This window comes from Galbibacter sp. L-19 (assembly GCF_056857615.1).
Window position 1 is genome coordinate 115,343 of the sequence record NZ_JBSXNL010000072.1, and the last position, 57,671, is coordinate 173,013.

Annotated in this window: 47 protein-coding genes and 1 tRNA gene (2 of these 48 running past the window's edge); 20 read left to right on the top strand and 28 right to left on the bottom strand. The window is 33.5% G+C overall.

Annotated elements, in window-relative coordinates; translation table 11 throughout:
• On the top strand, window positions 1-258 hold the final stretch of the coding sequence (locus tag AC13CQ_RS16530; RefSeq protein WP_474506761.1) for a 3-hydroxyanthranilate 3,4-dioxygenase. The gene continues 285 nt to the left of window position 1, outside the view; only the last 258 of its 543 coding nucleotides appear in the window; the start codon falls outside the window, past its left edge; the stop codon is at window positions 256-258.
• On the opposite strand, the gene AC13CQ_RS16535 is transcribed toward AC13CQ_RS16530, so the two are convergent.
• The 3 genes from AC13CQ_RS16535 to AC13CQ_RS16545 all read right to left on the bottom strand — a co-directional run bounded on the left by AC13CQ_RS16535 (window position 255) and on the right by AC13CQ_RS16545 (window position 4,281).
• Entirely contained in the window at window positions 255-455 is a 201-nt protein-coding gene (locus AC13CQ_RS16535) for a hypothetical protein (protein WP_474507634.1), read from the bottom strand. The two genes, AC13CQ_RS16530 and AC13CQ_RS16535, sit on opposite strands and share 4 nt — an antisense overlap.
• A 427-nt stretch (window positions 456-882) precedes the next feature.
• Window positions 883-1,920, bottom strand: coding sequence for a PepSY-associated TM helix domain-containing protein (locus AC13CQ_RS16540; protein WP_474506760.1), 1,038 nt, complete (start codon window positions 1,918-1,920; stop codon window positions 883-885).
• A 12-nt stretch (window positions 1,921-1,932) separates the two neighbouring features.
• Complete coding sequence (locus AC13CQ_RS16545) at window positions 1,933-4,281, bottom strand: TonB-dependent receptor (protein WP_474506759.1); 2,349 nt, start codon at window positions 4,279-4,281, stop codon at window positions 1,933-1,935.
• A gap of 381 nt (window positions 4,282-4,662) precedes the next feature.
• Between AC13CQ_RS16545 and amaB the strand changes: the two genes are divergently transcribed.
• Window positions 4,663-6,216, top strand: a complete 1,554-nt coding sequence (gene amaB / locus AC13CQ_RS16550) for an L-piperidine-6-carboxylate dehydrogenase (protein ID WP_456868165.1) — start codon at window positions 4,663-4,665, stop codon at window positions 6,214-6,216.
• Between the two features lie 411 nt (window positions 6,217-6,627).
• Here amaB and AC13CQ_RS16555 read toward each other — a convergent pair whose 3' ends face one another.
• Complete coding sequence (locus AC13CQ_RS16555; RefSeq protein WP_008611758.1) at window positions 6,628-7,617, bottom strand: acyl-ACP desaturase; 990 nt, start codon at window positions 7,615-7,617, stop codon at window positions 6,628-6,630.
• A gap of 389 nt (window positions 7,618-8,006) precedes the next feature.
• Between AC13CQ_RS16555 and AC13CQ_RS16560 the strand changes: the two genes are divergently transcribed.
• On the top strand, window positions 8,007-8,903 hold the full coding sequence (locus AC13CQ_RS16560; protein WP_474506758.1) for an OmpA family protein: 897 nt from the start codon (window positions 8,007-8,009) through the stop codon (window positions 8,901-8,903).
• Between the two features lie 19 nt (window positions 8,904-8,922).
• Window positions 8,923-9,444, top strand: coding sequence for a hypothetical protein (locus tag AC13CQ_RS16565; protein WP_474506757.1), 522 nt, complete (start codon window positions 8,923-8,925; stop codon window positions 9,442-9,444).
• A 54-nt stretch (window positions 9,445-9,498) separates the two neighbouring features.
• On the opposite strand, the gene AC13CQ_RS16570 is transcribed toward AC13CQ_RS16565, so the two are convergent.
• A complete protein-coding gene (locus AC13CQ_RS16570) occupies window positions 9,499-10,071 on the bottom strand; it encodes an RNA polymerase sigma factor (RefSeq protein ID WP_335587474.1) in 573 nt (190 codons plus the stop codon).
• 123 nt (window positions 10,072-10,194) lie between these two features.
• Between AC13CQ_RS16570 and AC13CQ_RS16575 the strand changes: the two genes are divergently transcribed.
• From AC13CQ_RS16575 to AC13CQ_RS16585, 3 genes are all read left to right on the top strand, one after another.
• A complete protein-coding gene (locus tag AC13CQ_RS16575) occupies window positions 10,195-11,355 on the top strand; it encodes a FecR family protein (protein WP_474507635.1) in 1,161 nt (386 codons plus the stop codon).
• 207 nt (window positions 11,356-11,562) lie between these two features.
• The gene (locus AC13CQ_RS16580; protein WP_474506756.1) at window positions 11,563-14,889 is read left to right on the top strand and encodes a TonB-dependent receptor; all 3,327 of its coding nucleotides are present in this window, start codon (window positions 11,563-11,565) and stop codon (window positions 14,887-14,889) included.
• Window positions 14,890-14,913: 24 nt separating this feature from the next.
• Window positions 14,914-16,428: a RagB/SusD family nutrient uptake outer membrane protein gene (locus AC13CQ_RS16585; RefSeq protein WP_474506755.1), complete on the top strand. Its 1,515-nt coding sequence runs from the start codon at window positions 14,914-14,916 to the stop codon at window positions 16,426-16,428.
• Window positions 16,429-16,533: 105 nt separating this feature from the next.
• Here AC13CQ_RS16585 and AC13CQ_RS16590 read toward each other — a convergent pair whose 3' ends face one another.
• From AC13CQ_RS16590 to AC13CQ_RS16620, 7 genes are all read right to left on the bottom strand, one after another.
• Window positions 16,534-17,361 carry a 3-keto-disaccharide hydrolase gene (locus AC13CQ_RS16590; protein ID WP_008611768.1) on the bottom strand — a complete coding sequence of 276 codons (828 nt, stop codon included), beginning with the start codon at window positions 17,359-17,361 and terminating at the stop codon, window positions 16,534-16,536.
• Between the two features lie 2 nt (window positions 17,362-17,363).
• Window positions 17,364-18,116: a 3-keto-disaccharide hydrolase gene (locus tag AC13CQ_RS16595; RefSeq protein ID WP_456868169.1), complete on the bottom strand. Its 753-nt coding sequence runs from the start codon at window positions 18,114-18,116 to the stop codon at window positions 17,364-17,366.
• An 18-nt stretch (window positions 18,117-18,134) separates the two neighbouring features.
• Window positions 18,135-19,187: a sugar phosphate isomerase/epimerase family protein gene (locus tag AC13CQ_RS16600; RefSeq protein WP_008611772.1), complete on the bottom strand. Its 1,053-nt coding sequence runs from the start codon at window positions 19,185-19,187 to the stop codon at window positions 18,135-18,137.
• A gap of 98 nt (window positions 19,188-19,285) precedes the next feature.
• Window positions 19,286-20,431, bottom strand: coding sequence for a Gfo/Idh/MocA family protein (locus AC13CQ_RS16605; protein WP_335587479.1), 1,146 nt, complete (start codon window positions 20,429-20,431; stop codon window positions 19,286-19,288).
• A 95-nt stretch (window positions 20,432-20,526) separates the two neighbouring features.
• On the bottom strand, window positions 20,527-21,663 hold the full coding sequence (locus AC13CQ_RS16610) for a Gfo/Idh/MocA family protein (RefSeq protein WP_337901778.1): 1,137 nt from the start codon (window positions 21,661-21,663) through the stop codon (window positions 20,527-20,529).
• A 101-nt stretch (window positions 21,664-21,764) separates the two neighbouring features.
• Window positions 21,765-22,994 (bottom strand): nucleoside permease, encoded by a 1,230-nt coding sequence (locus AC13CQ_RS16615; protein ID WP_008611776.1) that lies wholly within the window; start codon window positions 22,992-22,994, stop codon window positions 21,765-21,767.
• Between the two features lie 82 nt (window positions 22,995-23,076).
• Window positions 23,077-24,102 carry a sugar phosphate isomerase/epimerase family protein gene (locus AC13CQ_RS16620; protein ID WP_456868170.1) on the bottom strand — a complete coding sequence of 342 codons (1,026 nt, stop codon included), beginning with the start codon at window positions 24,100-24,102 and terminating at the stop codon, window positions 23,077-23,079.
• A gap of 143 nt (window positions 24,103-24,245) precedes the next feature.
• Between AC13CQ_RS16620 and AC13CQ_RS16625 the strand changes: the two genes are divergently transcribed.
• Both AC13CQ_RS16625 and AC13CQ_RS16630 read left to right on the top strand, forming a co-directional pair.
• Window positions 24,246-25,961, top strand: a complete 1,716-nt coding sequence (locus tag AC13CQ_RS16625; RefSeq protein ID WP_008611779.1) for a GMC oxidoreductase — start codon at window positions 24,246-24,248, stop codon at window positions 25,959-25,961.
• A gap of 10 nt (window positions 25,962-25,971) precedes the next feature.
• Complete coding sequence (locus tag AC13CQ_RS16630; protein WP_008611780.1) at window positions 25,972-26,619, top strand: gluconate 2-dehydrogenase subunit 3 family protein; 648 nt, start codon at window positions 25,972-25,974, stop codon at window positions 26,617-26,619.
• 101 nt (window positions 26,620-26,720) lie between these two features.
• On the opposite strand, the gene AC13CQ_RS16635 is transcribed toward AC13CQ_RS16630, so the two are convergent.
• Window positions 26,721-27,263, bottom strand: coding sequence for an alpha-ketoglutarate decarboxylase (locus AC13CQ_RS16635; RefSeq protein ID WP_456868171.1), 543 nt, complete (start codon window positions 27,261-27,263; stop codon window positions 26,721-26,723).
• Between the two features lie 103 nt (window positions 27,264-27,366).
• On the opposite strand from AC13CQ_RS16635, the gene AC13CQ_RS16640 reads away from it, so the two are divergent.
• Together AC13CQ_RS16640 and odhB are read left to right on the top strand one after the other, a co-directional pair.
• A complete protein-coding gene (locus AC13CQ_RS16640) occupies window positions 27,367-30,159 on the top strand; it encodes a 2-oxoglutarate dehydrogenase E1 component (RefSeq protein ID WP_008611782.1) in 2,793 nt (930 codons plus the stop codon).
• 54 nt (window positions 30,160-30,213) lie between these two features.
• Window positions 30,214-31,440, top strand: coding sequence for a 2-oxoglutarate dehydrogenase complex dihydrolipoyllysine-residue succinyltransferase (gene odhB / locus AC13CQ_RS16645; RefSeq protein WP_008611783.1), 1,227 nt, complete (start codon window positions 30,214-30,216; stop codon window positions 31,438-31,440).
• Between the two features lie 493 nt (window positions 31,441-31,933).
• On the opposite strand, the gene AC13CQ_RS16650 is transcribed toward odhB, so the two are convergent.
• The 3 genes from AC13CQ_RS16650 to AC13CQ_RS16660 are packed head-to-tail and all read right to left on the bottom strand — an operon-like array spanning window position 31,934 to window position 35,040.
• Window positions 31,934-32,572 carry a response regulator gene (locus tag AC13CQ_RS16650; protein ID WP_335587484.1) on the bottom strand — a complete coding sequence of 213 codons (639 nt, stop codon included), beginning with the start codon at window positions 32,570-32,572 and terminating at the stop codon, window positions 31,934-31,936.
• The gene (locus AC13CQ_RS16655) at window positions 32,569-34,587 is read right to left on the bottom strand and encodes a tetratricopeptide repeat-containing sensor histidine kinase (protein ID WP_474506754.1); all 2,019 of its coding nucleotides are present in this window, start codon (window positions 34,585-34,587) and stop codon (window positions 32,569-32,571) included. Before AC13CQ_RS16655 ends, AC13CQ_RS16650 begins: the two co-directional genes overlap by 4 nt.
• A 12-nt stretch (window positions 34,588-34,599) precedes the next feature.
• Window positions 34,600-35,040 carry a retropepsin-like aspartic protease family protein gene (locus AC13CQ_RS16660; RefSeq protein ID WP_008611788.1) on the bottom strand — a complete coding sequence of 147 codons (441 nt, stop codon included), beginning with the start codon at window positions 35,038-35,040 and terminating at the stop codon, window positions 34,600-34,602.
• 52 nt (window positions 35,041-35,092) lie between these two features.
• Here AC13CQ_RS16660 and AC13CQ_RS16665 point away from each other — a divergent pair, with 52 nt between their 5' ends.
• The 9 genes from AC13CQ_RS16665 to AC13CQ_RS16705 all read left to right on the top strand — a co-directional run bounded on the left by AC13CQ_RS16665 (window position 35,093) and on the right by AC13CQ_RS16705 (window position 41,513).
• Complete coding sequence (locus AC13CQ_RS16665) at window positions 35,093-35,860, top strand: TatD family hydrolase (protein WP_474506753.1); 768 nt, start codon at window positions 35,093-35,095, stop codon at window positions 35,858-35,860.
• 61 nt (window positions 35,861-35,921) lie between these two features.
• On the top strand, window positions 35,922-37,061 hold the full coding sequence (locus AC13CQ_RS16670; protein WP_474507636.1) for a 1-acyl-sn-glycerol-3-phosphate acyltransferase: 1,140 nt from the start codon (window positions 35,922-35,924) through the stop codon (window positions 37,059-37,061).
• Window positions 37,051-38,070 (top strand): asparaginase, encoded by a 1,020-nt coding sequence (locus AC13CQ_RS16675; RefSeq protein ID WP_008611791.1) that lies wholly within the window; start codon window positions 37,051-37,053, stop codon window positions 38,068-38,070. The genes AC13CQ_RS16670 and AC13CQ_RS16675 overlap by 11 nt, the downstream gene beginning before the upstream one ends.
• A gap of 70 nt (window positions 38,071-38,140) precedes the next feature.
• Window positions 38,141-38,228 (top strand) — tRNA-Ser (locus AC13CQ_RS16680).
• Window positions 38,229-38,304: 76 nt separating this feature from the next.
• Complete coding sequence (locus AC13CQ_RS16685) at window positions 38,305-39,108, top strand: MotA/TolQ/ExbB proton channel family protein (RefSeq protein ID WP_008611792.1); 804 nt, start codon at window positions 38,305-38,307, stop codon at window positions 39,106-39,108.
• Window positions 39,109-39,132: 24 nt separating this feature from the next.
• Window positions 39,133-39,552 carry a hypothetical protein gene (locus AC13CQ_RS16690; RefSeq protein ID WP_008611793.1) on the top strand — a complete coding sequence of 140 codons (420 nt, stop codon included), beginning with the start codon at window positions 39,133-39,135 and terminating at the stop codon, window positions 39,550-39,552.
• An 18-nt stretch (window positions 39,553-39,570) separates the two neighbouring features.
• Window positions 39,571-40,191: an ExbD/TolR family protein gene (locus AC13CQ_RS16695; protein ID WP_008611794.1), complete on the top strand. Its 621-nt coding sequence runs from the start codon at window positions 39,571-39,573 to the stop codon at window positions 40,189-40,191.
• A 20-nt stretch (window positions 40,192-40,211) separates the two neighbouring features.
• A complete protein-coding gene (locus AC13CQ_RS16700) occupies window positions 40,212-40,694 on the top strand; it encodes an ExbD/TolR family protein (protein ID WP_008611795.1) in 483 nt (160 codons plus the stop codon).
• Between the two features lie 123 nt (window positions 40,695-40,817).
• Complete coding sequence (locus tag AC13CQ_RS16705; RefSeq protein ID WP_335587488.1) at window positions 40,818-41,513, top strand: porin family protein; 696 nt, start codon at window positions 40,818-40,820, stop codon at window positions 41,511-41,513.
• Here AC13CQ_RS16705 and AC13CQ_RS16710 read toward each other — a convergent pair.
• From AC13CQ_RS16710 to polA, 12 genes are all read right to left on the bottom strand, one after another.
• Complete coding sequence (locus tag AC13CQ_RS16710) at window positions 41,508-41,837, bottom strand: hypothetical protein (RefSeq protein WP_157136655.1); 330 nt, start codon at window positions 41,835-41,837, stop codon at window positions 41,508-41,510. The genes AC13CQ_RS16705 and AC13CQ_RS16710 overlap by 6 nt on opposite strands.
• 275 nt (window positions 41,838-42,112) lie before the next feature.
• On the bottom strand, window positions 42,113-43,570 hold the full coding sequence (rpoN, locus tag AC13CQ_RS16715) for an RNA polymerase factor sigma-54 (RefSeq protein WP_008611798.1): 1,458 nt from the start codon (window positions 43,568-43,570) through the stop codon (window positions 42,113-42,115).
• A 91-nt stretch (window positions 43,571-43,661) separates the two neighbouring features.
• Window positions 43,662-45,095 (bottom strand): asparagine--tRNA ligase, encoded by a 1,434-nt coding sequence (gene asnS, locus AC13CQ_RS16720; RefSeq protein WP_474506752.1) that lies wholly within the window; start codon window positions 45,093-45,095, stop codon window positions 43,662-43,664.
• Window positions 45,096-45,565: 470 nt separating this feature from the next.
• On the bottom strand, window positions 45,566-47,950 hold the full coding sequence (locus tag AC13CQ_RS16725) for an efflux RND transporter permease subunit (protein ID WP_474506751.1): 2,385 nt from the start codon (window positions 47,948-47,950) through the stop codon (window positions 45,566-45,568).
• A gap of 45 nt (window positions 47,951-47,995) precedes the next feature.
• Window positions 47,996-50,515: a DUF5686 and carboxypeptidase-like regulatory domain-containing protein gene (locus AC13CQ_RS16730; protein WP_474506750.1), complete on the bottom strand. Its 2,520-nt coding sequence runs from the start codon at window positions 50,513-50,515 to the stop codon at window positions 47,996-47,998.
• A 102-nt stretch (window positions 50,516-50,617) separates the two neighbouring features.
• A complete protein-coding gene (gene frr / locus AC13CQ_RS16735; RefSeq protein ID WP_008611802.1) occupies window positions 50,618-51,172 on the bottom strand; it encodes a ribosome recycling factor in 555 nt (184 codons plus the stop codon).
• A gap of 45 nt (window positions 51,173-51,217) precedes the next feature.
• A complete protein-coding gene (pyrH, locus tag AC13CQ_RS16740) occupies window positions 51,218-51,925 on the bottom strand; it encodes a UMP kinase (protein ID WP_008611804.1) in 708 nt (235 codons plus the stop codon).
• Between the two features lie 285 nt (window positions 51,926-52,210).
• The gene (gene tsf / locus AC13CQ_RS16745; RefSeq protein ID WP_337901757.1) at window positions 52,211-53,035 is read right to left on the bottom strand and encodes a translation elongation factor Ts; all 825 of its coding nucleotides are present in this window, start codon (window positions 53,033-53,035) and stop codon (window positions 52,211-52,213) included.
• A gap of 192 nt (window positions 53,036-53,227) precedes the next feature.
• On the bottom strand, window positions 53,228-54,025 hold the full coding sequence (gene rpsB, locus AC13CQ_RS16750) for a 30S ribosomal protein S2 (protein WP_008611806.1): 798 nt from the start codon (window positions 54,023-54,025) through the stop codon (window positions 53,228-53,230).
• Between the two features lie 208 nt (window positions 54,026-54,233).
• Window positions 54,234-54,620 (bottom strand): 30S ribosomal protein S9, encoded by a 387-nt coding sequence (gene rpsI / locus AC13CQ_RS16755; RefSeq protein ID WP_008611807.1) that lies wholly within the window; start codon window positions 54,618-54,620, stop codon window positions 54,234-54,236.
• Complete coding sequence (rplM, locus tag AC13CQ_RS16760) at window positions 54,620-55,075, bottom strand: 50S ribosomal protein L13 (RefSeq protein ID WP_008611808.1); 456 nt, start codon at window positions 55,073-55,075, stop codon at window positions 54,620-54,622. The genes rpsI and rplM overlap by 1 nt, the downstream gene beginning before the upstream one ends.
• 266 nt (window positions 55,076-55,341) lie before the next feature.
• On the bottom strand, window positions 55,342-57,671 hold the 3' portion of the coding sequence (gene polA, locus AC13CQ_RS16765; RefSeq protein ID WP_337901754.1) for a DNA polymerase I. Its footprint extends 502 nt past the window's final position; the window shows 2,330 of its 2,832 coding nt (coding positions 503-2,832); its start codon lies off the right edge, out of view; its stop codon occupies window positions 55,342-55,344.

Consider the following 57,671-nt stretch of genomic DNA (forward strand, 5'->3'; position numbering starts at 1 on the left):
AGCCCTATTCGTTCAGAAGGTTCTATTGGTTTAGTTATTGAAAGAAAACGTGATAAGCTTAATATTGAAGACGGATTATTGTGGTTTTGCGATAATTGTAATCATAAATTATATGAAGTTCGTTTTCCATTAAATGATATAGAAAAAGATTTTTTGAAGCACTTTAAACATTTTTATAATAGTAAAGAATTACGAACATGTGATAATTGTGGAACGGTGATGCCTATTGATGAACGTTATGTAGCTGATGAAGATTAATATGGGTTTTTGTAACGAAATGTCTCCTGCCTGTCGATATGACTTCGGAATATAAAATAAATGAATTTATTATCTGTAAAGCTATTTCTATAACATTTATAACCTTGCATGAAAGCATCTATAGAATGAGGTTCTAGTTTGTAATTACGTTGATTATTTGTTAGCTCTAATACCAATCCAAATGCCAGTGACTTCATGCTTTTCATTTCTTTTGCTCGCCCAAACGAAACAAAGAAAAAGGCGCTTTATCCAATGCATTCTGCGGATAAGGATTTTAGCTTTACTAGTCATCAACACTGTTTTTAACTAGAGTTTTTCTATAATTTAAGTCACAGATACAGGGATTTATATAACAGAATTTTCTTAATACTTTGTACTAAATACTAAGTGCCAAAATAACATTAGTGAATTTGTGGCAGTAATTTTCAATTTCTATACTAGAGTTTTTCTATAATTAGATACACGGATTTATATAGCAGAATTTTCTTAATACTTTGTACTAAATACCAAGTACCAAAATAATATTAGTGAATTTGTGACAGTAATTTTACTTTAATATGCTATCTTACAGTGTGTTAAGTCTATGAGAGTAGACCGTAGTTAGTTTCAGGAGTATCTGTCTTTTTATGCAATCTTTTTTCTTTTAAGCCAAATATAGTAACCTGTAATGGATAAAAATGGCCCTGAAAGTCCGATTATACAGTACAGAATTTTACTAAATAAGCCTCCATATTGTCCAAAGTGAAGTGGGAGAATACTACTGTTAAATTTAGTACTGAAATTGGCTTCGCTAATTTTGGTAACGGCTTTAATATCCCCCGATTTATAATCTATTAAAACCTTGTTATAATATTCGCTTAAGTAAAAAGCATCCCCTTTAAAAACACCATTCACCGTAATACTACTTTTTGGAGAAGTAGGGAGTCTAAGGTAGGTGGGAGTAAAATCTGGGTACTGTTTTTTTATAGTTTTTAATGCTGCTTCTACGGAAGTTTCTACTGTTGGAGGAGCTGGTTCTACTGCCTTTTTAAGTCCAGAGGTAACCACTTTGTAGGCTAAAAATATACCGGTAAAAACAATAATTAAATTTAGAAATAACGCCCAAACTCCAACATAACGGTGTAAGGAAGAGTAGTAATTTCGTTTGTTTTTACTACTTATTTTTGTTTGGAATAGCAGTGTTTTAAAAATAACTTTTCGGTAAAGAATGATTCCCGTAATTAATGAAAGGAAAAAACATATTCCTGCTAAAAGCACCAAGAAACGCCCTACAATACCAGCATGTAACGAGTAATGAAGTTTAAGAATCCACTTTGTAAAATGGGTGTTGGCATTTATAACTTTGCTTATTTTTCCTGTGGAAGGGTTTACATAAGCGTATTTTCTAGCTTCGGGAGTTCTTAAATTAAAAATTATTGTTTTTCCTTCTTCAAACTTAATAATCCGCTTATCCCAATTAGGAAATTTTTTCTGAACTTCAGCAATTGCTTTATCTAGTTGTAAGTCGTTAGTTGTTGTTTCAACTTCATAACTATCAAAAATCAGTAAATCAATATCGTCTGTAAAAACCAACACAGAGCCCGTAATACCCAAAGCGAATAAAAAGATACCCGCAATGATACCGAAGTACGAATGGTATTTTAAAAGGACTCTGTTGTTCATGGTTGTATCTTTCTATAAGTTTACTGTAAGTGATACATTAAATTGTGTTCCGTTTGCCTTAATATAATTGGAGTCTCTAGCATTCCATTGAGAAATCGGATTATAATAATCTTCATTCAACAAGTTTTTAATACCTAAACCTACCTTTGTAGAAGGAGTTAGTTGATAATTTGTTGTAAGATTTAATATGTTAAAACTATCAACAGGACCTTTACCATAGGTGTAGCTTCCATTATCATTTGGTTCAAAACGGTTTCTATCTCCACTGTAGATATAAGAAAGGCGAGCATCAAATTTGTTATTCCATTTGTAAGACACATAAGAAACTATTTTAACAGGAGGAATTCTGTCTCCTCCCATATAAGTATCGTAATCTCCACTATCTTGACTGTCTATTTTTCCTTCAGTATAAGAAACCGAAGTTCCAAAATTTACATTTCTTGCGAGTTCTGTATCCATAGAAACTTCAAAACCATATACTTTTTCTGGCTGACGTAAAATCTCAAACGCACCACTAGCAGTTTCACTGTAAGTAGAACCTAAATCTGAGGTGCTTATAAAGTAAGCTCCGCTTAAATTAGTTCTTCCTAGGTGACTGTTAAAGCCTATTTCGTAGTTGTTTGCAATTACAGCTTCGGAATTAATCTCGTTAACTGTATTTTCTGTTGCAGAGCGAAGTGTTCTTCCTAAATCTGCAATAGAAAAACTTTGAGAGAAACTTATAAAGGGTTTAAAAACACTCCATTTGTTATATCGTAATCCAGCGTTAAAAGTAGTTGCATTATAGTCTAACTCGCCTCCTGTTATGGCATCACCCCCACTATTAGGAGTAGTTTCTCCTACGTTATATCTTGTAAGAGTTGTGTAATCTGGAATCTCGATATTGATGTTTTCAAAACGAATTCCAGCTTTTAAAACAAAGTTTTTATAAAGTGTTTTTAGTTGAGCATAAGGCGCAAAGTTTGTCATATCCATTTGCGGAACCCAATCACGACCATCAACTAATTCTTGCTCTGTTTTATCATTTAAAACATCAACACCATAAAGAATATTTCCTGTTACTTCTCCAAATGTATAAGGTGTTTTTAAATTAAAACGAGCTCCTTTTTTTGCTGATAAAATGGATGATTGTCCGCCATCATAGCCTAAGTTTGGATCGTAAAAGCTATCTGTATACCCATATACGGTTTTAAAATCTTGCATATAAAGGTTCAATCTAAAATCTGTTTTCCCGAAGATATCATCATAATCATACGTTAATTGTGCATTATGGTTATATCTATTTCCTTGATCTTGACCTAAATCTTCACCAAGTACTCCAATAGTTGGTGTTTCACCATAAACCCCAACCTGCGGAACGTAATCTGTATCTTGATTGCTGCTGAAATAATTATACATTAATTCCACTCGTTGCTTTTCGGTAATTTGATAGTTAAGTTTCCCGAATAAACTATACTGGCTAGTTTCTCCTAACCCATAAAACGGAGAAATTACCTCGCCATTAGCATCTTTATAAATGCCTGTTTGTCTAAAGCTTCCACTAGCAACATATCCTAATTTATTAAGTTGCCCAGAGAAAGTTTGAGTTACTTTAGCTCCAACAGTATTGTTAATGTCTACCAATGCCCCTTCAGCGCCAACATACGTGGTGCTTTCTAATTTTTTGTTAGCATGTGGTTTTTTGGTAATATAATTTACAATACCACCATCAGCACCATTCCCATAAATAGCAGTTGCACCTTTAATAACCTCTACTCTCTCTAAAGTACTTGGATCTATAGTATTTACATCTCTTCCTCCTGATCTTAGTGGGGTAGACTGCGGAATTCCATCAATTAAAACCAGCATTCTTCTACCTCTTAATGTTTGCCCGGTACTACTTGTTTGGTTAGAACTTAGAGACATTCCAGGAACTTCTGTTAACACATCGGCAACAGAATTACTTGTTTGCGCTAAATTTTCCACTTGTTTTGAAGTTATAACAGAAACAGAAGAAGGAACTTCATCTAGTGTTTCTCTAGTTCTATTGGAAGTAATTACAACTTCGTTTAACTGCTCCATTGATTCTTCTAATAGAACATTGATTTCTGTTGTAGTATTGTTTTTAACTTCTACTTTTTTTGTTATAGTAGTAAAACCAATAGCAGAAAATTTAAGAGTATACAATCCGTTTTGAAGATTCTCTAAACGGTAAGTACCATCGTTGGCTGTAGTAACGCCTTTATTATTTTCTTTTATTACGACCGAAATATATGGGATGCCCTCATTTGTATTATCTACTACCTTCCCTTGGATACCTCCTTCTTGTCCATAAATGGCTATGGAGCTGATGAAAAACAGTATAAAAGTTAAATATTTCATTATTATTCTTATTTAGATTTGTTTAAAATAGCAGCAAAAGTACGCTCATTTTACTCTTATCCAAATATTATGAATGTTAATTTTCTATTTTCTTCTAATAAGTAAGAGTATTCTTATTTTTCTGATGTATGAAGGATTTGTTGGTTTCAGGGAGGGTTTAAAATCTTATAATTTTGCTACAAATACTAAGAGATAATTTCTCCTGTTTGATGGGGTGGAAATAATGATGTATGTTTGGATTCATCACAAAAAATAGCCTGCTATATCCCTTTGTTTTAACAGTATATAGGGGTTTATTTTTAGCTTACTGAATGTGGCTTTCCATAAAGAATTTGTATTTTCGTGATTATTGAAACATAAATGAGTTAAAAAGTTATAAATATGACAATTAATATAAGTGATTCTAAAATTTCTGAAGCGTTAAATCAATTAGGAGTTAAAACTGAAAATTTAGGAAGTTCAACAGGGAGCAATTGGTTTGCATCTGGAGAAGAATTAATTTCTAAATCTCCTGTAGATGGTGCTATTATTGGTAAAGTAAACCAAACTACAGCTGAAGATTATGAAAAAGTGCTTCAAACTGCAGAAGGAGCATTTAAAGAATGGCGTAAAGTAACTGCACCCCAACGTGGAGAGATAGTAAGGCAATTTGGAGATGAACTTAGAAAACACAAAGCTTCTTTAGGGAAATTAGTGTCTTATGAGATGGGGAAGTCGTACCAAGAAGGTTTAGGGGAAGTTCAGGAAATGATAGATATCTGCGATTTTGCAGTAGGGTTATCTCGCCAATTGCATGGTCTTACTATGCATTCAGAACGTCCAGGACATAGAATGTATGAACAATACCATCCATTAGGAATTGTAGGAATTATTTCTGCATTTAATTTTCCGGTGGCGGTTTGGGCTTGGAATACAGCTTTAGCTTGGGTTTGTGGAGATGTTTGTGTTTGGAAACCATCAGAAAAAACACCTTTAACGGCTGTTGCTTGTCAGAAATTAATAGGGAATGTTATAGAAGCAAACAATTTGCCAGAAGGGATTTCTTGTTTAATAATAGGCGATTATAAAGTTGGAGAATTACTTACAAATGATAAAAGAGTTCCGTTGGTTTCTGCAACTGGGTCTATAAGAATGGGAAAAATAGTAGCACAGGCTGTTGCGGCTCGCTTAGGGAAATCTCTACTAGAATTAGGAGGAAATAATGCCATTATTGTTACGCCAGACGCAGATATTAAAATGACGGTTATTGGTGCTGTATTTGGTGCTGTTGGAACTTGTGGGCAGCGTTGTACATCTACACGCCGACTTATAGTGCATGAAACTATGTATGACCAAGTTAAAAATGCGCTTGTAGAAGCATATAAACAGCTTAGAATAGGAGATCCTTTAGATGAGAATAATCATGTTGGGCCACTTATAGATAAAGATGCTGTTGCTAATTATTTAAATGCTTTAGCTGAAGTTAAAAAAGAAGGAGGTACAGTTTTAGTTGAAGGTGGTGTGCTTGAAGGGAAAGGTTATGAAAGCGGATGTTACGTAAAACCTGCAATTGCCGAAGCTGAAAATCATTTTGAAATTGTGCAGCATGAAACATTTGCTCCTATTCTTTATTTAATGAAGTATAAAGGTGGTGTTGAAAATGCTTTGGAGCTTCAAAATGGGGTAGTGCAAGGCTTATCTTCAGCAATTATGACTAATAATTTAAGAGAAGCAGAACACTTTTTATCTCACCAAGGATCCGATTGTGGCATTGCAAATGTAAATATAGGAACTAGTGGTGCCGAAATTGGGGGTGCTTTTGGTGGCGAAAAGGAAACAGGAGGAGGAAGAGAAAGTGGTTCCGATGCTTGGAAAGTGTATATGAGACGTCAAACCAATACCATTAATTATACAACTGAACTTCCGTTAGCACAAGGAATAAAATTTGATTTATAATAGCATAATCATACTTTCTACATAAAAAGGAGGCTATCAGGCTTAGCTAATCGAAGTTTTTAAACATCTAACTCTTAAATATTATCTTAAACTTGATAGGATACTCTTATTGTTAGTTGTTTAAAAACTTCAACAAGCTCATTTTTAAAGTTATAAATTACTTTTTAGACGGCTGTTTTTAATATTGTAAAACACTATTATTCGATAAAAAGTAAGCTTAAACCCTAAACTATAGTAACTTAATTACCAAGGTTAATAAATATTTTCAGAAAGTATCCCTTTTGCTGTTAAAAATAGAAAGCAAAATTTTAAAAAGCTTCCTTTCTAAAATAAATATTTTATCCCAGTAACAACTTGTCTTTACTTTTTTTGCAGCGAAACGGTCTTGCGTCTTTATCTGAAAAGTACAGATTATAAAACTCCATTAGCTTCCACCCATTTAAAAATATGTGGATCTTGGGGAGTAGACATTCTTTCTGAAATACGTTTTAATCTTTCAGGTAATCTTACTAGGTAATCTCTAGCTTTTTCACCTTTATCATTTAACTCTCTAATTTTATCGATTTCCCAATATTGGTTTAATCGATCTAAAATATTGATATAATCAAAAGTTGTGTAAACACCTAGGCGTTGTGCCGCATTAGAGAAGTTTTCAAAAGCACTTCCAATATGGTCTCCAGATTCCCTAACAAATTGTGCTGGCATTACAATTTTCCGCTTCATCATATCAGCAAAGGCAATCATCATTTCACTAGGGTCGTAATCAAAAATAATTTTTACAAACTCACGGTATGCCAAATGGTGTCTCATCTCATCTCCAGCAATTATGTTACACATTTTTGCCAACATAGGGTTTCCTTTCTTCTTAGCTAATTGTCCCACTCTTTTATGAGAAATATTGGTAGCCAATTCTTGGAAAGAAGTATAAACAAAGTTTTTATATGGGTCTCTTCCGGTACCTATATCAAAACCATCAGCAATCATATGTTGTGTAGTAACTTCAATTTCTTTCATGTTCACACGGCCAGAGAGGTATAAATATTTATTTAAAACATCTCCATGTCTGTTCTCTTCTGCAGTCCAATGACGAACCCATTTTGACCAACCATTTCTTGCATGTTGGTCTACGCCTTCTACATCCATCAACCAAGATTCGTAGGTAGGTAAAGCTTCTTCTGTAATTGTATCTCCAACCAATACTACCCAAAAATCGTATCCTAATTCTTGTGCCTCTCCTCTTATTTTTTTCACTTCTTCAAAAAAGTTTTCACCTTGAGAATCTGGTAAGAAATCTGTAGGTTGCCATATTTGGTCAGCAGGAATAAGATATTGCTCTAGAAAAGAATCAACTCTCTTTTCTATAGTTTGCATTACTTCAAGTCTAATATTATGTAGTGACATGCTGTTCTGATTTTATGTTGGTAAATATCGTATTTCTAAAAAATATATACGAATACTTTAAGCTTTTTCTGCAATTCTCTTTTTAAAAGGAGGTTATGCAGTATTTTTTTGGTTTTAAAACCTCTTATTTTACTTACTAATTGAGATTTTAACGCTCCAAAACGTGCTCTTTATTTGCTGATGAGTTTATGTCTAAATGTTTTTTCAGTTTAATACAAAAAGATTTTAATCCCAACGCTTTCTATTAAAGATACAAAATTTAAAAGTTAGAATGAAGAATTTTACATTTTCATAACTATTTGACTCAAAGTTTTTTACATATTTAGCCCTACAATTTAAGAAATTGACTAAATTTGAGTGTAAGAATTTATAAACCAAAGTGATATCCTATGAAATCTCTCTACTTAGTTGGTATAATTATAACCATTATAGTTGGCTCTTTTTTTAATTGGATTTTATGTTGTGAGGTAGAAGCAATCCCAATAGAAAATATAGAGACTATAGCTCCAAAAGAAACTTCAATGGTTGTTAACCCACTTGTAATAATAGACAGCACAGGAAATTTTAATTATAAAACGAATGATAATTTCAATTTTAATAAATCTGATTTTATTATTCTTAGGCCTCTTGGTGCTGGGGTAGAAGAAGGAATTGCTCAATTGAAAGATTATCTTAATGGAGATGGTGCAAAATTTATTGATGTAACAGGCTTTTATTCAATTGCTGAAGAAAATAATTCTGCTTTTCCAAACTTAGGATTAGCCAGAGCAAATGCAGTTAAAAACCATTTGATAGCAAAAGGGGTTTCTTCTAAAAAAATTAATACTTATGGAGAATTAAAACCAAATCTAAAAGTTCAAGATAGTATCTATGTAGGGCCTGTTTCTTTTGTTATAACAAACGATTCTAATTTTAAAGATGCCGAAGCGGTTGTAGAAAATATTAAAAAGAATCCAATTGTATTATACTTTGAGACTGGCAGAAGTACTATTACCTTAACAGAGGAGCAACGGGCTAAGTATTTAAGTATTGTTCAGGCTATGGATAAGGTTGATGATGTTTCAGTCCAAATTATTGGTCATACCGATACCACAGGAGACACAGAGAATAATAAGGTTTTAGGAAAAGAAAGAGCAGAATTTATAAAAACCTATTTGGTAAGAAATGGTATTTCTTCTGAAAATATTGAAACCATTTCAAAGGGAGAAACGGAGCCTATAGCAGATAATAATACGAACGAAGGGCGAGCAAAAAATAGAAGAACTGTAATTACAATTAAGAACTAATCATCCAAAATTTATATATATGAACTGGTGTTTACTTATTCCATTAATAGTAGGCGTTATATGCGCAATTTTAGGTTATTTATTAGGGAGGTTATCTTCTAGAAATAATACTGCCGAGATTGAAGCTTGGCAAAAAAAATACGACAAATTGGAAGCCGACCTTACTGATTGTAGGTCTAAATTGGCAGCCAAACCTAGTCCTTCTGTAAGTTCAAAAACTGAAAGCACAACTTTAAATTTAATTCCATTTGATGCTGCATTAGCTAAGGCTACTTATGGAAAAAAAATAAAACAAGACGACCTTAAAATTGTGGAAGGAATAGGGCCTAAAATTGAACTATTATTTCACGCTAAAGGCATTACCACTTGGAAAGGACTTTCTGAGTGTAGTGTAGAAAAATGTGAAGAAGTTTTAAAATCTGGTGGAAAGGCATACGAAATACACAAACCTGGAACTTGGCCAAGACAAGCACAATTAGCTTACGAAGGGAAGTGGGTAGAGTTACATGCTTGGCAAGACGAGTTGAAAGGCGGAAAATAAACTAACCAACTTAAAAAATAAAAGGTTCTCTTTTTTCTAAAAGGAGGATCTTTTTTAGTTTACCAATGTAAATAAAAATAATACTTTGTATTGTTCTCCCAATCTATTTCTTAACTTACTATATGCCTTTGTTATTTGCGCTTCTACAGTTTTAATAGATAAATCTAAATGTTCGGAAATTTCAATATTGGTAAGGCCTTCAATTTTACTTAACATAAAAACATCTTTGCATTTAGGCGGTAATTTTTCAATTTCTTCTGTAACTATTCTAAAGAAATTTTCAATTTTAGAATCATCTATACTTGTAGTAATTTCTTCTAGGCTTTCTAAATATTTATAATGCAAATAGGTGGTGGCTTTACTTTTTTGATAGGTATTAACAAATTCGTTGTAAACAGATTTATAGAGAAAACTCTGAATAGAAAAATTCTTATTTAATTTCTTTCGATACTGCCATGTCTTTAATAATACATTTTGAACAATATCTTCTGCAATAACCTTGTCGTTTATTAAGCTTACAGCGTATGCATATATTTTCCGATAGTATTTATCTACTAAATATTCATAGGCTTTTTCATCTCCTTTTTTTAAGCTATTTATAAAAATTTCATAATTATTGTAAATCATAAATTGTGGGTTGGCAGGTTGTTAAACCTCAAATTTATGTTAATAAAAGTGAATTTGACAAAAAAAAGCTAAAAAAAATAAGGGTATTATAATTTTGATTTGTAATACTATTAAATACTCAAAATGATTCCTTCAAAAATAGAAGACATTATTGTAAAATTTTTAACTAATGCTGCAACATTGAATGAGTTAGAAGTGCTTCATGAATGGATTGAGAATGATAATAATGCAAAAGTATTTAAAACTTATATTGAAACGCATTTCGCAATAGCTATCGCAATGAATCAACCAGATTTAAAAAAGGTAAAGCAAGACTTTTTAAAGGATATAAAAAAAGAGAAGAGAAAACAGCAACTGCAAAAAATTACTTCTGTAGTTAAATATGCAGCTGTTGTTATTTTTATTGTCGGAGCTAGTTTTCTTGCAAAAAATCAATTTTTCCCAGAGAGTATTAAAGAATCAATTTCATCTAGAGAAGAGCAAATAACCTTACAGTTGGCTAACGGAGAGTTGAAAAGCATAAAAAATGGTGCCAAAGAAGTAATTAAAAATCCAGACGGTCAACCCCTTGCTAATAATGACGGGAATAAGCTTTCTTACCAAGACAATAAAGAAGACTCCTCCCCTCTAGTGTACAATAAGCTAACTATTCCTTATGGAAAAAAATACAATTTAATTCTAGCAGATGGAACTCAGGTTGTAATGAATTCTGGAAGTGTTTTGAAGTTTCCTGTTAAGTTTTCAAATAAAAAAGAACGGAGAGTATATCTTACAGGAGAGGCCTTTTTTACGGTTGCCCATAATGAGCATAAGCCATTTTTTGTAGAAGCTAATGGAATGGAAGTAAAGGTATATGGAACGGAGTTTAATCTTAAAAGTTATACTGAAGATTTAACTTCAGCTGTTGTTTTGGTGAATGGTTCTGTGAGTTTAGCTGATAATAATTCATCTAAAAAAGAAGAAATAAAGTTAGTACCTGGAGAAAGAGGTTCTTTAGATAGACGGAAGAAAGTAATTATAAAAGATAAGGTAGATACCTCAATATATACCTCTTGGATTAAAGGGGATATGGTTTTTAAAAATGAACCTTTTAAAAATATTATTAAAGCCTTAGAACGAAATTACAATGTGGTAATTATTAATAATAATGAAGCTTTAAATGAAGAACATTTTAATGCCACAATAGAAACGAAGTATGAAAGTATTGAACAGGTGTTTAATTATTTCAGTAAAGTATATGATATAGAATATCGAGTTATAGAAAATAAAATAGTAATCAATTAATTAAAAATGTCTTTATGAAGAAAAACTAGTTCAACCATTTTCTAAGAGTTAGTCATTTTACAAATAATAAATCAGGGAATGCGGTCACATCCCCCGATTTGGTTAAGTGACTAAAAAATTATTAATCAACGCTAACAATTCAAAATTATGAAAAAACTATTAAAGCTGAGGGTTTTAAACTCTCGGACTTACAACCTTGATTTAAAAATGAAGCTATCCATTTTGTTTCTTTTTGCAATGATTTTTACTTTGCAAGCTAACACTTCATATTCTCAGAAAACTAAAATAACTATAGACCTTGAGAATGGTACTGTTGGAACCGCTATTAATGAAATTGAAACTACTACAGAATTTAAATTTATTTTTAATTCTGAAGCAGTCGATTTAAATCGTAAAGTATCTTTAAAACTTAAAAAAGTTTCCATAGATAAAGCCTTAGAGCAAATTTTTATTGGTCAGAATATAGATTTCGAAGTAGTAGACCGAAAAATTTTATTAAAAGAAACGGCTCCAAAAGATAGTACTTCCATAGAAATAGGAGCTAATACAATGCAAGAGTTTGAGGTTTCTGGTCAGATTCTAGATAATAATGGAACTCCATTACCGGGAGCAAATATTTTAGAGAAAGGAACTTCTAATGGAACACAAACAGATTTTGATGGTAATTTTACTTTAACCACCTCAAGTGGAGACGCTATTTTAGTAGTTTCTTACATCGGATTTACTTCTAAAGAAGTTCCATTAAATGGTCAAACAAATATAACAGTTACCATAGAAGAAAGTGCTGCTGCTTTAGATGAGGTGGTCGTAATAGGTTATGGAACGCAAACTAGAGAAGAAGTAACAGGGGCAATGTCTTCTGTTAAAGCTGAAGATATTGTAACTCAGGGATCTAGTACTGTTGAAAAAGCTTTGCAAGGACGTGTGCCTGGAGTGCAAGTAGAATCGTCTGGGGGAAATCCTGGTTCTGGAGTTAGAATTTTAATTAGAGGTACAGGATCTTTAGGAAATAATAATCCACTTTATATTGTAGATGGAGTACAAGTAGATAATATCAATAACTTAAATCCAACGGATATTTCTTCTATGGATATTTTAAAAGATGCTTCTGCTGCTGCTATCTATGGTTCAAGAGCAGCAAATGGTGTTGTTATAATTACTACTAAAACAGGTAGAAGTGGAGAAAATGTTATTGACTTTAGTACGTATTATGGATTTCAAAATATAATAAATAAAGCAGATGTATTAAATGCTTCTGAATGGGCTAATGTAAGTAATGCCGCTCATGACAATGCGGGACTTGCAAGGCTAGATATTGCTAATAATCCTGAATCTTTAGGAGAAGGAACAGATTGGCAAGATGAAATTTATAGAACAGCACCAATTAAAAATTATAATTTATCTGCCAGTGGAGGAGGAGAAAATTATAATTATAGCGTTTCTGGAGGATATATAGATCAGGACGGAATTGTTAAGAATACAGGATACAATAGGTATAATCTTCGTTTAAAATCTACTTTAACAAAAGGGAGATTTAAAATTGGAGAATCTGTTATATTATCTAAAGAATATTGGAGAAGAGCCGAAGGTTTAGGTGGACAAGGAGGAAATGCAGTAGGATCTGCTCCTAAAATGATTCCTGTTTTTGATGTATATAACCCAGATGCTGTTGGAGGTTATGGAGGGGCATACGGTCCAGTTGTAGATATAGCAAACCCAGTAGCGCAATTAAACTTAAGAGTTCCAGAAGACCGAGTTAAAAAAGCTATTATCAACGCTTTTGCAGAAGTTGATATTATAGAAGGTTTGAAATATAAACTGAATTTAGGATACACTAGTACAGAAGGATATAATTACCAATATACGTATCCATATGAAGTGGGTGCCTTATTTACTAATTTGGATTCAGATTTGACAGAAACAAGATATGAAAACGATTATGTATTGGCAGAAAACACACTTAATTATAAAAGAGAGTTTGGGAAGCATAAAATAGATGCCTTAGTTGGATATACCTACCAAGATACTAAATATAGAGGTTTAACAGGTTCCAAAAGTGGAATGCCTCCTGGAGTTATGGTTTTAGATGCAGGTACTGTAAATGCTGCTGCTGGAAGTAATGCTTGGGAAAACGTATTAGTTTCGTATTTAGGAAGGTTAACTTATTCTTTTGATGAACGTTATATTTTAACTGGAATTATTAGAAGGGATGGTTCTTCTAGATTTGGGGGAGATAATAAATTTGGAAATTTCCCTTCTATTGCTTTTGCTTGGAACCTTTCAAGAGAACCATTTTTTAGTAAGATTCAAGAAACAGTAAATGTTGCTAAACTGAGAATGAGTTATGGGGTTTTAGGAAACCAAGAATTTGATGATTACCGATTTAGTCCTGCAATAAATCTTAATACCAATTATGTAGCAGGACAAAATCAAGCCTTATGGCCTGGAGCTATTCAAACGGCGTTTGCTACTCCCGATATAAAATGGGAAACTTCTAAATCTTACAATATAGGTACCGATTTAAGCTTCTTTAATAGAAAACTAGATTTTATCTTCGATTATTTTGTAAAAGAGAACTCGGATGTATTATTGCAAGTTCCAATTCCGCTTTCAACAGGAGCAAGTGCTAATAGTCCGTATATAAATGCAGGGCAGATTACCAATAAAGGTTTTGAAACTTCTTTGTCTTACAGTAATTCTGGCGATGAGTTTTCATATCAAATAACTGGAACTTTTGCTTCAGTAGATAACGAAGTAGACTTTCTAGGAACTGGTTCTCAACAAATTTTTGGAGGTCAGCCAACTCATCATGGCGCATCTGCAACTGTTACACAAGCAGGACTTCCTGTAGGAGCTTTTTATTTAATTAAAACGGATGGAATTTTTAATTCTGAAGAAGAGGTTAATGCACATACACAAAATGGGCAATTAATTCAGCCAAATGCAAAGCCTGGAGACATCAGATTTATTGATTACAATAATGATGGACAAATAGATGAAGATGATAGACAATATCTAGGGAGTCCAAATCCTGAATTTTCTTACGGTTTGGGAGCTAATTTTGCATGGAAAGGATTCGACCTTAATTTGTTTTTTCAAGGTACTCAAGGAAATAAAATCTACAATGGAGTTCGTCAAGACCTTGAAGGGATGAATTTAGAATACAACTACGCTAAAACAACATTAAATGCGTGGACACCAACTAATCAAAATACATCTATACCACGTGCAGTTATTAACGATCCTAACCTAAACTCTAGAACTTCAGATCGTTTCTTAGAAGATGGTTCTTATTTTAGATTCAAAACGCTACAATTTGGGTACACATTGCCTTCAGAATTAATGAATCAGATAAAAGTTAGTAGATGTAGAATCTATGTAAGTTTTGACAATATTTTTACCATTACAGATTATAAAGGATATAATCCAGATTTAGGTAGAACAGGATCTGTTTTAGATAGGGGAGTAGATTTTGGACATGTTGCATATCCACTTTCTCGAACTTTTCTAACAGGAGTTGAATTTTCTTTTTAAGACGAATAGATAAAAATAAATACGATGAAAAAATATATATACATACTTTTAATTCTGTTGCCACTGGTGGGTTGCGATGATGAATTAGAACAGATAAATCCAAATGTAGTTACTCAAGAAAATTTTTGGAAAACTGAAGACGACGTGCTATCAGGACTTGCAGCAACCTATAAAATGTTTAAACACGTAGATAATGGTTATTGGGGCGTAAGAGGGGTAGAAACTACAAATGGTAGAGGAGACGATTTCTTTATTAGAAACGATGTAAAGGCATTATATGAGTTGTCTACCTTTAGTAACAACCCATCCACAGGTACTCCAAGTGCTATTTTTACAGGTTGTTATACTGGTATTTTTAGAGCAAATCAAATTATTGATAATATTAGCACTGTAGAGATTTCTGAAACTGAAAAAGAAAAATATATTGCAGAAGCTAAGTTTTTAAGAGGACTTAACTATTTCAATTTGGTGATAAATTTTGGTGCAGTGCCTATTTTTACTTCGGTACCACAAACTAGAGAAGATTATTTTGTAAAACAATCTTCGGAAAGTGAGGTTTGGACACAAGTTGAAAACGATTTTAAAGATGCTGGCGCTAATCTTCCTGTAAGTTATCCTTCACAATGGGTAGGAAGAGCTACCAAAGGAGCTGCAATAGGATATTTAGGAAAAGCATATTTATATCAAGAGAAGTGGGAAGAGGCTGTAAATCAATTCTCATTGCTTACAACTCCAGATGGAATGCCAAAAGCACCATATAATTATGACTTGTTAGCAGATTATCAAGATAATTTTATGCCAGGAAGTGATAATAATATAGAATCTCTATTCGAAATCCAAAATCAAAACGTAGGAGGAATAGATCCATGGGCTGGAGAAAATGCAAATGAATCGCAAGGGGTAACTACAGCTCAAGAGTTTGCTCCAACAGAAGTTGGGGGCTGGTTTGAAGCACATCCTACAGAAAAGATTTTTAATGAATTTCAGGTTGAAAAAACAGTAGATGGAGACTTCGACCCAAGAATGTATGCTTCTTTAGCTTGGGATTATCCGGGGTCTACTTTTTATAATCTTCCTTTTTCTGAATTCTCTTCTCCTTTTGGTTATAGTGCTAAAATTAAAAAATATCAAAATTGGTATGATGATAATGAGGGGATTTGGATCTCTGAAATTAATGAAAAAGCACTTCGCTTTGCAGATATTATTTTAATGTATGCTGAAGCTTTAAACGAGCAAGGACGTTCTAGTGAAGCTATTCCTCTTGTTAATAGAATTCGTGAAAGAGCTAATTTAACTGCTCTAACCTCTTTAAGTCAAAATGCCATGATGGAAGAAATTAGACATCAAAGAATGGTTGAGTTTTTTAGAGAAGGACTTCGTTTTTACGATTTAAAACGATGGGGACTTATTCAGCAAGAAATGGATGATAGTGATAAAGTGGGGAAAGAGTTTTTAGTGTTGCCAAAACATGAGCTTTTCCCAATTCCACAGGGAGAAATTAATACCAATCCAGAGATTGAACAAAATCCAAATTGGTAATAAATAAAGGCTCTAGTCTAGAGCCTAAATAAATTAGAATAAAATAAAAATAGGCTACTGATTTTGTATCAGTAGCCTATTTGTTTTTAGGTCTGTTATAAAGAATTACTTCAATTCTCTCACCCAAATATTTCTATAGCTAACACGACTATTATCGCCGTGATCTTGAAGTCTTATTGGGCCATCGCCGTGTGCTTCATTTTTAGGCCATCCAATATAAGGGGTAGTACCTTTTATTTCAGTATGGTCTTGAATTAGTACGCCGTTATGTAAAACGGTTATAGTAGCCGATTTTATTTTCCCTCCTTCACTATTAAATTCAGGTTCATGGTAAATAATATCATATGTATTCCATTCTCCAGTTGGCACAGAAGCCTTTGCTAACGGTACACCTTGTTTGTAAATAGCGCCTACTTGCCCATTTGTATATGTGTTGTTGTTATTATTGTCTAATACTTGAACTTCATATAGGTTTTGTAAAAATACACCACTATTGGCTCTGTGTTGTCCGTCTCCTTGAATTTTGGCAGGCGATTTCCACTCTATATGTAATTGAATGCTTCCAAAACTCTGTTTGGTTTGAATATCGCCCGCTTTATCTTTTACGGTCATACTTCCGTCTTTATTCAAAGTCCAAGCAGCAGCAGTACTGTCTTTAGAGCTAATCCAATTGTCTAAATTTTTTCCGTCAAAAAGGATAATAGCATCACTAGGAGCTCCATTTTTTTCGGTTGGATTTACAGTTGGAGCAACAGGTTTGTAAAATTCTGTTTCTTCAGGAGTAGTTGGTTCTTCCCCAGAATATTCTTCATAAGTTATAACGTCAGATTTTTCTTCAGTTTTAGGAACTTCTACTTTTTGTTCTTCTTTTTGAGGCGAATTACATGCCGCAATAGCACCAATTAATAGGGCGCTAAATAGTATTTTTTTCATCCTTAATTAAGTTCTTTTATTTTTATATTTCTAAAAGAAACTTCATCTCCGTGATATTGTAAACCAATTTTTCCAGTTTCTGAAGCTCCAAAGCCATCCCATCCTTTAAATTTAGAATTTGCTATCATTTCTTCCCATTTATCTCCATGAACTGGGAATTTAACAATTTCCGTACCGTTTAAAGTTACAGAACCTTGATTTGTTTTATGGTTAATTACCAAAATACATGTGTTCCATCCTCCAGCTGGTCTAGCTACTTTTTCACTTGGGGCAATCATATCGTATAAAGCTCCTGCTTGGTGACTCTCACCATTTTTTGCATCTGGATGTTTTTCATTATCAATTATTTGGATTTCTGGTCCAGTTTGATAGGGCTCATGGTATTTTTTATCTTCTATGATACCCCAGAAAAAACCACTGTTTCCACCTTCAGAAATTTTCCATTCTAAAGAAAGTTCGAAATTTTTAAATTCTTCATTTGTAACAATATTTCCAGCGTTTTCACTTGGAGTTAATACCATTGCGTCATCTTTGATTGTCCAAGAATCGTTTACTTCGCCACCATTAAACATGTGCCAAGAATCAAAGTTTGTTCCATCAAATAGTATTTTCCATCCGTCATTATTAGAAGCTAATTCTTGGGTTGCCTCTGTTTCTGTTTTAATACTTTCTTCAGAAGCAGTTTTATCATTATTTTGTTGCTTGCAAGACATCATTGCGAGTGATGCTATAAATAAATAGTTAATAGTTTTCATATGTTTGTTTTTAGTTTTTTATAATCCTAGTATTTTTTTCAATTTTGCGTCGTCTGTATCTCCACCTGCAAAATCGTCGAATACTTTTTCCGTAGCTTCAATAATATGTTTTTGGATAAAAGGCGCACCTTCTCTTGCTCCTTGTTCTGGACTTTTAATACAACATTCCCATTCCATAACTGCCCAAACATCACATCCGTATTGAGTGAGTTTTGAAAAGATTCTTTTAAAATCTATTTGTCCGTCTCCTAAAGAGCGATATCTTCCTGCACGGTCTCCCCAATTATTATATCCTCCAAATGCTCCTTTTTTTCCTGTCGGATTAAATTCGGAATCTTTTACATGGAAGGATTTGATAAATTCATGATAATGATCAATATACTCAATATAGTCTAACTGTTGAAGGACAAAATGAGATGGGTCGTACAAAATATTTACACGTTTGTGATTGCCAGTAGCTTCTAAAAAACGTTCAAAAGTATCTCCATCGTGAAGGTCTTCTCCTGGATGTATTTCATAACAAACATCAACGCCTTGCTCATCAAATTCATTTAAAATAGGGAGCCAGCGTTTTGCTAATTCTTCAAATCCCATTTCTACCAATCCTGGTGGTCTTTGTGGCCAAGGATGGAAAGTGTGCCAAAGTAAGGAGCCTGAAAAGGTTGCATGCGCATTTAACCCTAAATAATTACTGGCTTTTGCAGCTTTCTTCATCTGGTCTATAGCCCATTCGGTACGTGCTTTAGGGTTATTTTTTACATTGTCTGGGGCAAAATTATCAAACATAATATCATAGGCAGGGTTTACTGCCACTAGTTGCCCTTGTAAGTGCGTAGATAGCTCTGTAATCTCTAACCCGTAGGAATTAATTTTTCCTTTGAGATCATCGCAATATGTTTTGCTTTCCGCCGCTTTATCTAAATCGATTAAGAACTTTTCGGTGGTTGGAATCTGGATTCCTTTATAGCCTAAATCGGCTGCCCATTTACAAATTCCGTCAAGAGAATTAAAAGGGGCTTTGTCATCTACAAACTGCGCTAAAAATACCGCAGGGCCTTTTATAGTTTTCATTTATTGATGTATTTAGTTGAATATTATAAAATCGTTTTAGTGATTTAATTAGCAATTTATTCAGAAATAAAATTGATAAAAAATAATTAGTCTTAAAATTATGCTTTTAAAGCCGTCCAAACGGAATTTTCCTTATCACTTTTTACTGCTGCATAAATAAACTCAACCCCATTAACGCCTTCTTTTACTGAAGGATAATCGGGTTTCTCTATGGTTTTGTTCTCTAATGTACTCATTAGGTGTAATCCAAAGGCTTTATATATATTTCCAAATGCCTCTAAATAGCCTTCTGGGTGTCCTTTTGGAATTCTAGATATAGCTCTTACATTATCATAAATAGCTATCCCGTCTGGAGTAAAAGTTTGCTGAGGTTTGTCAACCCACTTGGCAATAAGTTTTGTGGAATCTTCTTGATTCCATTCAATACTTCCTTTGCTACCATATATTTTTACAATCAAGGCATTTTCTTCTCCAGTGGCAACTTGAGAGATTGACATTGTTCCTTTGGCTCCATTTTTCATTCGTAAAAGAATGTTTCCATCGTTATCAAGTACACGGTCTTTTCCAATTCTCCCTAAATCTGCTGCAACTTCTGCAATCTCAGAATTAGTAATATAGGATACCAAATTTTCTGCATGTGTGCCTATATCTGCTAAAGAACCTCCAATACCAGATTTTGTAGGATCCGCCCTCCAAGGTTTAATTTTTGCCTGTTCATTTACTTCGGCGGTCATCCACCCTTGTAAATACTGCACTTGTACTTTGTAAATAGCTCCTAAATCCCCGTTTAAAACCATTGCTCTGGCTTGTTTTACCATGGCGTTGCCTGTGTAATTGTGAGTCAAAGCAAAGAGGAGTCCTGTTTTTTCAACTAATTTTTCAAGTGTTTTTGCTTCTTCAACAGTAAGCGTCATAGGTTTGTCACAAACTACATGAAAACCATTTTCTAGAGCCATTTTAGCTGGCTCAAAATGTAAGTGGTTTGGCGTAACAATAGTTACAAAATCCATTCGCTCTCCTTCTGGGAGTTGTTTTTCTTTTTCAATCATCTCTTGATAACTTCCGTAGCATCTATCTTCAGGGAGATATAATGCTTTCCCAGAGGCAATTGTTTTTTCTAGAGAGCTATTAAATGCACCGCATACTAACTCTATCATTCCATCAAGGCCAGATGCTTTTCGGTGTACATCGCCCATAAAAGAGCCAATGCCACCACCGACCATTCCCATTCTTAATTTTCTCATTGTTTTTTTATTACTGAATATAAATTTAGTTTTATTAAAAAACAAGGCTGTGTGTATACATACGCACAGCCTAAATTATCATAATTGAGTAGAAATTATTTAACTTCTACCCAAACATTTCCTTGTTGATGTGAGGCTACTGCACGTTCAATAAAATTCATTCCACGCACTCCATCTTTCATAGTTGGAAATTCTCCTGGATGGTATTTTTCTTTTCGGATGGCTTTAGCAACTCCTTTGTAAATATTACCCATGGAGTCAAAAATTCCTTCTGGATGTCCTGGAGGAAGTTTTGTTCCGTCTAAAGAAAATGCACTGTTATAAGCATGCCCTGGTTTTAAAACTTTTAATGGCTCATCTTCAGTTAGGTGGTGTAAATAGTTTGGATTTTCTTGCTCCCATTTTAAACCACCTTTATCTCCGTAAATTTTTACAGTAAAATTGTTTTCTTCTCCAGTAGCAATTTGGCTTGTTCTTAAAACTCCTTTTACATTTTCCGCAAAGCGAAGTAAAATAGTTCCGTCAATATCCATTTTGTTGTCGGCATATAAATAATTGAGGTCGGCTAGAATGGTTTTTACTTCCATCCCTGTAACATACTCAATCATATCAAAACCATGTGTTCCAATATCTCCAACGCAACAGCTAATTCCAGACTTCTCTGGATCTAAACGCCAGGTGCTAGCTCTTTTTTCTTTATCGTGAATAATTGGATTAATCCAACCTTGATAATATTGAACATCTATTTTTTGAACCTTCCCAATTACTCCAGTAGAAATCATCTCTTTCATCTGGCGGACCATTGGGTAGCCTGTATAGGTATAAGTTACAGCAAAAATAGTATTTGCTTTTTCCAATGTTTTTTGAAGAATTTGAGCTTCTTCAAATGTTGTGGTCATTGGTTTTTCACAGATAACATTAAAACCAGATTCCAATAGTTTTTTTGCCATCGGAAAATGTAAAAAGTTAGGTGTTAAAATCGAAACTACTTGGATGCGCTCATCTTCAGGAAGTTTTAATTCTTCCTCAATAAATACATCAAAATCTTTATAAATTCGATTTGTTGGGATGCCAATTTGTTCAGCAAACCCTATATTATCATCGTAATTCGGATTAAAAACACCTCCAACCAATTGGTAGCTATCGTACATAGAAGAAGCGATACGGTGCAAAACACCAATTAACGAATCGCCTCCGCCTCCTAAAATTCCTAATCTTATTTTCTTACTCATATTGTTAGTTAAATATTATAAAGTTAAAAAGAGTACATGGAAGAAGTTATGGGTGTTTTACAATTTATACACGCCTAAACTCTTAATTCCAAACCTCTATATTATTGCTCTTTGTATTCTATTTTTTCATCTTTAAAAAAGATAGCAAACAATACCGCTACGGCAAGTGCAAAACCAGCAGGGTAAATCCAAATGCTATACCAGTCGTGAGACCCTTCAGCAATTAAGAATTTATCAGAAATCATTCCTGCAATTTCAAAACCAATTAACATTCCAACCCCGTAGGTTGCAAGGGTAATAAGTCCTTGTGCAGCACTTTTATATTTAGCACCAGCTTTAGAGTCGGTATAGATTTGTCCAGATACAAAGAAGAAATCATAGCAAAGTCCGTGTAAAGCAATTCCTATAATAAGCATAAAAACTAAATCTCCGGAGTCTCCAAAAGCAAATAATACATAGCGTAAAGTCCAAGCAAGCATTCCTGCAAGAATTGTTTTTTTGAAGCCAAATTTTTTAAAGAAAAATGGTAAAAGAAGCATAAATAATACTTCTGACATTTGTCCGAAAGACATTTTAAAAGTTGAATTCTCAACGCCAATTTCAGTTAAAAAAGGACTCGCATTTTGGTAATAAAAAGCCAATGGAATACATATTAATACGGAAGAAATAAAGAATAATAAAAAGTTTCTATCCTTTAATAATTTCAAGGCATCTAAACCTAAAATTTCTGAGATACTTGCTTTTTCTTCTTTATTAATTTTTGGTGGTGTTTTAGGTAAAGTAAAACTAAATATACCTAGAGCAGCAGAAACAATGGCTGTCATTAAAAAGGTATTTTTAAGCATTCCTTGGGCAATATTTTCACTAGAATCCCAAGCAAGGTAACTAATTACACTTCCTGCAACAATCCATCCAATGGTTCCAAAAACTCTTACAAAAGAAAATTGTTTTCCAGGGTCGGTCATTTGGTTAAAAGAAATAGAATTTACCAAGGCCAGAGTTGGCATAAAGGCAATCATGTATGCTAGTACATATGGGTAAAAGGCACCAAAATCTGTACTTTGGTACATTAAATACATCAAAATTGCGCCAATAATGTGTAATACCCCTAAAATTCTTTCGGCATTAAAATAACGGTCGGCAATAAGTCCTATAATAAATGGAGCAATAATTGCGCCCCAAGATTGAGTTGAAAATGCCATGGCAGATTGTGCGCCTGTAGCTTCTAAGTTGTTGCCAAGAAAAGTTCCTAGCGTTACAAACCAGCCTCCCCAAATGAAGAATTCTAAGAACATCATAAAGGATAGCTGAAATTGAATTTTTTTGTTCATGTTCGCTTGCGTTTAATAGTTATAGTTAGTAATTATAAAGAATCCCAATGCTTGCAAATTGGGATTGTATATTCAAAAATAGTTATGCTTGATTGGTTGTTGAAGTCTCACTTAATTTTTTTGCAACAGCTAGTAATAATGCTTTTGTTGCTAAAATTCCTTTTTCTTCGGATAATTCTTCTCCTTCATATTCTACTCCAACAAAACCAGTAAACCCTGCATCTTTAACAATTTTCATCATTTTATAAAAATCGATGGTTGTTTCGTTGCCATTTTCGTCAAAGTTAAAAGTTTTTGCACTAACTCCTTTTGCAAATGGCATTAATTCTTCAACACCTTTATAGATATCATATTCTTCAATACAAGGTGCGTCCCATAATTTATTGTCTTCTCTTTTTAAGCAGAAATTTCCAAAATCGGGTAATGTACCACAATTTTCTTTATTAACAGTTTCCATAACTTCGGCCATGAGTGCGCCATTTGAAGAGAGGTAACCATGGTTTTCTACAATTATATTTACATTTTTTTCTGAAGCATATTCAGAAAGTTCCTTTAAAGAAGCGACGGAATTTTCTTTCCAAATCTCTTCATCGTTAGATCCAAATAAATTAATCCGCATGGAATGGCATCCTAAAATTGCAGTAGCATCAATCCAGATTTTATGATTTTCCACTCCTTGTTTTCGATGTGTTTGATTGGGGGTAGAAAGTAAATTTTCGTCTCCCTGTAAATCAACCATCATAATCTGATTTTTCATTTGCTGCTGATCGCTTATTTTTTTTAAATCTTCAGCTAAAGAAATAATTGCATTATTGTTGTTTCCTCTTTTTTCGAGTTCTTTATTATAAAGTTGATTTACATATTCTAAACCTTCAAAACCTAAATCTTTTGCTTTTTTTGCAAAATCCATTGGATTTAATTTTTCTTCCCAGATCATTTTATGAAGAGACCATTGTGCTAATGATAATTTAAAAAAAGGTTCAAAGACGGCTGCTTCCTCTTCGGGAATTGCTTCTTTTGAAGGAGTTTCTTTACAGGCGTACATTCCTAAAAATGAGAGTGCTAAGCCTGCTTGACTAGTGTTTCTAATAAAATTTCTTCTCTTCATATTCGTAGGTTATTAGGTCGAAAATTATTAAATCAACAATGTTAATGTTGTTAAAATGATTAATTGATAATTAAAATATTCGTCTAATGTAAAAAATTAATTTTTATATTTGGAGAACTACTATTGTAAACAAGCTAAAAAAAATGAGTACATTTTATTACAATTCCCCTCAAGAGGAGTATGATGCTATAGTCGTAGGAACTGGAGTTTCTGGTGGCTGGGCAGCAAAAGAACTTTGTGAAAATGGATTAAAAACGTTGGTTTTGGAAAGAGGCCGTATGGTAAAACATGTGGAAGACTACCCAACAGCAAATTTAGATCCATGGGATATGCCAAACGGAGGCGCAGCTTCCAGAGAAGTAAAAGAAAGAAAATTCAAACAAAACAGAACAGGTTACACAGTTAGTGCAGCAAGCGAACACTTTTTTGTTGATGATGTTAAGCATCCTTATAATGAAGACCGCCGCTTTGATTGGATGCGTGGATATCATGTTGGAGGACGTTCACTAATGTGGGGGCGCCAAAGCTACCGAATGGGAGATGTTGATTTTGAAGCAAATCTTAAAGATGGGATTGCTGTAGATTGGCCTATTCGTTATGATGAAATAAAACCATGGTACGATAAAGTAGAGCAATTTATTGGAGTAAGTGGTGTAAATTTAGGTTTACCTGTTTTACCTGATGGTAAATTCTTACCTCCAATGGATTTAAATTGTGTGGAAGACCATTTTAAAGATATTATTGAAGAAAAATTTGGAGACCGTACCATTACAATTGGACGTGTAGCTCATATTACTCAAGGAACAAAAGAAGGACAAGGAAGAGGTCCATGTCAATATAGAAATAGATGTATTAGAGGGTGTCCTTTTGGAGCATACTTCAGTAGTAACTCATCTACATTACCTACTGCAGAAGCAACAGGAAACATGACGCTTCGTCCAAATTCTATTGTGCATGAAATAATATATGATTCTGAAACAGGAAAAGCAACTGGAGTTCGTGTTATTGATGCGGAAACTAAAGAAACAATGGAGTTTAAAGCAAAAGTTATCTTTTTATGTGCTTCTGCAATTGCTTCAGCTTCTATTTTATTACAGTCTAAATCTGAAAGATTCCCAGACGGAATGGGGAACGACAGCGGAGAACTAGGTCATAACTTAATGGATCATCACTTTAGAGTAGGTGCTAGCGGGAAGTTTGACGGTTTCCACGATAAATATTACAAAGGAAGAAGACCAAACGGGGTTTACATTCCACGTTTTAGAAATCTAGGTGGTGCCACAGACCGCAAAGACTTTATTAGAGGTTACGGATATCAAGGTGGTGCAAGTAGAGGAGATTGGTCTGAATCTATCCGTGAGCTTGCTTATGGAAAAGAATTGAAAGAAGCAATTATGGAGCCAGGAGACTGGACTATGGGAATGACTGCTTTTGGAGAAACGCTTCCAGATCATAAAAACCGTATGTATCTTGATTATGATAAAAAGGATGAGTGGGGATTACCAACGGTAACTTTTGATGCTGATTTTGGTGAAAACGAATTGGCAATGCGTAAAGACATGAAGCAACAAGCTGCCGAAATGTTGGAAGCTGCTGGTTTTAAAGATATTTCTACTTATGATAGTATTGGAGGAATGGGATTAGGAATTCACGAAATGGGAACTGCTCGTATGGGAAGAGATCCTAAATCTTCAGTATTAAATAAAAATAACCAATTACATGCTGTGCCAAACGTATATGTAACAGATGGAGCTTTTATGACTTCTTCAGCATGTCATAATCCATCTTTAGGATATATGGCGTTTACAGCAAGAGCTGCAAACCATGCGGTAGAAGAACTTAAAAAAATGAATTTGTAAAAAACATATTATGGACAGAAGAAGAGCACTTAGAAATATTGGTTTAACTACAGGTTTTGTTGTAGCAACACCTACGCTTTTAAGCATGTTGCAAAGCTGCACTGCCGATAAAGCAACTTGGGTTCCTGAGTTTTTTACACCAGAAGAAGGAGTTGCACTTACAAATATTGTAGATGTAATTATTCCTGAAACAGATACACCATCTGCTTCTCAAGTTAATGTACCTCAATTTATAGACAAGTATGTTAAAGAAGTAGAGTCTGATGAAGCGCAAGCTCGCTACCGTAAAAGAATGGCAGGTTTGGTAAATCAGTTAAAAGCAACTTATAATGAAGATTTAAATGATATAACTCCAGAACAATATGAGGAGATTGTAGCTGCAAATCTTAAAGTTTCTGAAGATAAAAAGAAAGATCTAAACAAACGTATTAGTATTGAAGGGAATGAAGTGGAAATTGGAACTACCGAAAATAAGGTAGAAGACAATGAAGCACTTGCTTTTGGTATGATAAACGATTTACGTTGGTCAACAATAAACGCCTTTAAAAACAGTCAGAAAATAGGGGAAGAAGTATTGGCTTATGATCCTATTCCTGGGGTGTATAATGGCTGCATGCCAGTAGAAGAAGCTACTGGTGGTCGTGCTTGGTCATTATAAAAATTAAAATTATTTACTTAGATTTTGCATTTTTTAAAAGCCCTCTTCTTTTTATGGTTAAAGAAGAGGGCTTTTTTTTGTCCTATTTTTTTTGCTTCTGATTAAAAATAAACTCTTACAAAAGGCATAAAAGGTGTTCCGTAAATACTTTTGTCATCATCATATAAAACATCATACCGTACTCCTATAGTTACAGGTCCTGTGTTGTAACCTGCTCCAAGATGCAGTGCTGGATACCAATATTCGTCTCTAAAATCTGGGATTCCGTCATATTCATATTTTCTGTTTACATGAAGTTCTTCAAATTCTGCTGAAAGTTGAATCTCTCTAATTGGGCTATAAAAACCGAGTACGCTTCCTCCAAAAACAGTAGCTGTATAATTACGATCGTCGGTATAAGTAAAGTTTAAACCAACACCAGTTGCAAACTTATCATTTACTTGATAAATGGCACTTGGAGTTATAGAACCACTAAAAAAGTCATTTCCAAACCCTAATCCTAATCCACCACCAAAACGTACATTGTCCCAAAAATTAGGACTTCTGTAATTTTGCGTCATTTGAGCAGTAGCAAATTGAGTAATTCCTAACATTAAGAGAGCGAAGATGTATTTTTTGAAACAGGACTTGTTATAAATATGCATATCAGTAATTTTTATCTTATAAATATATTAAAACTATGTATCAATTTTCTCAAATATTGTACTTTTGTATAAATTTTGTCTAAAGAGACAGTGAAAAGAAAACATGGATAAATATTCCTTTTTAAATGCGGCAAATACCGCTTTTTTTGCGGACTTATACGATCAATACCTAATTAATCCGGATAGTGTAGAGCCAAGTTGGAGAGCTTTTTTTCAAGGCTTTGATTTTGGGATGGAAACTTCGTCTTCAGAAGACGACACAGTAACCATTGAACATGCTACTTCAGGAGAAAAAATTGAAATTTCTCAGGATGTTTACAAAGAGTTTCAGGTAATTCGCCTTATAGACGGTTATCGAAGCAGAGGGCATTTGTTTACTAAAACCAATCCTGTAAGAGAGAGAAGAAAGTATTCCCCTACCTTGGCTATCGATAATTTTGGGTTAGAAAAAGCTGACCTTAATAATGTCTTTAATGCTGGAGATATTTTAGGAATTGGTCCTTCAACCTTACAAGAAATTATAGACCATTTAGAAGCAATTTATTGTGATGCTATTGGGATTGAATATATGTATATTCGAAACCCTGAGCGTAAGCAGTGGATTCAAAATTGGTTGAATGTAAACGATAATCATCCGAAGTTTAATGACGATGAAAAGAAAAACATTCTTAGAAAATTAAACGAAGCCATTTCTTTTGAAAACTTTTTGCATACTAAATATGTAGGGCAAAAGCGTTTTTCTTTGGAAGGAAATGAGTCTTTAATTCCTGCGTTAGATACCTTGGTTGAAAAAGCAGCCGATATGGGGGTGCAGCAATTCGTAATGGGAATGGCACACCGTGGAAGGTTAAATGTGCTTACCAATATTTTTGGAAAATCTGCTAAAGACATCTTTAGTGAGTTTGACGGAAAAGATTATGAGTTGGATATTTTTGATGGAGATGTTAAGTATCACTTAGGGTGGACAAGCGATCGGAAAACAACTAGTGGGAAGAAAATAAATATGAATATTGCTCCTAATCCTTCGCACTTAGAAACAGTAGGTGCTGTTGTAGAAGGGATTACTAGAGCAAAACAAGATAGACATTATAAAGACGACTTTTCTAAAGTGTTGCCAATTGTTGTGCATGGAGATGCTGCAATTGCAGGACAAGGACTTGCTTACGAAGTGGTTCAAATGGCGCTTTTAGATGGCTATAAAACAGGAGGAACTATTCATATTGTAGTAAATAACCAAATTGGATTTACTACAAACTATTTAGATGGAAGGTCTTCTACTTATTGTACAGATGTAGGAAAAGTAACGCTCTCTCCAGTATTACACGTAAATGCAGATGATGCTGAAGCTGTAGTTCATGCAATAACTTTTGCTTTGGATTACCGAATGAGATATGGAAGAGATGTATTTATAGATTTATTAGGATATAGAAAATACGGACATAACGAAGGAGACGAACCTAGATTTACACAACCTAAACTTTATAAGGCTATTTCTAAGCATGAAAATCCACGTGATATTTATGCAGATAAGTTGAAGAAAGAGGGAGTTATTGACGATTCGTATGTTAAAAAACTAGAAGACGATTATAAAGCTTCCTTGGAAGAAAAATTAGAAGATTCTAGAAAAGAAGACAAAACTGTTATCACTCCATTTATGCAAGATGAATGGAAAGGATTTAATCCTGCTTTGGAGGATAAAATGATGGATACAATAGATACTTCTTATCCTAAAGATAAATTAACTCAAATTGCAGAAACAATTACCAATCTTCCGAAGGGTAAAAAATTTATGCGTAAGATTGAAAAGCTTATAAAAGAGCGTAATAAAATGTTCTTTGAAACAGATAAGCTGGATTGGGCAATGGGAGAGTTGTTAGCATATGGTTCTCTTTTAGAAGAAGGATTTGCAGTGCGTATGTCTGGTCAAGATGTGGAAAGAGGAACTTTTTCTCACCGTCATGCAGTTATTAAATTAGAAGATTCCGAAGAAGAAGTAGTGCTATTAAATGAGTTAAAAGAAAATCAAAATGCACATTTTGATGTGTATAACTCATTACTTTCTGAGTATGGTGTTGTTGGTTTTGATTATGGTTATGCCATGGCAAGTCCAGATACATTAACTATTTGGGAAGCACAGTTTGGAGATTTTAGTAATGGGGCTCAGATAATGATAGACCAATACATCTCTGCTGCAGAAGATAAATGGAAATTGCAAAACGGACTTGTAATGTTATTGCCTCACGGTTATGAAGGGCAAGGAGCAGAGCACTCGTCGGCAAGAATGGAGCGTTACTTACAATTGTGTGCTAAAGACAATATGTTTGTGGCAGATGTTACTACCCCAGCAAATTTATTTCACTTGTTAAGACGACAAATGAAAGCCGATTATAGAAAGCCTTTAATTGTTTTTACTCCTAAGAGTTTATTAAGACACCCAAAAGTGGTTTCTTCGGTAGACGAGTTTGTAAACGGAAGCTTTCAAACGGTTATAGACGATGCTGAAGCTTCAGTTAAAAAAGTAAAAACCCTAGTTTTCTGTACTGGTAAATTCTATTATGATTTATTGGCAGCAAAAGAAGAAGGTAAAAGAGAAGATGTTGCTTTAGTAAGAATAGAGCAGTTGTTCCCATTGCCAACTTCAGAAATGCGTAAAATAATGGATAAATATAGTAGTGCAGAAGAAGTAGTTTGGGCACAAGAAGAACCAAGAAATATGGGAGCTTGGAGTCATTTATTACTTCATTTTGAAGAGGCACGTACTTTTAGAGTGGCTTCCAGACGTTTTTACGCTGCTCCAGCAGCAGGAAGTGCTACGCGTTCAAAACGTAGACATCAACAAGTAATTGAATATGTTTTTGATAAAACCAAAGACAATATGCAACGAAAAGCGAAATAAGAGTATATTTATAATAGAATTAGACAATAAAATATAAAACTAAAATAAAGAACAATGGTTTTAGAAATGAAAGTTCCCTCTCCTGGGGAATCGATAACAGAAGTAGAGATAGCGGAATGGCTAGTTGAGGATGGAGATTATGTTGAGAAAGATCAAGCAATTGCTGAGGTAGATTCTGATAAGGCTACTTTAGAGTTGCCTGCAGAGGCAAGTGGAATAATTACACTTAAAGCTGAAGAAGGAGATGCGGTAGCTGTTGGAGAAGTAGTTTGTTTAATCGACACTTCTGCAGAGAAACCAGCGGGTGGTGAAGATGCATCAGCCGAAAAGGAAGAAAAAGAAGCGCCTAAAAAAGAAGAAAAAGCTGCTCCAGCTGAAAAAGCTCCGGAGAAAAAAGAAACATATGCTAGCGGTACTGCAAGTCCGGCAGCTAAAAAAGTACTAGCCGAAAAAGGAGTAGATCCTAAAGAGGTAAAAGGTACTGGAAAAGACGGCCGAATTACTAAAGACGATGCCGTAAAAGCTACTCCATCTATGGGGACTCCAAGTACTGGAAGTCGTGGTAGTGAGCGTAAAAAATTATCAATGCTTAGACGTAAAGTGGCAGAGCGTTTGGTTTCTGTAAAAAACGAAACGGCTATGCTAACTACATTTAATGAAGTAGATATGAGTCCGATTTTTGAATTGCGTAAGCAGTACAAAGACGAATTTAAATCGAAACATGGAGTAGGTCTAGGCTTTATGAGTTTCTTTACATTGGCAGTTGTACGTGCATTAAAAATGTATCCTGCTGTTAACTCCATGATTGATGGCAAAGAAATGATAAGTTATGATTTCTGTGATGTTAGTATTGCGGTTTCTGGACCAAAAGGTTTGATGGTTCCTGTAATTAGAAATGCAGAGAATTTAAGCTTTAGAGGTGTTGAAGCAGAAGTTAAAAGATTAGCAATAAGAGCTCGTGAAGGAGAAATTACAGTTGACGAAATGACTGGAGGTACTTTTACAATTACCAATGGAGGGGTGTTTGGTTCTATGTTGTCTACTCCAATTATTAATCCGCCGCAAAGTGCAATCCTTGGGATGCATAATATTGTAGAAAGACCAATTGCTAGAGATGGTGCTATTGCAATTGCTCCAATAATGTACGTGGCTTTATCTTACGACCATCGTATTATTGACGGGAAAGAATCTGTAGGATTTTTAGTAGCCGTAAAAGAAGCATTAGAAAGTCCAGAAGAATTATTGATGGACGGTAATGTTAAGAAAGCTTTAGAATTATAAAATATAAGTTTTATAGAATTGGAAACGCCCAACTGAATTTCAGTTGGGCGTTTTTCATTTTGGTTGGCTAATATATCGGAATTCTAAATTGATAAAACCAAAAATAAATTTAGAAGGAAAGTAATCATAGCTAAACTTACAATAGTTATGGCTAAGTGAATGTCGTTTGAATTTTTTTGCTGCTGGATGTCAGTCTTCATAATCATTTCATTATTAGTTGGTTTGGTAAAATTCTATAATTTAATGAGTTATTTCAAAGGGAATATTACCCTATTTATCTAGGATGAATTACAAATACTATCGTTTATAGTGTTAAAAGACAGTAAATGTTAATAAATAGCGCTATTGCAATTAAAAATATGAGGAGGAATAATAATAAGGTAGGAATCTTTTTTATAACATAGAGTGGTATCATTACTTCGGTATTAGGTTGATTATGAGTTATAAAGCTACACTATGTTTGTAATAAATGGAATACGTACTTACTCGTATATTATTTTAGAAGAAGTTCTTGATTTTCTATTGCCCAAAGTAATAAGGCGTTGGTTTTATGGGGTATTTCTAGCTTGTTTATAATATTACTTCGGTGTTTCTCAACGGTTCTTATGGAGATAAAAAGCATTTCGGCAATCTCCCTGTTTGTTTTTTCTTTAGCAATTAATCGAAGTATTTTTATTTCTGAAGGAGTGAAAATGGCTAGGATATCATCTTTGTTTAGTTGTAAAGACTTTGTTTTATGAAGTATAATTGGACTGTAGTACCTTCTGTTTTGACAGACTTCTTCAATGCAAAGCTTAATTTCCTCAATGGCAAATTCTTTTAAAATATATCCTTCTACATTGAGTTCTTTTGCTTGATAAATAAGATCCGGTTCTTTGTGTAGGGTAATAAGAATAATTTTAGTTTTTATATTATTCTTTTTACAGTTTAAAGCTACTTCAAGTCCTGTCATTTTTGGCATTTCAATATCCAAAATAGCAATATTGGGTTTGTGTTTTACAATTAAATTGTATGCTGTGTTTCCGTCCTGAGCGCTATCTAAAATGTTATACTTGTTCTCAATTAAAAAATCATTGAGACCTTTTAATAGAAACGGATGATCATCTGCAGTTATAATGGACGGATTCATCATGCTATTGGAATAATGTATGAGAAAGTAGTTCCTTTATTTTTTTCTGAATCAACTTTCATAGTTCCTTTTAAATATTTGGTTCGCTCTCGAAGTGTTTTTAGTCCGAGCGATTTAAAATCATTATACCTTTCTGAAAAGTCAAAACCATCCCCATTGTCTTTAATAACAATAAGAATGCGTTTGCTTTCTTTTATTACAGAAATTTTTGCAGCTTCCGCATTAGCATGTTTTACAATATTGGAAAGTGTTTCTTGAACAATTCGGTATAAATTTAATTCTTGGTCTTTGGTAAGTGTATTTGAAATATCGTCAATATCGGAAGAAATAAAGATATCTGTGTGTTCGTCTACGTCTCTAATTGTATTTTTTATTGCTTTTGTGATTCCTAATTTTTCTAACTGAAAAGGATGGAGTGCTCTAGAAATAGAACGTACTTCTTCAATGGCGTTATTAAACATTGTTCTAGTGCTTTCATCTGTATTTAAAGCTACTTTATTTTTTATCAGAAGTAAACTTTGACCTACTCCGTCATGAAGATCTTTAGAAATACGTTCTCGTTCTTCTTCTTGAGATAATAGTAACTGCTGACTAAAATCTTCCTGCTGGATTTTCGATTTTTTTAAATGTTGTTTGTTTCTGTATAGAAAAACACATAAAAACAGTAAACATAATCCAGCTATAGAAAAGCCTAGAAGTCGTTTTTTGGCTTGATTTTCTTCCTTTAAAGCTTCAATTGAGGCGTTTTTTGTTACTAATTCTTTCTCTTTTTTCTCTGTTTCGTACAGTGTTTGGTAATAGGTGAGGGCGTTGGTTTTTTGAACATTAAATAAAGAGTCCTTTAGAGTGTTGTATTCTTGAAAAGCTTTGTATGAAGCAGTGGTGTTTCCAGTTTTATTATAGAGTTGTGCTAATTGTTCTTTTAAATCAACTAAATGGTCGTTACTTTTTCCTTCTTCAGAAAAAAGAATAACTTCTTTCAGTAAAGCAATGGCTTCCTCGTATTTTTTTTCGCCTTCTAAAATTGCAACTTTCGCAATTTTGTAATGATTCATTAATTGTTTTTCATTTACAATATCTTCTTTAAGGTCTTCGATAATAGCAAAATGTTGACGTGCTTTATTGAGTTGATTGATGTTTACATAAAGTTTTGTTAGTGAAGTTTCAATATATATGCTGCTGTAAACATCATTATTATTGGCTTCTTTATTAATTTTTTCAGCCTCTAATAGTAATTCTTCTTGTCGTTTTGGGTTTTTTAATTCTTTATAATGTATGGCTTTGTTGTAAAGAGTACTTACAATTGCATCTGCTTTATCGTTCTCTTTTGCGTAGGCAATTACTTCGTCTTCAGCTTTTTCAGCTTGCTCATAAAATTTATTCATTCCATAAACAGTTGCAACTCCACTTTTGGCTAGAATAACATATTCCACGTCTCCAAGAGACTCATAATACATAGATGCGGTTTTGTAATCTTTAATAGCTTGTAAGAAGTTTCCTTGATAAGCTTCGGATTGCCCTTTAAATAGGTATGAGTCGGCTACGTAAATGGAATCTTTTATTCCAAAATTTAAAATAGCTTTAGCGTAATTTTCGGCTGCTTTTTTAAAATCTATATCATAATAAGCGCCACCTTTCTTTAGGTAAACACTTCCAAGTAGAAATGAATCTTTGGTTTTATTTAAATATTTTTCAGCATTTAGAACAACTTTTAGAGCGTCGTCTTTATGGTTTTGGATGTTATTGATGTAGTAAAATACTTTAACAGAGGCAGCAATCATTTTGTCATACATTTCTAACTTTTCAGCTATAGAAATATAATCTTTGGTATAGGTAACATACGTATCTGTATAAGCTTGTTTGTCTATCTTATTAATAATGGAGTCTAAGACTTGGAGTTTTATAGTTTCGTTTTGCGCTGAGTCTAATGCTTTCACAAAATTGCTGATATTTTCTTGCGCATTAATCAGTGCTACTATAAAAAATAGTAGTGTAGTTAATAAAGTCTTAGGTTTCAAACTAGTTGGTTTTTAAGACTTTAAAAATAATGTTTTTTTGTTATAATCTATTACAGCTTTGGCCTTTTTTAGAACATCTGCACCAATAATCCCATGAACGGGAAGGGCATCATGAATAGTAAGTGCAGAATTTACATGTGTTAAATCAAAAAGTACGATTTTGAGTTTTTTGAGTTTCCAAGATTCCATCTCCAAAGTATTTTTTTTAGAAACCTGTGTTAACATATTTGTTGCTCCAGCACCCGCTGCTTTGACTTCGGAAGCCTCGGTTTCTAAATTAAAATGTTCAATGCAGTCAAAACCAATACAAGTATTAGAAGCGCCTGTGTCTAGAATAAATCTACCAGTAATACCATTAATTTTTGCAACTACTTCAAAATGATTTGTTTTGGTGAGGGTAAGTGGGGTTTTTATATATCCTTTTGCTAACAAGAATTTTTTTAAACTTTGCATTATCTCTTCAGTTTTATGCAAATATAGCCGTTTAAACTGTTATTTTTGCGCCATGATTTTAACAGATACACATACTCATTTATATAGTGAGGCTTTTGACGAAGATAGAGATGCTATGATCCAAAGAGCACTAGATGCAGGAATTGAACGTTTTTTTATCCCTGCTATCGATTCTACCTATACGCAAGCCATGTTGGAGTTGGAAAAAGCATATCCCAAAAATGTTTTTTTAATGACGGGATTACATCCAACGCATGTAAAAGAAAATTATAAGGAAGAATTAAAGCATATTGAAGAGTTGTTGACTAGAAGAAGTTTTTATGCTATTGGAGAAATAGGAATAGATTTATATTGGGATAAAACTCTTTTAAAGCAGCAACAAGAGGCTTTTAAATATCAAATCCAGTTAGCTAAAAAATATAAACTTCCAATTGTAATTCATTGTAGAGATGCCTTTGATGAAGTATTTGAAGTATTGGAAAGTGAAAAAGGAGAAGATCTTTTCGGGATTTTCCATTGCTTTACAGGTACATTAGAGCAAGCAAAACGAGCTATTTCTTATAATATGAAATTAGGAATTGGTGGTGTTGTAACTTTTAAAAATGGAAAGATTGATACTTTTTTAAATGAAATTCCGCTTACAGAAATTGTTTTGGAAACAGATGCTCCTTATTTGGCGCCTACACCCTATAGGGGTAAACGTAATGAAAGTTTGTATTTAACAGAAGTTGCAGGAAAATTGGTAGATATATATAATACCTCTCTAAAAGAAATAGTTACCATTACCACTAATAATTCTAAAGAGGTATTTGGAGTTTAACAAGCTTTTACGGTTAAAGTGAACTAAATTTTGTTTTTTTGCCATTAAACATAGAGTCCGAGTGATTACAATAGACGATATAAGACCTTATTACGATTCTGAAGTCAACGATGCCCTTTTGAAATTTATGGAGCATCCTATGGTTTTGGCGATGCTTCAATTTACTTTCCCCAATAAGAATATGGAGGAGATTATGGCAATAGCAGAAAGTTGTCATTCAATAAGAGATTTTCAGAGTAAAATAATATATAACAGTATTAGAATGGTGCTCGAAAAGAGCTCCGAAGGTTTTTCTACAGATGGTTTTGAGAAGCTAGAAAAAGGAGAATCTTATCTTTTTATATCCAATCATCGAGATATAATTTTAGATACTTCTTTATTAAATGTTGCCTTGTACGAACATGATTTGGTAATGACAGCTTCGGCAATTGGAGACAATTTGGTAAAAAAACCTTTTTTAATGGCATTGTCTAGACTAAATAGAAGCTTCATTATTAAAAGAGATTTATCGCCTCGAGAAATGCTGAAAAGTTCAAAATTAGTATCTTCTTATATAAGCAATTCACTTCAGAAAGAAAAAAGGTCTATTTGGATAGCGCAACGAGAGGGGAGAACAAAAAATGGAGATGATCAAACCCAACAAGGGGTTTTGAAAATGTTAGCGCTCGCAAATGATGAAGACCAAGTGATGGATTATTTTAAAAAGCTTAAAATAGTTCCTATTTCTATTTCTTATGAATACGACCCAACAGATGTGTTGAAGATGCCAGAATTAATGGCGAAGCATAAAGAAATAGAATATATAAAGTCTAATAATGAAGATTTTAATAGTATTTTAAAAGGAATTACTGGAAGGAAAAGACATATTCATATTTCTGCAGGGAAAGTTTTTTCTGCCGAATTAGATGAAATTAAAAATAGTGGAGAGCCAAATAATAAGCAGTTTCAAATGTTGGCAGATGCTATTGATGCCGAAATATATAAAAACTATAAGCTGTGGCCTTCTAACTATTTAGCTTATGATTTGCTCAATAATACAACTAAGTTTTCAGAATTTTATTCAGACAAAGAAAAGCGTCAATTTAAAAGACGGATTAAACGTCGTGTCCAAATAGGGGATAAAATTGAATTGGAGAATTTTTTAAGAATGTATGCTCACCCAGTTACAAACCATTTAAAATATAAAGTAAGTGCAAGCTAAAATTTTACTTATTTATACAGGAGGAACTATCGGGATGGTGAAAGACTTTGAAACAGGAGCTCTCCATGCATTTAATTTTGACGAATTGTTAAAACGAATTCCAGAATTGTCTCTTTTAGATTGTAATATTGATACCATTTCTTTTGAAGAACCTATAGATTCTTCAAATATGAATCCAGATTCTTGGGTTCAGATTGTAGAAGTAATCGAGAGAAATTATGAAACTTACGATGGTTTTGTAGTGCTTCATGGAAGTGATACCATGAGTTATACATCTTCGGCTTTAAGTTTTATGCTTGAAAATCTATCTAAACCTGTAATTTTTACAGGGTCTCAACTTCCAATAGGAGATTTAAGAACCGATGCGAAGGAGAATTTAATTACTTCCATTCAAATTGCCTCATTAAAACAAAATGGCAGTGCCGTTATTAGAGAAGTATGCTTGTATTTTGAATATAAACTATACAGAGCTAACCGAACGACCAAGATAAATGCAGAGCATTTTCAGGCGTTTGCTTCTTTAAATTACCCCGCAATTGCAGAAAGCGGAGTTCATTTAAAAGTGCATCATGAATATTTATTGAAGTCAACTCGAAAGAAGTTGAAGGTTCATAAACAAATGGATGCGAATATTGCTTTAGTAAAGCTTTTTCCTGGCATTAATGAAAATACTTTAGGTTGCTTATTAACAAACCCAACTACAAAAGCTATAGTATTAGAAACTTACGGAGCGGGAAATGCTCCTACCGAGAAATGGTTTGACGATTTGTTAAAAAAAGCTATTAAATCGGGAAAAATAATTGTAAATGTTACACAATGTTCTGGAGGAAGTGTGATAATGGGACAGTATGAAACGAGTTCTCACCTAAAAAAAGCGGGTGTAATTAACGGGAAAGATATTACAACAGAGGCTGCAATTACAAAATTAATGTATTTACTTGGGAATAATATTCAAGCTAAAGTGTTCAAAACCATATATGAAACGTCTTTAAGAGGCGAGATGAATTAAAATTAACTACATAAATTTTAAGAACTAAAAAAAAATTCGTTATTTGGCACTCTAAAGCTATATGTAATATAGAGAGGTGGCCGAGTGGTCGAAGGCGCACGCCTGGAAAGTGTGTATACGTCAAAAGCGTATCGAGGGTTCGAATCCCTTCCTCTCTGCTGTAGTTTTTAATGTTTAATAACATTTTTTTTTTATCTTTAACCCTATTAACGAACAAATTTAAGTTTAGAAGAAATGAAAAGACTATTCTCTATGCTGGCAATTGCCGGATTATTGGCTTTTAACGCAACAACTGCCAACGCAAAGGATTTAACGCCAGTTATGGCTGATCAAATCTCAGAAATTGTTGCTATCGACGATGCTGCAACAGCATTAGTACAAGACGACGCAGCTCCTGCTGCAGAAGAAAAAGGCTTCCAACAAGTCCTTAAGGAAAAGTTTATCCAAGGGGGTGCAGGCTTTATGGGTATTGTACTATTATGTTTAATTTTAGGACTAGCTGTGGCTATTGAAAGAATTATTTTCTTGAATATGGCTACTACAAACACAAAAAAGCTTACTCAAAAAGTAGAAGATGCATTAGCGTCTGGTGGAGTTGAAGCTGCAAAAGACGTTTGTAGAAACACAAGAGGTCCTATTGCATCAATTTATTATCAAGGTTTAGACAGAGTTGACGAAGGTGTTGATGCTGCTGAAAAAGCTGTAGTAGCTTATGGTGGTGTGCAAATGGGTCAATTAGAGAAAAACGTTTCTTGGTTGTCTTTATTCATCGCAATTGCACCGATGTTAGGATTCATGGGTACTGTAATCGGGATGATTCAGGCATTCGAAAAAATTAGTGCTGCTGGTGGACTAGATGCATCTCTTATTGCAGGAGATATTCAGGTTGCCTTATTAACAACAGTATTTGGTCTTATTGTGGCTATTATACTTCAGATTTTTTATAACTACATTATCGCAAAAATCGATAGTATAGTAAACAGCATGGAAGATGCTTCAATCATCTTAGTAGACATGTTGGTAGATCACAAAAAATAATAAGCATTTAATTTAATTTAAGATATGTATAAAATAGCTAAAATATTAGCGATAATACTTAGTGTAATTGGATTAGTGCTGTGGGTTTTAATAGTACAATCTGATGACAACGAAGGTGTTATTAGCTTAATGATAAGCCTAGGATTATGGCTAACCGTTATTATAGCAGGAATTACACTTGTACTTTCTCTTATGGGGCTAGCCTCAGACGGAGATAAATTAAAGAAAGCATTAATTTCTGTTGCTGCTTTTGCTTTAATTATAGTAATAAGTTATGTTGTATTTGCTACAGGAAAAGATGTAAATCTTCAACAAATGGCAGATAGAGGCATCGAAGTTACTGAAGGAACTGTAAAAACTGTAGGAGCAGGTTTATGGTCTTTCTATATTCTAGCAATTGTAGCGGTAGTTGCAATGGTAGTAGGAGGATTTAAGAAACAATAATTAAAAAATAATAATAATATGGCAAGAAGAGGAGCACCGCCTGAGGTTAACGCAGGTTCAATGGCAGACATCGCTTTCCTACTCTTGATCTTTTTCTTGGTAACAACTACCATTGAAACAGATGCAGGATTAGATCGTAAGTTGCCACCAATCGAGCCGCCAGAAAATCCGCCAATTATTAAGCAGAAAAATATTTTTACGGTAGTTGTTAATAAAAATAACGACTTACTTGTAGAAGAAGAAGTGATGGATCTTAAGAACCTTCGCGAAGCTGCTGTAAAATTTTTGGATAATGGTGGAGGTACAGGAGAAAAAGGAGAGTCTTGCGACTATTGTCAAGGCCCAAAAAATCCTGAGTCTTCAGATCACCCTAGTAAAGCTATCATCTCTTTGCAGAATGATAGATTGACAGAGTATGGGACATATATAGCAGTACAAAATGAATTGGTAGCTGCATATAATCAATTGAGAAACAGAGAAGCGCAAAGACTTTATGGTAGAGATTTTACGGAAATGAATGATACTTATTTAGATCCTAAAACTTCAGACGCTATTAAAGATGATCTGAAACCAAAGTTAGAGCGTATTCAGAAAATGTATCCTCAAAAATTATCTGAGGCTGAACCAAAAAATAACTAATTAAATTAGTATAAGCTATTATGGCAAAATTCACAAAGAAAAAGAAAGGGGATTTACCAGCGGTTTCAACCGCATCATTGCCGGATATCGTTTTCATGTTGTTATTTTTCTTCATGACCGTTACCACAATGAAAGATAGTTCCCTTATGATTAAAAATGAATTGCCTTATGCTGATCAAGTTCAAAAACTTGATAAAAAAGACAGGGTAATTTATATCTATGCAGGTAAACCTAGTCCTCGTTACCAAGATAAATTTGGAACAGCAGCAAAAATTCAGTTAAATGATAAATTTGCAGATGTTTCTGAGGTAGCAAACTACGTACTTGCTGAGAGAGCTTCAAAGCGTGAAGAGTTACAAAATGTACTTACAACTGCTTTGAAAGTTGATAACGAAACCAATATGGGACTCGTATCGGATATTAAACAAGAATTGAGAAAAGTTAATGCATTAAAAATTAACTATACTACCAGAGGTGGTACTGCTTTTCAAAACTTGAAATAATCCATTTCAGTTAAACTTATATTTAAAAAGCGCTTCTATCTTTAGATTTGAAGCGCTTTTTATCTTCAATACAATTCCTTTTTCTATTACCTTTACTGCTACATAAGTTTAAATTAGTTTTCATTGAAGCGTATAGTTTTCCTTTTTCTGTTGTTTTTAAACTCTATAATATGGGCGCAACAAGATTCTCTTTTTGTTGTAGAACCAGACGATAAGTATGTAGAAGATCAGTTTTACTTCGGAATTAATTACAATCTTTTAGTAAGTGCTCCAGATAATGCTAGTCAAAGTAGTTTTTCTTATGGTATTATGGGTGGTTTTATTAAAGATATCCCTATCAATAAAAGACGTAATATTGGATTTGGAATTGGTGTAGGATTATCTTTTAATGCTATTTATAGCGATTTATTAGCTACTCAAGCAGATAATGGAAGTATATCTTATCAAATAGTTCCAGACGATATTTCTTACAATAGAAATAACCTTACCATGAATTTTGTTGAATTTCCAATTGAGTTTCGTTGGCGTTCTTCTAAAGCAGATGATTATAGATTTTGGCGAATTTATTCTGGAATAAAACTTTCTTACTTAATCTCCGGAAATTCAAAATTTGTTGCCGATACAGAAACCATAAAATTTTCCAATAAAGATATTAGAGATATGCAATATGGTGTTTATTTTAGTTTTGGGTATAATACCTGGAACTTCTATGCGCAATATGATCTTTCTAATATTTTTGAAGATAATACCTATACAATTGACGGAGATTTAATGGATACTCAAATCTTTAAAGCAGGATTAATCTTCTATATTTTATAGCCAGTATCCAAAGGTTAAGAATTGGGTAATAACACCTATAAAACATCCTATAATGATTTCTGGATACGTATGAGATTTTAAATAGAGTCTTGCGGTAGCTACTATTCCAGTAATTAAAACTAATAGTGATAACCCTAAGGTAATGTTTATTTCATAATGAAAAGACAAGCCTAAGATAAAGGTTGTTAAGCCGCAAATTCCCATCATATGCATACTTGCTTTGAAATTGAAGTAAATCATTATTAAACAGCTTAAAAGAGCTCCTAAAATGCCAATAAAGTAATAATACAACTCAATTGAAAAATCAAACGTAGTAATTTTCATTATTGTGATGTAAATTACTATAATGAAAATGTAAAGAGGAATCTTCCGTTCTTTAATATGAGTCAGTCCGTTATTTGTAATCCATCCTAAATTTCTTAGCAGTAAGAAAAATATAAAAGGAATTATTACTGTTAATATTAAAATAGCAAGTAATATTAATCGCTTAGCTTCGGGCGGGTTAAATTTTGGGGTGATAAAAAAATAAAGAATCGAACCTGCTAGCGGAAAAAATAAGGGATTAAAAATATGACTAATTAATTTTGAAAATATTCGCATTAAATTTCTTTTCTTAGACGCGCAACAGGGATGTGGAGTTGCTCTCTGTATTTAGCTACAGTTCTTCTTGCAATTGGATATCCTTTTTCTTTTAAAATAGCAGCTAACTTATCGTCGGTTAGGGGTTTTCTTTTCTCTTCTTCATTAATTACAGTTTCTAATATTTTTTTAATTTCTCTAGTGGAAACATCTTCTCCTTCATCATTTTTCATTGATTCAGAGAAAAATTCTTTTATTAGTTTAGTCCCGTAAGGAGTGTCTACATATTTACTGTTTGCAACTCTAGAAACAGTAGAAACATCCATTCCAATTGTATCGGCAATATCTTTTAAAATCATAGGGCGAAGTTTGCGTTCGTCTCCTGTTAAAAAATATTCTTCTTGATAATGCATAATGCAATTCATAGTTACATAAAGCGTTTCTTGACGTTGTTTAATAGCGTCTATAAACCACTTTGCAGCATCTAATTTTTGTTTGATAAACTGAACGGCATCTTTTTGAGATTTTGACTTAGTTTTAGTGTCTTTATAGCCTTTCAGCATATTATTATATTCTCTAGACACATGAAGTTCTGGAGCGTTTCTTCCGTTTAATGTTAGCTCTAGTTCTCCGTCAACAATTCTAATGTTAAAATCTGGGACTACATGTTCTACAATTCTATTATTTCCAGAATAAGAGCCTCCTGGTTTTGGGTTTAGACGCTCTATTTCATGTATTGCGTCTCTGAGTTCTTCTTCAGTGATATCGTATTTTTGAATTAGACGGGTGTAGTGCTTTTTTGTAAACTGTTCAAAAGATTTGTCTAATATTTCATAAGCAAGGTCTACACTTTGTGTAGGTTCTTTCCTTTCAAGTTGAATTAATAAACATTCTTGAAGGTTTCTGGCGCAAACCCCAGCAGGATCTAATTGTTGTGTTATATGAAGGATTCGTTCTACTTGTTTTTCTTCTGTAAATACATTTTGAGTAAAGGCAAGATCGTCTACTATGTCTGGTATTGCTCTTCGGATGTAACCGCTCTCATCTACACTTCCTACTAAAAATTCAGCAATATCACGTTCTTCATCATTCAGTCTAAAAGTATTTAACTGGTTTAATAAATGCTGATGAAAAGAAGTTCCCGCAGCGTATGGAACCGATTTTTCATCGTCATCACTACTGTAATTATTTGCTTGGAGCCTATATTCTGGCACTTCATCGTCACTTAAATATTCGTCTACATTTATATCTTCAGCATTTATAGATTCGTTGTCGTAATCGTCTTGCTGTGAATTATCGATATCGTCATTCTCAAAATCATTATCATCCTTACCACTTTCTAATGCAGGATTTTCTTCAAGCTCTTGTTTTAAACGCTGTTCAAAAGCTTGTGTAGGCAGTTGAATCAATTTCATTAATTGAATCTGCTGCGGAGATAATTTCTGCGATAATTTAAATTGTAACTGCTGCTTTAGCATATATTTTTTAACCTTTATATAAAAATAAAAAAACTAGCTATATGAAATGTGTTCATATGCTAGTTTTATTACTGTTTACTGTTAATTTATTCTAAAATTCGGCGTTTTGTGGTGTTCTAGGGAAAGGAATTACGTCTCTAATGTTTGTCATTCCTGTTGCAAATAACACTAAACGCTCAAATCCAAGTCCGAATCCACTGTGTGTTGCCGTTCCAAATTTTCTAAGTTCTAGGTACCACCAAAGCTCTTTTTCATCAATTCCCATGGCTTCCACTTTTTCTTTTAAAACATCATAACGTTCTTCTCTTTGGGCGCCACCAACAATTTCTCCAATACCAGGGAAGAGAATGTCCATTGCTCTAACCGTTTTCCCATCTTCATTGGCTCTCATGTAAAAAGCCTTTATGTCTGCAGGGTAATCAAATAAAATTACTGGAGTTTTAAAATGCTTCTCTACAAGATAGCGTTCATGCTCACTTTGTAAATCCGCACCCCACTCTTCAATAATATAGTTGAATTTTTTCTTTTTATTAGGCTTAGAATTTTTTAATATTTCTATAGCTTCTGTATAGCTTACACGCTTAAAGTTGTTGTCTATTACAAAATGTAGCTTTTCTGTAAGCGTCATTTCACTTCTTTCTGCTTGCGGCTTTGTTTTTTCTTCTTGTAATAAACGTTGCTCTAGAAATTCTAAATCATCTTTACAGTTATCTAGCACATATTTAATAACATACTTTATAAAATCTTCAGCAAGATCCATATTGCCGTCTAAATCTAGAAAAGCAACTTCTGGTTCAATCATCCAGAATTCTGCCAAGTGTCTAGAAGTATTTGAGTTTTCTGCTCTAAAAGTAGGGCCAAAAGTATAAACTTTCCCTAATCCCATTGCATATGTTTCGGCTTCTAATTGACCAGAAACGGTAAGATTTGTCTCTTTTCCGAAGAAATCTTCTTTAAAATCAATTTCTTTGTTATCTGTGAGCGGAGGGTTTTTAATGTCTAGGGTAGAAACTCTAAACATTTCTCCAGCGCCTTCAGCATCAGAACCTGTAATAATAGGGGTGTGAACATAATTAAACCCATTCTGATTGAAATATTGATGTACAGCAAACGATAAAGAAGAACGAACACGCATAATAGCACTAAAAGTGCTTGTTCTAACTCTAAGATGCGCTTTCTCTCTAAGGAATTCTAAGGAGTGCTTTTTTGGCTGAATAGGATATTCTTCCGGATTAGATTCTCCTAAAATAGCAATGTCTTTAACTTGGATTTCTACATTTTGCCCTTTTCCTTGGCTCTCAACAAGCGTTCCGTTTATGCTAACTGCTGCTCCAGTATTAAGTTGTTTTAATATTTTTTCTGAAATATTTTCAAAGTCAACAACACATTGAATGTTATTTATTGTGGAACCATCGTTTAGTGCAATAAAACGGTTGCTTCTAAAAGTTCGAATCCATCCTTTAACGCTAACTTCTTGAAGTAATTTCTCACCACCAAGCAGTTCTTTAATGTTATCTAATTTCATTATGGGTTACATCAAATAATTGTGGGCACAAAGATAAAATTTTAAACCTATTAATTATAAGCATTGTAGCTTTGATTCTTAAAAATATTTGTACCATAACATTATTCTTTTGTTAAATGCAAGAAAATTAAATATTAATGATGTAGAACAAATCAAATTTTTTCGTACATTTAACATAAGCCTATAAATTTTAAGATAATTTTTGTAGGACAAAAAAAGGGATAAAAACCCTTTTATGCTATTATATTAATTTGATATATTTGTAGAAAATAGTGCATACGCTGTCTTAAAAGACACAATAAAAATATATAAGAATGTAGGTTTGGGGGAACCTTAAAGTCTGTTCGGAAACTTTGTTTTCGGCAGACTTTTTTTTGTAAATACATTATGATTAAATGATTATCTAAAATAAAATCCCCATTTGATGCTAATACAAATGGGGATTTATTGGTATAAATTTTTAATATATTTTATTCTTTACTGCTTTTGGGAAGTACATCTATATTTGGCTTTTTAAGCACTTGCTTGTTTGCAATATTTCTTTCTAAAGCCAATAATAATGCAGGAAGAAGTATTAAATTGGCTAGCATGGCAATTAAAAGTGTAAAGGAAACTAAGCCTCCAAGAGCTTTTGTGCCTCCAAAACTACTTAGCATAAATACAGAAAATCCAAAGAAGAGTACAATAGAAGTATAGAACATACTAACGCCTGTTTCGCGTAGGGCATTATAAACAGATTTTCTAATGTTCCAGTGACTTTTTGTAAGTTCTTGTCTATACTTTGCTAAGAAGTGAATGGTATCATCCACAGAAATTCCAAAAGCTACACTAAATACTAAAATAGTTGAAGGTTTGATAGGAATTCCTAAAAAGCCCATCATACCAGCAGTAATAATAAGGGGTAATATATTTGGAATTAGTGAAACAATAATCATTTTAAAAGACCTAAACATATAGGCCATAAAAAGAGAGATAAGGAAAATAGCCAATGCTAAAGACATTACTAAATTCTTTACCAAGTACTTTGTTCCTTTCATAAAAACCAATGCTTTTCCTGTTAACGTAACGTCATATCTGTCTTGAGGTAAAACTTTGTGTATTTTTTTCCATAAATCTGCTTCTATGCCTTCCATTTTATCGGTACCTATGTCCTGCATAAAAGTGGTGATTCTAGCTATTTGTCCTGTAGAGTCCACAAAACTCTTAAGTAAATCTGCGTTATTAGCCGATTTTTTTGCGTAAGAAAGGATAAAAGTATTTTCCTGATTATTTGGTAATTGGTAGTAATTTGGATTTCCGTTGTAATATGCCTGTTTGGAGTATTTTACCAAGTTGGTAACAGAAATAGGATCGGAAAGTTCTGGAATTTCTTTTATAAGGGTCTCCAGCTCTTCCATTCTACGAAGTGTGGTAAGTTTTAAAACCCCATTTTTTCTTTTGGTGTCTACCATAATTTCAACAGGAAGGATTCCGTCAAATTCTTTTTCAAAAAAGCGAATATCATCAAAAAAGGCAGCATCTTGAGGCATGTCTTCTATTAAACTCCCTGAAATTCTAATTTGGTATATTCCGATAATGCTACCAATTAAAGCTATTAATGATATTATAAACACAGCTATTCTATGGTTACGAACCGAATTTTCCATCCATCCCACAAAAGTGTTGATCCATTTTGTGTTTAGGTGCTTTAAATGCTTCGTTTTAGGTAGAGGCATAAAGCTATAGATAATTGGAATTATCAGTAACGATAAAACAAAAATTGCAAAAATGTTTAGAGAGGCAACAATACCAAATTCTTTTAAAAGTTTACTTTCAGTAATAATAAAAGTAGCAAAACCAGCCGCTGTGGTAATGTTGGTCATTAATGTTGCATTACCTACATTTGAAATTACCCGCTGTAAAGACTTTGCTTGATTTCCATGTTTTTGAACTTCCTGCTGATACTTGTTAATGAGGAATATACAGTTGGGAATCCCAATTACAATTATTAAAGGAGGGATCAATGCTGTTAAAACGGTAATTTCATAGTGTAATAAACCTAAAATCCCAAATGCCCACATTACACCTATAATTACAACTATCATGGAGATAAAAGTTGCTCTAAAGGATCTAAAAAAGAAAAAGAAAATAAGAGAGGTCACTCCTAAGGCAGCACCAATAAACATGCTAATTTCGTCTATGATACTTTGAGAGTTTAAAGTTCGGATGTATGGCATTCCAGATACTTTAACATCTAGTCCAGTTTTAGCTTCGAAATCGTCTATTAATGGTTCAAAATCATTAATTACAAAATCTTTTCGAACACTGGTGTTTACTATTTCTTTATCAATATAAATAGCAGTTCTTATAGTGTGCGTTTTTTTATTGAAAAGTAAACTTTCGTAAAACGGGAGTTTTAAGAAAAGTTCATCTTTAATGCTGTCTACTTCAGCTTTATTCTTTAATTCGTTTTTAATTAAAGGTTCTAATTCAAATTGGTGTTTTTCGGTATTTTTTACGAGTTTTTGGAGGCTTTCTGTAGAAATAACTGCATCAACTTCTGGTTTTGCTTGAAGTTGTTTGCTTAATTTATTCCATTCGTTAAAATTTTCTGGAGTGAATAAATTACTGTCTTTTACAGCAATTATAATTAAATTTCCTTCTTCGCCGAAAGTATCTAAAAATTTATTGTACTCAACGTTAACAGGGTGATGGTCTGGGAGTAAATTTGCTTCCGTAAAAGTAAAGCGCATGTTTTTCCATTGCATGGCTAGGAAAACAGTGACTCCAAGAAGAATCAATAAAATAATAATACGATTGCGGAGAATTATTCTCGCCGTTTTCTTCCAAAAGCCTTTACTGATCTTGTTTATCATCAAAAAAAATTTCCATGCAAAGGTAAAGAACCTCTGCGAATGTGCCTAAAAACCTAAAGTAAAATAGTAGGTAAACTTAAAGGAGATATTATCGTCAAAATTTGGTAAATGGTATGCGCCGTATCTATACATAAAGTTTAATCCAAATCCTTTAAGAATTTTATTTACTTCTAGACCGCTCTCTAAGTATCCATTTTCTAAAGAGCTAAACTCAATACCCTCATGTTGTTGTCTTTCAGAAATATTTCCAATTGCAAAGCGGGAGATTAAAACTAATTCTGGTCTAAATTTATCGGTAATATTAAAGCGTTTAAAATAATGTTTTGCTTGAGCAACTGCGTATCTATCCGAAAAGAATTCGTTAAAATACATGGTTTCAAAGCTATCGCGTCCAGCTACCGAAAATCTATTTAAAATATGTTCTCCATCTGGTTGGTTTGGAGAGGTGTTGTATAATTCTGTAATTGGCAAATCTCCAAAGCCAATTCCTCCAACAAATAGGAATGTTGTTTTGCCCATGTTAAGCGGACTAATTTCATGCATAACCCGCATGGATATTTTAGAAAAACTTAAATCGCTATCAAAAATGTTTCTTAACGCTTGTGTAGTTTGGATAGTAAATTGGGGATAGTTATTCTCAATAACTACTTTTCCTGTATTAGTTTGCATGTATTTATTAAACGGATTCCATTGTATGGAAGCTGTAATCGAGCTTGTTTGATAGCTTTCATACGTTTTTCCGTCATTGGTAAATGTATATTCGTAAGTAGGTTTTACATCTTGATGAGATAATTGTAATTTAGAGCTTAATTTTGGGGTGAAATCGTGAGTCATGTAGGTGCTAATATCGTTTACCTTATGAAATTGACTCAAATTAAAAAGGCGTGGTTCAAATAGGTAAAAGGCTCTTCCGTCTGTTATAAAAGTTAAGCTTCCAGTTTCTACTAAATCGTCTTTGTAATTAATTCCAATTCTAGTATCGTCATATTTGTCTAATCTTCTTTCTGCTCCAAAACCATATTTAAAATTACCATCTTTGGTTCCGTAAGCTCCATATCCATGAATCTTATATTTATTAGAGAAATTATTATTTGTAACCGCACTCATCCCTATTCTAAAACCTTCGTAACGGTTAAATTTCAATAAGGATTTATAGTCAAAATCTATGTATTTTGTACTTACGTACCCTACTGCAGCTTTTCTAATAAATGATAATTTTTTCTCGTAATTATTGGCTGCAACTAGGCTGTCAACAGCAGTATAGGTTTCTTTTTCTTTTTCTGAAATTGGTTTAGTTCTATAGGTTTTCCAAAATTCTTCATCTCGTTCTGAGGCTACATCTACAAGCTCAATTGCAGTGCCTCTTCTTTCAATAGTAACAGGACTGTTTAATCTAATTTCAAAATTGTTGGTTTCTGAAGTTAGATAAATGTGTTTTGTAATATCATCTGGATTTGTACTAACAAAAGTGGAGTCTTCCATTTTAGAGCTGGATGCAATTCTTAGTGTCCCAAAAAGGTTTACTACATTATTGTTATCTCCTTTTCCAACTACCACTTTGTTATTTGTAGGGAACCAAATGTTTTCTTTTGGAAAGTAGGTGTAATTTTGAACCGCTTGTACGTCTATCGAAGCATTTAGTTGTGAGATGGTTTTTTGTAAGGCATAACTTTCTCTATCTATATATAATACCCCCTCCAAGGCTATCTTTTCTTTGTCCTCTTTTGGGTAATAATGTACCAAATAGCCTTCTCTGTTTTGCTCTACAACGGTGTCTAAAATTTTGTAATTATATGTTTTTAATGCAGACTCTCCTAGTGGACTTACAAATTCGGTTCCGAAAACTTTATAATGATTTTTATAAAAAGAAAAAGATTGCATTTCTAAAGCAAGCACCTCATAAATAGGTTTGCTTAATCCAGCCATGTGTGTTCCAAGTATAGTTTCTCTTTTTCCTCGATGTTTTGAGAATAAAAAATTTGAAGCTTTTTCTAAAATGTATAAATGAGATTTTTCTAGTTGCTTTTTAAGCTGATAATTGGTGGAATCTATTTTCTTAAACTTCAATCCTTTTTTCTTCACTCTAAAAATAGAATCGATAGTTCCATTTATAGAATCTTTATCGGCCGTAATAATTAATTTGCTATAGCTTCTATAATTGAATGTGTTTAAAACGTCTTCTGGGTTATTTTTCTGCCTATTTACAATAGCTTTTTTAATGATTGTATTAGCATTGTTTACTTTTTGCTGTTGAAGAACAACTTCATCTAACTTTTCAATATTTTTTTCAAGTTGAATAACTAGATTGTCATTCAATTCTGTTACTTCTTTTGGCTTATAACCTACGTAGCTAACTAATAACTTTTGATTATTGTTAGCAATCTCAATTGAAAATTTACCGTCCAAATTAGAAACCGTATTGTTCTCCTTTGCAACTATAGTTGCAAAGGGGAGTGGGGTTTTAGTTTCTTTGTCTTGTATACTTCCATGAATAACATCTTGGGCAAAATTAGATTTTACTAATAATAAAAAGAAAACTAAAATATAGGATGCTAAGTTTTTCATTTACTAGGGGAAAACAATGCTTTTAGAATATCTTGTAATGTTACAAAAAAATAAAGCGACTCGTAGAAGTCGCTTTATTTTTTATTGAAAGTTTAACGATTGTTATACCGTCATAATTTCTTTTTCTTTCACTGCTAATGTAGCGTCCGTTTTTTTGATGTATTCATCGGTTAAAGCTTGAACATCTACTTCTGCATTTGCTTTTAAATCTTCAGAAATATCAAGTTTTTTGATTTCCTTATTAGCATCTTGTCTAGCACTTCTAATAGACACTTTTGCGTCTTCTGCTTCTGCTTTTGCTTGTTTTACTAAATCTCTTCTTCTTTCTTCAGTTAGTGGTGGAACGTTAATAATAACCATTTCCCCATTATTCATTGGGTTGAAACCGAGGTTGGCAATCATAATTCCTCTTTCAATTTCTTGAAGCATTCCTTTTTCCCAAGGTTGAATAGAAATAGTTCTTCCGTCTGGAGTATTTACATTGGCTACTTGGCTCAAAGGCGTAGGAGAACCATAGTAATCTACCATAACACTTCCAACCATAGCTGGACTTGCTTTTCCGGCACGTATGTTTACAAATTCTTTTTCTAAATGCTTTATAGCGCCATCCATTGCTTCTTTGGCACTATCCATTATAAAGTCTACTTCTTCGTTCATAACTATGTATGTTTTCAATAGTTTGGCTAAAATAAGCCAAGTTTATTAAAGATTTACTTTTGTACCAATATTTTCTCCTGAAACCACTTTTAGTAAGTTACCAGGTTTATTCATATCGAATACAATAATAGGTAATTCGTTTTCCTGACTCAAAGTAAAGGCTGTTGTGTCCATTACTTTTAACCCTTTATTTAGCACATCTTTAAAAGTGATGTTGTCAAATTTTGTCGCGTCTTTATTTTTTTCAGGATCTGAGGTGTAGATTCCATCAACTCTAGTTCCTTTTAAAATAACATCAGCATTTATTTCGATAGCACGTAAAACAGCTGCAGAGTCTGTGGTAAAATAAGGATTTCCTGTTCCTCCACCAAAAATTACAACACGCCCTTTTTCTAGATGACGAATAGCACGTCTTCTAATAAAAGGTTCTGCTACTTCATTGATTTTAATAGCCGACTGTAAGCGTGTTTCTATACCTTCGTCTTCCAAGGCAGATTGCAATGCAAGTCCGTTAATTACGGTTGCTAACATTCCCATATGATCGCCCTGTACACGATCCATTCCATTGCTTGCTCCTGCTAGTCCTCTAAAAATATTTCCTCCACCAATTACAACGGCAACTTCTACACCAGACTCAATAACAGTTTGAATTTCTTCAGCATATTCTTTAAGTCTTTTTGGGTCAATCCCGTATTGTTTTTCCCCCATAAGGGCTTCTCCGCTTAGTTTTAGAAGTATTCTTTTGTATTGCATGTTTTTCTGTTGAAGATTATTTCTGAAAATTTTCCGAAGCAAAAATAAGCAAAATAATTAAGTGTTTTCAAAAACCTATTTAAAGTAAGGCTGTTTATTTTGAATGAAAGCGAAGGGAGTGTAGGTAATTCTGTACAATGGAAAGCTGTAGTTTCAGATTGCAATTTAATAAGGAGCATCTAAAACCTTCTCACAGAAAGAAGTATGGACTATTGCGAAAAAGAAAAACCCACTTTCAAAATTATTTTGGAAGTGGGTTTTGATATGTTTAAAAGTAACTTAGAATTATCCTAAAGCTACTCTTTCAAATGCTACTACAGTAAGTTCTTTGTCAAAAGATTTTACGTATTCAGCAACGCTTTGTTTGCTGTCTTTAATAAAGTCTTGGTTTACTAAAGTATTGTCTTTAAAGAAACGCTTTAATTTACCTTTAGCGATGTTTTCCAACATAGCTTCTGGTTTCCCTTCAGCTCTTAGTGTATCTTTAGCAATTTCGATTTCTTTATCGATAACCTCTTGGTCAACACCAGACTCGTCTAAAGCAACAGGATTCATAGCGGCAGCTTGCATAGCAACATCTTTAGCAGCAACATCTACTCCTTCAGCGTTTGCAGATAAACCAACTAAAGTAGCTATTTTGTTACCAGCGTGAATGTAAGAACCTACAAATGGAGCTTCTAAAGTTCTGAAATCTCCAATTTCAATTTTCTCACCAATTACTCCAGTTTGCTCGATTAATTTGTCGGCAACTTTAACTCCTTTGTAATCTGCTTCTAAAAATGCTTCTTTAGAATCAAAGCTTAGCGCTAATTCAGCAAGTTCGTTTGCTAAAGTTACGAAAGTATCGTTTTTAGCAACAAAGTCTGTTTCACAGTTAAGAGAAACAATAACACCTCTGCTGTTTGCATCGTTAACCTTTGCAATAACTGCACCTTCAGTAGATTCTCTGTCAGCTCTTTTAGCTGCAACTTTTTGTCCTTTTTTACGAAGAACTTCTACTGCTGTATCGAAATCACCTTCAGCTTCTACTAATGCATTTTTACAATCCATCATACCAGCTCCGGTAGCTTTTCTTAGTTTATTTACTTCAGCGGCTGTAATTTTTGCCATTTCTTTATCAGTTTTAATTCCTCTTTGAGGGTTTTATTGTCTTGCCCTACAAATTGGAATAGTTTTTAAATTTATTTTTGAGTAACCTTAAGGTGTAACCTTTGGGTACTTTAACTTAATAAAGTCGTTATCAATTTATTTCAATACAAAAGTAGAGAAGATAAAAAGATAACGACTTTAAGAAATTATTATTTAATCGTTTTCTTCAGTTTCTAAAGCCTTAGCTTTTTTTTCTTTAGCTGCGGTCTCTGCTTTAGTTTCTTCATCTTCTTCAGCTTGCTTTTCAGCAGCTTTATCAGCTTTTCTTTCAGAAAGACCTTCGTTAATAGCGTCTGTTACGTGCGTAAGAACTTTTTCGATAGATTTTGAAGCATCATCATTAGATGGTATAACGTACTCAACTTCTCTAGGATCTGAGTTAGTATCTACCATTGCAAATATTGGAATGTTTAATTTTTGTGCTTCTTTCACTGCGATATGCTCACGCATAGTATCTACAATAAACAATGCCCCTGGTAAACGAGTCATGTCAGAAATAGAACCTAAGTTTTTCTCAAGCTTAGCTCTTAAACGATCTACTTGTAGTTTTTCTTTTTTAGAAAGTGTGTCAAAAGTACCGTCCTTCTTCATTCTATCAATAGCAGCCATTTTCTTAACCGCTTTTCTAATAGTAACAAAGTTAGTAAGCATACCACCTGGCCATCTTTCTGTGATGTAAGGCATGTTTGCTGCTCCTGCTTTTTCAGCAACGATATCTTTTGCTTGTTTTTTGGTAGCTACGAAAAGTATTTTTCTACCTGATGCTGCGATTTTTTTAAGAGCTTCGTTAGCTTCTTCAATCTTAGCAGCTGTTTTGTATAAATTGATAACGTGGATTCCGTTACGCTCCATATAGATATAAGGAGCCATATTTGGATTCCATTTTCTAGTAAGGTGACCAAAATGTACACCTGCTTCTAGTAAGTCTTTAACTTCTATGTTATTTGCCATTTTTGTAATAGTTTACGTTCCGTTGCCCACAATGTGGGTTTGAATATTTAGCAATGTTAAAGTGGTCACGATTGCTCGATTGCCTTTCCCATTTGGATGCTAAACTTATCTTCGCTTCTTTTATAAAGAGGTGAAGCAACGACATGTTTTAAATTCAATAATAAATGAACAATGTGTACGAATACACATATGTAAAAATTGATACAGATTAACGTTTCGAGAATTGGAATTTCTTACGTGCTTTCTTCTGACCAAATTTCTTACGCTCTACCATTCTTGGATCTCTAGTTAATAATCCTTCTGGTTTAAGAGTCAATCTGTTTTCGGCATCTATTTCGCACATTGCTCTAGAGATTGCCAAACGGATAGCTTCTGCTTGTCCTGTTACACCACCACCAAAAACATTTACTTTAATGTCAAAGTTCTCAACGTTCTCTGTTAATGTAAGAGGTTGTTGTACTTTGTACTGTAATGTTGGTGTTGGGAAGTATTGTGCAAATTCTTTTTTGTTGATGGTGATTTTACCTTCACCTTCAGAAACGTACACTCTTGCAACTGCAGTTTTTCTTCTGCCGATTTTGTGAATTACTTCCATTATTTAAGATCGTTTAAGTTAATTGTAGCTGGTTTTTGAGCTTCTTGAGCGTGCTCAGTTCCAACATACACTTTTAAATTACGGAATAACTCAGCACCTAATTTGTTTTTAGGAAGCATTCCTTTAATTGATTTTTCTAACAAACGAGTAGGATCTTTTTTGTAAAGTTCCGTCGCTGTTGTTGTTCTTTGACCGCCTGGGTAACCTGTGTGACGCACGTATTGTTTTGCATCCCATTTTTTACCCGTTAAGTTGATTTTCTCTGCATTGATGATAACAACGTTATCTCCACAGTCAACATGCGGTGTGTAATTAGGCTTGTACTTACCTCTAAGTAGTTTTGCTACCTTAGAAGAAAGACGTCCTAGCGTCTGACCTTCAGCGTCAACTAAAACCCACTGCTTGTTTACAGTAGCTTTGTTTGCTGAAATTGTTTTGTAGCTTAATGTATCCACACTAACTTATTTTAAAAAATTAAACATTCCATTCCCATACCCAAACGTGAATTCGGGATAATGGGGTGCAAAAGTACAATTATTTATGTTATTTACAAATAGAGGATGTTAATTATTTGTTGATAAGAAAAAGTTGGTTTCTAGTAAGTTAAAAGAATCTTGTTATAAGTAACTGTTTCATGTTTTGATTTTAAAGAGCAAATTTTATAAAAGCTAATAATAATTTGGGAGGGAGTATATAAAATCCTCCCATTATTTTGAATAAATTAATGCGCCTCCAGCCAATCATTTCCAGTTCCTACTTCAACATCTAATGGAACACTCATTTTGTATGCGCTTTCCATTTCTGTTTTAATCATCTGTTTTACAGTGTCTAGTTCTTCTTTGTATGCATCAAACACCAATTCATCATGTACTTGTAAAAGCATTTTAGTTTTAAAATTGCCTTCTTTTAATTTCTGATGAATATTTATCATGGCAATTTTTATAATATCGGCAGCACTTCCTTGTATTGGAGCGTTTACTGCATTCCTTTCAGCAGCACCACGAACTACTTGATTTCTAGAATTAATATCTTTTAAATATCTACGGCGACCTAAAATGGTCTCCACATACCCATTGTCTTGAGCAAAATGAACTTGCTTGCTCATATAGGCTTTTAATTTTGGGTATGTTTCATAATAAGTTTCTATTAACTCTTTAGCTTCGCTTCTAGATAAGGTGGTTTGGTTGCTTAATCCAAAGGCAGATACCCCATATATAATTCCGAAATTAACGGTTTTAGCATTACCACGTTGTTCGCGCGTTACTTCTTCAATAGGAACTTTAAAAACTTGAGCTGCTGTGGAGGCATGAATATCTTGACCTTCTTGGAAGGCTTTTATCATGGTGTCTTCTTCACTTAAAGCAGCAATAATACGAAGTTCTATTTGAGAATAATCTGCTGCTAATAAAATGTAATCCTCATTCCGTGGAATAAAGGCTTTTCTTACTTGTCTACCTCTTTCTGTACGTATTGGGATGTTTTGTAAGTTAGGATTATTGGAGCTTAACCTTCCTGTGGCGGCTACAGCCTGACTATAAACGGTATGTATTCTATTTGTTTTTTTGTTGATTTCATTTGGCAATGCATCAACATAAGTGCTTTTTAATTTATTGAGTTGTCTCCATTGTAAAATATCAGCAACAATTGGGTGGTCTTTTGCTAAGTAAGAGAGTACATCTTCTGCGGTAGAATATTGACCTGTTTTGGTCTTCTTAGGTTTGTCTACCAATTTTAATTTATCAAATAAAATAGGGCCTAATTGTTTTGGAGAAGCTAAATTAAATTCTTCCCCTGCTTGCTCAAAAATGTCTTTCTCTAATCTGAGAATATCATTATTGAGGTCTTTTGTTAAGGAATGAAGAAATTTTTCATCTAAATTAATTCCTTCTATTTCCATGTCCGCCAACACTTTTACAAGTGGTGCTTCTATTTCTTCAAATAGTTTTTTAGCATTTCTATTTGGTAATTCTTGCTCAAAAATATTTTTTAGCTGAAGTGTAATGTCAGCATCTTCAACGGCATATTCTGTTTGCTCTTCTAAAGCAACGCTTCGCATAGAACGTTGATTCTTTCCTTTTTTACCAATAAGAGTTTCTATAGAAACAGGGGAGTAGTTTAAATAAGTTTCTGCCAATACATCCATGTTGTGGCGCATATCTGGATTGATAAGGTAATGCGCTATCATGGTATCGAAAATCGGTCCTTTAACAGGCATGTTGTAATTGGAAAGTACTTTAATATCATATTTTAAATTCTGACCGATTTTTTCAATTTCTTCATTTTCAAAAAATGGTCTGAATTCTTCTAAGATATTTTGTGTTTCTTTTTGGTCTTCAGGGAAAGAAACATAATAACCCGTTCCAGGTTCCCAAGAAAAGGCACAGCCTACCAATGCTGCATTTAACGATTTTAGGCTTGTAGTTTCCGTGTCAAAACACACGCTACTTTGTTGCATTAACTTTTGTAGTAAAAGCTTTCTGGCTAATGGCGTATTGGCGTGTTGGTATAAATGTGGAACTTGTGCAAGGGTTTTGTATCCAGAAATGCTGGTAGTGGTTGTTTGCTCAGTAGTGTCGTTACTCCCAAAAAGGTCATATTGAACTTCTAAACTGTTGTTTACCTTGCCCTTATTTTCTGATGGATTACTTTCTTCGGAAGGAGTGTCTTCTTGTTTAAAAGTTTTCATCAGATTTTCAGCAAGCCTTCTAAATTCTAATTCCTGAAAAATTTCTTGGACTTTTTCAATATCTGGAGTGTCTAATTTAAAATCGTTTTCATGAAATTCTACAGGCACATCCAACATAATACGCGCCAATTCTTTAGATAATAATCCTTGTTCTTTATTAGCTTCTACTTTTTCTTTCATCTTTCCTTTCAGCTTATCGGTGTTTGCTAAAAGGTTTTCCATACTGCCGAATTCTTTTAAGAATTTCTTGGCTGTTTTTTCTCCAACACCTGGTAATCCTGGGATATTATCCACAGCATCTCCCATCATTCCTAAAAAATCTATTACTTGGTCTGGGGTTTCTATTTCAAACTTTTTTTGAACTT

Coding starts and splice junctions, on each gene's coding strand:
- AC13CQ_RS16535 (WP_474507634.1), bottom strand. CDS start 455: ATGAAGTCACTGGCATTTGGATTGGTATTAGAGCTAACAAATAATCAA.
- AC13CQ_RS16615 (WP_008611776.1), bottom strand. CDS start 22,994: ATGAACAAAAAAATTCAATTTCAGCTATCCTTTATGATGTTCTTAGAA.
- AC13CQ_RS16595 (WP_456868169.1), bottom strand. CDS start 18,116: ATGAAAACTATTAACTATTTATTTATAGCATCACTCGCAATGATGTCT.
- AC13CQ_RS16700 (WP_008611795.1), top strand. CDS start 40,212: ATGGCAAAATTCACAAAGAAAAAGAAAGGGGATTTACCAGCGGTTTCA.
- frr (WP_008611802.1), bottom strand. CDS start 51,172: ATGAACGAAGAAGTAGACTTTATAATGGATAGTGCCAAAGAAGCAATG.
- pyrH (WP_008611804.1), bottom strand. CDS start 51,925: ATGCAATACAAAAGAATACTTCTAAAACTAAGCGGAGAAGCCCTTATG.
- AC13CQ_RS16590 (WP_008611768.1), bottom strand. CDS start 17,361: ATGAAAAAAATACTATTTAGCGCCCTATTAATTGGTGCTATTGCGGCA.
- AC13CQ_RS16695 (WP_008611794.1), top strand. CDS start 39,571: ATGGCAAGAAGAGGAGCACCGCCTGAGGTTAACGCAGGTTCAATGGCA.
- AC13CQ_RS16545 (WP_474506759.1), bottom strand. CDS start 4,281: ATGAAATATTTAACTTTTATACTGTTTTTCATCAGCTCCATAGCCATT.
- AC13CQ_RS16635 (WP_456868171.1), bottom strand. CDS start 27,263: ATGCATATTTATAACAAGTCCTGTTTCAAAAAATACATCTTCGCTCTC.
- AC13CQ_RS16690 (WP_008611793.1), top strand. CDS start 39,133: ATGTATAAAATAGCTAAAATATTAGCGATAATACTTAGTGTAATTGGA.
- AC13CQ_RS16605 (WP_335587479.1), bottom strand. CDS start 20,431: ATGAGAAAATTAAGAATGGGAATGGTCGGTGGTGGCATTGGCTCTTTT.
- AC13CQ_RS16610 (WP_337901778.1), bottom strand. CDS start 21,663: ATGAGTAAGAAAATAAGATTAGGAATTTTAGGAGGCGGAGGCGATTCG.
- AC13CQ_RS16660 (WP_008611788.1), bottom strand. CDS start 35,040: ATGCAAAGTTTAAAAAAATTCTTGTTAGCAAAAGGATATATAAAAACC.
- AC13CQ_RS16725 (WP_474506751.1), bottom strand. CDS start 47,950: ATGATAAACAAGATCAGTAAAGGCTTTTGGAAGAAAACGGCGAGAATA.
- amaB (WP_456868165.1), top strand. CDS start 4,663: ATGACAATTAATATAAGTGATTCTAAAATTTCTGAAGCGTTAAATCAA.
- AC13CQ_RS16580 (WP_474506756.1), top strand. CDS start 11,563: ATGAAGCTATCCATTTTGTTTCTTTTTGCAATGATTTTTACTTTGCAA.
- AC13CQ_RS16710 (WP_157136655.1), bottom strand. CDS start 41,837: ATGAAAATTACTACGTTTGATTTTTCAATTGAGTTGTATTATTACTTT.
- AC13CQ_RS16630 (WP_008611780.1), top strand. CDS start 25,972: ATGGACAGAAGAAGAGCACTTAGAAATATTGGTTTAACTACAGGTTTT.
- AC13CQ_RS16575 (WP_474507635.1), top strand. CDS start 10,195: ATGATTCCTTCAAAAATAGAAGACATTATTGTAAAATTTTTAACTAAT.
- AC13CQ_RS16665 (WP_474506753.1), top strand. CDS start 35,093: ATGATTTTAACAGATACACATACTCATTTATATAGTGAGGCTTTTGAC.
- AC13CQ_RS16620 (WP_456868170.1), bottom strand. CDS start 24,102: ATGAAGAGAAGAAATTTTATTAGAAACACTAGTCAAGCAGGCTTAGCA.
- rpsB (WP_008611806.1), bottom strand. CDS start 54,025: ATGGCAAATAACATAGAAGTTAAAGACTTACTAGAAGCAGGTGTACAT.
- AC13CQ_RS16555 (WP_008611758.1), bottom strand. CDS start 7,617: ATGTCACTACATAATATTAGACTTGAAGTAATGCAAACTATAGAAAAG.
- AC13CQ_RS16565 (WP_474506757.1), top strand. CDS start 8,923: ATGAACTGGTGTTTACTTATTCCATTAATAGTAGGCGTTATATGCGCA.
- rpoN (WP_008611798.1), bottom strand. CDS start 43,570: ATGCTAAAGCAGCAGTTACAATTTAAATTATCGCAGAAATTATCTCCG.
- AC13CQ_RS16625 (WP_008611779.1), top strand. CDS start 24,246: ATGAGTACATTTTATTACAATTCCCCTCAAGAGGAGTATGATGCTATA.
- AC13CQ_RS16585 (WP_474506755.1), top strand. CDS start 14,914: ATGAAAAAATATATATACATACTTTTAATTCTGTTGCCACTGGTGGGT.
- AC13CQ_RS16570 (WP_335587474.1), bottom strand. CDS start 10,071: ATGATTTACAATAATTATGAAATTTTTATAAATAGCTTAAAAAAAGGA.
- AC13CQ_RS16650 (WP_335587484.1), bottom strand. CDS start 32,572: ATGATGAATCCGTCCATTATAACTGCAGATGATCATCCGTTTCTATTA.
- AC13CQ_RS16540 (WP_474506760.1), bottom strand. CDS start 1,920: ATGAACAACAGAGTCCTTTTAAAATACCATTCGTACTTCGGTATCATT.
- asnS (WP_474506752.1), bottom strand. CDS start 45,095: ATGAAATTAGATAACATTAAAGAACTGCTTGGTGGTGAGAAATTACTT.
- AC13CQ_RS16560 (WP_474506758.1), top strand. CDS start 8,007: ATGAAATCTCTCTACTTAGTTGGTATAATTATAACCATTATAGTTGGC.
- odhB (WP_008611783.1), top strand. CDS start 30,214: ATGGTTTTAGAAATGAAAGTTCCCTCTCCTGGGGAATCGATAACAGAA.
- rpsI (WP_008611807.1), bottom strand. CDS start 54,620: ATGGAAGTAATTCACAAAATCGGCAGAAGAAAAACTGCAGTTGCAAGA.
- AC13CQ_RS16640 (WP_008611782.1), top strand. CDS start 27,367: ATGGATAAATATTCCTTTTTAAATGCGGCAAATACCGCTTTTTTTGCG.
- tsf (WP_337901757.1), bottom strand. CDS start 53,035: ATGGCAAAAATTACAGCCGCTGAAGTAAATAAACTAAGAAAAGCTACC.
- AC13CQ_RS16730 (WP_474506750.1), bottom strand. CDS start 50,515: ATGAAAAACTTAGCATCCTATATTTTAGTTTTCTTTTTATTATTAGTA.
- AC13CQ_RS16600 (WP_008611772.1), bottom strand. CDS start 19,187: ATGAAAACTATAAAAGGCCCTGCGGTATTTTTAGCGCAGTTTGTAGAT.
- AC13CQ_RS16685 (WP_008611792.1), top strand. CDS start 38,305: ATGAAAAGACTATTCTCTATGCTGGCAATTGCCGGATTATTGGCTTTT.